This window comes from Saccharopolyspora tripterygii, from assembly GCF_054778355.1.
This window is the reverse complement of sequence record NZ_BAAGZP010000011.1, coordinates 1-57671: the sequence shown is the minus strand read 5'-3', so window position 1 is coordinate 57671 and position 57671 is coordinate 1. Positions and strand designations below refer to the sequence as shown.

The 57671-nt window shown below is 69.8% G+C and carries 45 protein-coding genes and 1 riboswitch (1 of these 46 running past the window's edge); of the genes, 24 read left to right on the top strand and 21 right to left on the bottom strand.

Going from position 1 to position 57671, the window contains the following annotated elements:
* Nucleotides 1-18 carry the 5' portion of a precorrin-3B synthase gene (gene cobG, locus ACYVF3_RS10320; RefSeq protein WP_461153991.1) on the bottom strand. 1251 nt of this gene lie to the left of the window's left edge, so only the first 18 of its 1269 coding nucleotides appear in the window; it begins with the start codon at nt 16-18; its stop codon lies beyond the left edge, outside the window.
* Nucleotides 19-92: 74 nt separating this feature from the next.
* Nucleotides 93-217: riboswitch (cobalamin riboswitch) on the top strand.
* 133 nt (nt 218-350) lie between these two features.
* Between cobG and cobN the strand changes: the two genes are divergently transcribed.
* Nucleotides 351-3962 carry a cobaltochelatase subunit CobN gene (gene cobN, locus ACYVF3_RS10315; RefSeq protein ID WP_461153990.1) on the top strand — a complete coding sequence of 1204 codons (3612 nt, stop codon included), beginning with the start codon at nt 351-353 and terminating at the stop codon, nt 3960-3962.
* Between the two features lie 58 nt (nt 3963-4020).
* Here the strand turns inward: cobN and ACYVF3_RS10310 are convergent, their stop codons facing one another.
* Nucleotides 4021-5235, bottom strand: a complete 1215-nt coding sequence (locus ACYVF3_RS10310) for a cytochrome P450 (protein WP_461153989.1) — start codon at nt 5233-5235, stop codon at nt 4021-4023.
* Nucleotides 5236-5281: 46 nt separating this feature from the next.
* Here ACYVF3_RS10310 and ACYVF3_RS10305 point away from each other — a divergent pair, with 46 nt between their 5' ends.
* From ACYVF3_RS10305 to ACYVF3_RS10295, 3 genes are all read left to right on the top strand, one after another.
* Nucleotides 5282-6217: a helix-turn-helix domain-containing protein gene (locus tag ACYVF3_RS10305; protein ID WP_461153988.1), complete on the top strand. Its 936-nt coding sequence runs from the start codon at nt 5282-5284 to the stop codon at nt 6215-6217.
* A 270-nt stretch (nt 6218-6487) separates the two neighbouring features.
* Nucleotides 6488-8005 (top strand): sugar porter family MFS transporter, encoded by a 1518-nt coding sequence (locus ACYVF3_RS10300; RefSeq protein WP_461153987.1) that lies wholly within the window; start codon nt 6488-6490, stop codon nt 8003-8005.
* 260 nt (nt 8006-8265) lie between these two features.
* On the top strand, nt 8266-10104 hold the full coding sequence (locus tag ACYVF3_RS10295; RefSeq protein ID WP_461153986.1) for a CocE/NonD family hydrolase: 1839 nt from the start codon (nt 8266-8268) through the stop codon (nt 10102-10104).
* Nucleotides 10105-10168: 64 nt separating this feature from the next.
* On the opposite strand, the gene ACYVF3_RS10290 is transcribed toward ACYVF3_RS10295, so the two are convergent.
* Complete coding sequence (locus tag ACYVF3_RS10290) at nt 10169-11617, bottom strand: aldehyde dehydrogenase family protein (RefSeq protein ID WP_461153985.1); 1449 nt, start codon at nt 11615-11617, stop codon at nt 10169-10171.
* A 254-nt stretch (nt 11618-11871) separates the two neighbouring features.
* Between ACYVF3_RS10290 and ACYVF3_RS10285 the strand changes: the two genes are divergently transcribed.
* Nucleotides 11872-12591: a DUF2470 domain-containing protein gene (locus ACYVF3_RS10285; protein ID WP_461153984.1), complete on the top strand. Its 720-nt coding sequence runs from the start codon at nt 11872-11874 to the stop codon at nt 12589-12591.
* Between the two features lie 261 nt (nt 12592-12852).
* A complete protein-coding gene (gene dnaE, locus ACYVF3_RS10280; protein WP_461153983.1) occupies nt 12853-16443 on the top strand; it encodes a DNA polymerase III subunit alpha in 3591 nt (1196 codons plus the stop codon).
* Between the two features lie 102 nt (nt 16444-16545).
* Here the strand turns inward: dnaE and ACYVF3_RS10275 are convergent, their stop codons facing one another.
* Nucleotides 16546-17298, bottom strand: a complete 753-nt coding sequence (locus ACYVF3_RS10275) for an SDR family NAD(P)-dependent oxidoreductase (RefSeq protein WP_461153982.1) — start codon at nt 17296-17298, stop codon at nt 16546-16548.
* Nucleotides 17299-17492: 194 nt separating this feature from the next.
* Between ACYVF3_RS10275 and ACYVF3_RS10270 the strand changes: the two genes are divergently transcribed.
* Nucleotides 17493-19088, top strand: coding sequence for an AMP-binding protein (locus ACYVF3_RS10270; protein ID WP_461153981.1), 1596 nt, complete (start codon nt 17493-17495; stop codon nt 19086-19088).
* A gap of 8 nt (nt 19089-19096) precedes the next feature.
* Nucleotides 19097-22267: a carboxyl transferase domain-containing protein gene (locus ACYVF3_RS10265; protein ID WP_461153980.1), complete on the top strand. Its 3171-nt coding sequence runs from the start codon at nt 19097-19099 to the stop codon at nt 22265-22267.
* Nucleotides 22268-22300: 33 nt separating this feature from the next.
* Here the strand turns inward: ACYVF3_RS10265 and ACYVF3_RS10260 are convergent, their stop codons facing one another.
* From ACYVF3_RS10260 to gabT, 5 genes are all read right to left on the bottom strand, one after another.
* Entirely contained in the window at nt 22301-22894 is a 594-nt protein-coding gene (locus ACYVF3_RS10260) for a TetR/AcrR family transcriptional regulator (protein WP_461153979.1), read from the bottom strand.
* A gap of 86 nt (nt 22895-22980) precedes the next feature.
* The gene (locus ACYVF3_RS10255; RefSeq protein WP_461153978.1) at nt 22981-24270 is read right to left on the bottom strand and encodes a hypothetical protein; all 1290 of its coding nucleotides are present in this window, start codon (nt 24268-24270) and stop codon (nt 22981-22983) included.
* A gap of 248 nt (nt 24271-24518) precedes the next feature.
* Nucleotides 24519-24704, bottom strand: coding sequence for a hypothetical protein (locus ACYVF3_RS10250; protein ID WP_461153977.1), 186 nt, complete (start codon nt 24702-24704; stop codon nt 24519-24521).
* 88 nt (nt 24705-24792) lie between these two features.
* A complete protein-coding gene (locus ACYVF3_RS10245; RefSeq protein WP_461153976.1) occupies nt 24793-26190 on the bottom strand; it encodes an NAD-dependent succinate-semialdehyde dehydrogenase in 1398 nt (465 codons plus the stop codon).
* A 79-nt stretch (nt 26191-26269) separates the two neighbouring features.
* Nucleotides 26270-27601, bottom strand: coding sequence for a 4-aminobutyrate--2-oxoglutarate transaminase (gabT, locus tag ACYVF3_RS10240; protein ID WP_461153975.1), 1332 nt, complete (start codon nt 27599-27601; stop codon nt 26270-26272).
* Nucleotides 27602-27683: 82 nt separating this feature from the next.
* On the opposite strand from gabT, the gene ACYVF3_RS10235 reads away from it, so the two are divergent.
* Nucleotides 27684-28571 (top strand): LysR family transcriptional regulator, encoded by an 888-nt coding sequence (locus ACYVF3_RS10235; RefSeq protein WP_461153974.1) that lies wholly within the window; start codon nt 27684-27686, stop codon nt 28569-28571.
* A gap of 13 nt (nt 28572-28584) precedes the next feature.
* Here the strand turns inward: ACYVF3_RS10235 and ACYVF3_RS10230 are convergent, their stop codons facing one another.
* Together ACYVF3_RS10230 and ACYVF3_RS10225 are read right to left on the bottom strand one after the other, a co-directional pair.
* Nucleotides 28585-29172 carry a hypothetical protein gene (locus ACYVF3_RS10230; RefSeq protein WP_461153973.1) on the bottom strand — a complete coding sequence of 196 codons (588 nt, stop codon included), beginning with the start codon at nt 29170-29172 and terminating at the stop codon, nt 28585-28587.
* A gap of 352 nt (nt 29173-29524) precedes the next feature.
* Nucleotides 29525-29989 carry a VOC family protein gene (locus ACYVF3_RS10225; protein ID WP_461153972.1) on the bottom strand — a complete coding sequence of 155 codons (465 nt, stop codon included), beginning with the start codon at nt 29987-29989 and terminating at the stop codon, nt 29525-29527.
* 429 nt (nt 29990-30418) lie between these two features.
* Here ACYVF3_RS10225 and ACYVF3_RS10220 point away from each other — a divergent pair, with 429 nt between their 5' ends.
* Both ACYVF3_RS10220 and ACYVF3_RS10215 read left to right on the top strand, forming a co-directional pair.
* Nucleotides 30419-30904 carry a MarR family winged helix-turn-helix transcriptional regulator gene (locus ACYVF3_RS10220; protein ID WP_461153971.1) on the top strand — a complete coding sequence of 162 codons (486 nt, stop codon included), beginning with the start codon at nt 30419-30421 and terminating at the stop codon, nt 30902-30904.
* The gene (locus ACYVF3_RS10215) at nt 30901-31905 is read left to right on the top strand and encodes a pirin family protein (protein ID WP_461153970.1); all 1005 of its coding nucleotides are present in this window, start codon (nt 30901-30903) and stop codon (nt 31903-31905) included. The genes ACYVF3_RS10220 and ACYVF3_RS10215 overlap by 4 nt, the downstream gene beginning before the upstream one ends.
* A 320-nt stretch (nt 31906-32225) precedes the next feature.
* On the opposite strand, the gene ACYVF3_RS10210 is transcribed toward ACYVF3_RS10215, so the two are convergent.
* Nucleotides 32226-33008, bottom strand: a complete 783-nt coding sequence (locus tag ACYVF3_RS10210; RefSeq protein WP_461153969.1) for an IclR family transcriptional regulator — start codon at nt 33006-33008, stop codon at nt 32226-32228.
* A 155-nt stretch (nt 33009-33163) separates the two neighbouring features.
* Here ACYVF3_RS10210 and ACYVF3_RS10205 point away from each other — a divergent pair, with 155 nt between their 5' ends.
* From ACYVF3_RS10205 to pptA, 3 genes are all read left to right on the top strand, one after another.
* Nucleotides 33164-33892 carry a CoA transferase subunit A gene (locus ACYVF3_RS10205; RefSeq protein ID WP_461153968.1) on the top strand — a complete coding sequence of 243 codons (729 nt, stop codon included), beginning with the start codon at nt 33164-33166 and terminating at the stop codon, nt 33890-33892.
* Nucleotides 33889-34530 (top strand): CoA transferase subunit B, encoded by a 642-nt coding sequence (locus ACYVF3_RS10200; RefSeq protein ID WP_461153967.1) that lies wholly within the window; start codon nt 33889-33891, stop codon nt 34528-34530. The genes ACYVF3_RS10205 and ACYVF3_RS10200 overlap by 4 nt, the downstream gene beginning before the upstream one ends.
* A 105-nt stretch (nt 34531-34635) precedes the next feature.
* Nucleotides 34636-34866: a tautomerase PptA gene (pptA, locus tag ACYVF3_RS10195; protein WP_461153966.1), complete on the top strand. Its 231-nt coding sequence runs from the start codon at nt 34636-34638 to the stop codon at nt 34864-34866.
* 81 nt (nt 34867-34947) lie between these two features.
* Here pptA and ACYVF3_RS10190 read toward each other — a convergent pair whose 3' ends face one another.
* A complete protein-coding gene (locus tag ACYVF3_RS10190) occupies nt 34948-35487 on the bottom strand; it encodes a glutathione peroxidase (RefSeq protein WP_461153965.1) in 540 nt (179 codons plus the stop codon).
* 265 nt (nt 35488-35752) lie between these two features.
* On the opposite strand from ACYVF3_RS10190, the gene ACYVF3_RS10185 reads away from it, so the two are divergent.
* Nucleotides 35753-36334, top strand: a complete 582-nt coding sequence (locus ACYVF3_RS10185) for a hypothetical protein (protein ID WP_461154053.1) — start codon at nt 35753-35755, stop codon at nt 36332-36334.
* A 102-nt stretch (nt 36335-36436) separates the two neighbouring features.
* Here the strand turns inward: ACYVF3_RS10185 and ACYVF3_RS10180 are convergent, their stop codons facing one another.
* A complete protein-coding gene (locus tag ACYVF3_RS10180) occupies nt 36437-37792 on the bottom strand; it encodes an APC family permease (protein WP_461153964.1) in 1356 nt (451 codons plus the stop codon).
* Between the two features lie 37 nt (nt 37793-37829).
* Complete coding sequence (locus tag ACYVF3_RS10175) at nt 37830-38741, bottom strand: carbon-nitrogen hydrolase family protein (protein WP_461153963.1); 912 nt, start codon at nt 38739-38741, stop codon at nt 37830-37832.
* A gap of 118 nt (nt 38742-38859) precedes the next feature.
* Here ACYVF3_RS10175 and ACYVF3_RS10170 point away from each other — a divergent pair, with 118 nt between their 5' ends.
* The 4 genes from ACYVF3_RS10170 to ACYVF3_RS10155 all read left to right on the top strand — a co-directional run bounded on the left by ACYVF3_RS10170 (nt 38860) and on the right by ACYVF3_RS10155 (nt 43686).
* The gene (locus ACYVF3_RS10170; protein ID WP_461153962.1) at nt 38860-39597 is read left to right on the top strand and encodes a FadR/GntR family transcriptional regulator; all 738 of its coding nucleotides are present in this window, start codon (nt 38860-38862) and stop codon (nt 39595-39597) included.
* Between the two features lie 26 nt (nt 39598-39623).
* The gene (locus ACYVF3_RS10165; RefSeq protein WP_461153961.1) at nt 39624-40385 is read left to right on the top strand and encodes a 3-oxoacyl-ACP reductase; all 762 of its coding nucleotides are present in this window, start codon (nt 39624-39626) and stop codon (nt 40383-40385) included.
* Between the two features lie 370 nt (nt 40386-40755).
* Nucleotides 40756-42111, top strand: a complete 1356-nt coding sequence (locus ACYVF3_RS10160; RefSeq protein ID WP_461153960.1) for a M14 family zinc carboxypeptidase — start codon at nt 40756-40758, stop codon at nt 42109-42111.
* A gap of 186 nt (nt 42112-42297) precedes the next feature.
* Nucleotides 42298-43686 carry a dihydrolipoyl dehydrogenase family protein gene (locus tag ACYVF3_RS10155; RefSeq protein ID WP_461153959.1) on the top strand — a complete coding sequence of 463 codons (1389 nt, stop codon included), beginning with the start codon at nt 42298-42300 and terminating at the stop codon, nt 43684-43686.
* A gap of 118 nt (nt 43687-43804) precedes the next feature.
* Here ACYVF3_RS10155 and ACYVF3_RS10150 read toward each other — a convergent pair whose 3' ends face one another.
* Nucleotides 43805-44644 (bottom strand): ABC transporter permease, encoded by an 840-nt coding sequence (locus ACYVF3_RS10150; RefSeq protein ID WP_461153958.1) that lies wholly within the window; start codon nt 44642-44644, stop codon nt 43805-43807.
* Nucleotides 44645-44767: 123 nt separating this feature from the next.
* On the opposite strand from ACYVF3_RS10150, the gene ACYVF3_RS10145 reads away from it, so the two are divergent.
* Entirely contained in the window at nt 44768-46213 is a 1446-nt protein-coding gene (locus tag ACYVF3_RS10145; protein WP_461153957.1) for a carboxylesterase/lipase family protein, read from the top strand.
* Between the two features lie 67 nt (nt 46214-46280).
* The gene (locus ACYVF3_RS10140; RefSeq protein WP_461153956.1) at nt 46281-47111 is read left to right on the top strand and encodes an SAM-dependent methyltransferase; all 831 of its coding nucleotides are present in this window, start codon (nt 46281-46283) and stop codon (nt 47109-47111) included.
* Between the two features lie 87 nt (nt 47112-47198).
* On the opposite strand, the gene ACYVF3_RS10135 is transcribed toward ACYVF3_RS10140, so the two are convergent.
* From ACYVF3_RS10135 to ACYVF3_RS10120, 4 genes are all read right to left on the bottom strand, one after another.
* Nucleotides 47199-48329, bottom strand: a complete 1131-nt coding sequence (locus tag ACYVF3_RS10135) for a hypothetical protein (RefSeq protein ID WP_461153955.1) — start codon at nt 48327-48329, stop codon at nt 47199-47201.
* A 114-nt stretch (nt 48330-48443) separates the two neighbouring features.
* The gene (locus tag ACYVF3_RS10130; protein ID WP_461153954.1) at nt 48444-48812 is read right to left on the bottom strand and encodes a hypothetical protein; all 369 of its coding nucleotides are present in this window, start codon (nt 48810-48812) and stop codon (nt 48444-48446) included.
* Nucleotides 48809-49588 (bottom strand): alpha/beta fold hydrolase, encoded by a 780-nt coding sequence (locus ACYVF3_RS10125; RefSeq protein ID WP_461153953.1) that lies wholly within the window; start codon nt 49586-49588, stop codon nt 48809-48811. The genes ACYVF3_RS10130 and ACYVF3_RS10125 overlap by 4 nt, the downstream gene beginning before the upstream one ends.
* Complete coding sequence (locus tag ACYVF3_RS10120) at nt 49581-50255, bottom strand: DUF998 domain-containing protein (RefSeq protein WP_461153952.1); 675 nt, start codon at nt 50253-50255, stop codon at nt 49581-49583. Before ACYVF3_RS10120 ends, ACYVF3_RS10125 begins: the two co-directional genes overlap by 8 nt.
* A gap of 71 nt (nt 50256-50326) precedes the next feature.
* On the opposite strand from ACYVF3_RS10120, the gene lysX reads away from it, so the two are divergent.
* Nucleotides 50327-53677: a bifunctional lysylphosphatidylglycerol synthetase/lysine--tRNA ligase LysX gene (gene lysX, locus ACYVF3_RS10115; RefSeq protein ID WP_461153951.1), complete on the top strand. Its 3351-nt coding sequence runs from the start codon at nt 50327-50329 to the stop codon at nt 53675-53677.
* A 69-nt stretch (nt 53678-53746) separates the two neighbouring features.
* Here lysX and ACYVF3_RS10110 read toward each other — a convergent pair whose 3' ends face one another.
* Nucleotides 53747-54580 carry an aldo/keto reductase gene (locus ACYVF3_RS10110; RefSeq protein WP_461153950.1) on the bottom strand — a complete coding sequence of 278 codons (834 nt, stop codon included), beginning with the start codon at nt 54578-54580 and terminating at the stop codon, nt 53747-53749.
* Nucleotides 54581-54954: 374 nt separating this feature from the next.
* On the opposite strand from ACYVF3_RS10110, the gene ACYVF3_RS10105 reads away from it, so the two are divergent.
* On the top strand, nt 54955-55872 hold the full coding sequence (locus ACYVF3_RS10105; protein WP_461153949.1) for an EamA family transporter: 918 nt from the start codon (nt 54955-54957) through the stop codon (nt 55870-55872).
* Nucleotides 55873-56664: 792 nt separating this feature from the next.
* Nucleotides 56665-56946, top strand: a complete 282-nt coding sequence (locus ACYVF3_RS10100; RefSeq protein WP_461153948.1) for a 4a-hydroxytetrahydrobiopterin dehydratase — start codon at nt 56665-56667, stop codon at nt 56944-56946.
* Nucleotides 56947-57671: the final 725 nt, after the last annotated feature.

Sequence of the window (57671 nt, the reverse complement as noted above, 5' to 3'; positions counted from 1 at the left end):
GTGGTCGTAGGTGGGCACGGCGATACATGGTAGTTGCGGCTTGTTTGCAACATCAGCGCCTGTCGGTAGGATCACCGGCGACTGCAGCAGGGGAGGAAGCCGGTGCGATTCCGGCGCGGTCCCGCCACTGTCACCGGGGAGCAAACCCCACCACGAGGTCACGGCCGAGTTCGGCTGGAAGACCGGGGTGCGCGCCGATCCGGGAGCCAGGAAACTCCGCCTGCCGTGCCCACCCAGCCATGTCCGGGGCGAGGACCCCGAGAGAGGTGCACCATGCGAACCGCGTCCTGGCCGCCTGCGCTCGGCGAAGTCATCGCGCTGCCGACGAAGCACGTCGAGGAATTCACCGCATGATCCTGCTCTTGTCCACATCGGATACCGACCTCCTCAGCGCGCGCGCCAGCGGCGCGGACTTCCGCCTCGCCAATCCGGCGCGCGTGGAAGCCGGGGAACAGCTGGAGGAACTCGTCGAGGGCACCGACCTCGTCGTCGTGCGCATCCTGGGCGGACGCCGCGCGTGGGAGGCCGGTCTCGACCAGCTGCTCGCGGGACCGCGCCCGGTGGTCGTGCTCGGCGGCGAGCAAGCTCCCGACGCCGAGCTCATGGAGTGCTCCACCGTCCCGGGCGGTGTGTGCGCCGAGGCGCACAGCTACCTCGCCCACGGCGGGCCGGAGAACCTCTCCGAGCTCTACAACTTCCTCAGCGACACGGTGCTGTTCACCGGAAACGGCTTCGAACCGCCGGTTCCGGCTCCTTCCTGGGGTGTGCTGGAGCGCGAGCCCCGCACCACCGAGGGGCCGACGGTCGCGGTCCTCTACTACCGCGCGCACCACATGGCCGGCAACACCGCGTTCGTGCACACCATCTGCGAGGCGATCGAGGACGCGGGAGCCCAAGCGCGGCCGCTGTTCTGCGCCTCGCTGCGCGCCCCGGACCCGGAACTGCTGGATGCGCTCGGTGGTGCCGACGCGCTCGTGGTGACCGTGCTGGCGGCCGGAGGTACCCGTCCCGCAACGGCTTCCGCCGGTGGCGACGACGAGGCCTGGGACATCGGCAAGCTCGCCGAGCTGGACATCCCGATCCTGCAGGGCCTGTGCCTCACCAGCAGCCGCGAGCAGTGGGAGGCCAACGACGACGGTCTGTCGCCGATGGACGCCGCCACCCAGATCGCGGTGCCGGAGTTCGACGGCCGTCTCATCACCGTGCCGTTCTCGTTCAAGGAGAACGACTCCCAGGGCCTGCCGGTCTACGTCGCCGATCCCGAGCGCGCCGCGCGGGTCGCCGGGATCGCGGTCGGCTACGCGCGGTTGGGTCACGTGCAGGCCGCCGACCGCCGCGTCGCGCTGATGCTCTCGGCCTACCCGACCAAGCACGCGCGCATCGGCAACGCCGTGGGCCTGGACACCCCGGTCAGCGCTGTGCGCCTGCTGCAGGCGCTGCGGGACCAGGGCTACGACGTGGGGCCGGAGACGGGTTCCGGCGCCGTTCCCGGGCTCGCCGAGCAGGACGGCGACGCGCTGATCCACGCCATGATCGCGGCCGGTGGACAGGACCGCGACTGGCTGACCGAGGACCAGCTGACGTCCAACCCGATCCGCCTGCCCGCCAAGCGCTACCGGCAGTGGTACGAGACGCTCCCGGCCGAACTGCGCGAGCAGGTCGAGCAGCACTGGGGCCCGCCGCCCGGTGAGCTGTTCGTCGACAAGTCCCAGGACCCCGAGGGCGAGATCGTCCTCGCCGCACTGCGTTTCGGCAACGTGGTGCTGATGGTGCAGCCGCCGCGCGGTTTCGGCGAGAACCCGATCGCTATCTACCACGACCCGGACCTGCCGCCGAGCCACCACTACCTGGCCGCCTACCGGTGGATCGCCGACGACTTCGGCGCGCACGCCATGGTGCACCTCGGCAAGCACGGCAACCTGGAGTGGCTGCCGGGCAAGTCGGCGGGCCTGTCGGCCTCCTGCGCACCCGACGCCGCGCTGGGCAACCTCCCGCTGATCTACCCGTTCCTGGTCAACGACCCGGGGGAGGGCACCCAGGCCAAGCGCCGGGTGCACGCTACCCTGGTCGACCACCTCGTGCCGCCGATGGCGCGCGCGGAGAGCTACGGCGACATCGCTCGCTTGGAGCAGCTCCTCGACGAGCACGCCAACATCGCCGCGATGGACCCGGCGAAGCTCCCGGCGAGCCGCAGCCAGATCTGGACGCTGATCCAGGCCGCCAAGCTCGACCACGACCTCGGGCTCGCGGAACGCCCGCACGACGCGGAGTTCGACGACTTCCTGCTCGACGTCGACGGGTGGCTGTGCGAGGTCAAGGACGCTCAGATCCGCGACGGCCTGCACATCCTCGGTGACGCACCGACCGGGCCCGCTCGGGTCAACCTCGTGCTGGCGATGCTGCGGGCGCGGCAGATGTGGGGTGGGCGCAGCCAAGCGCTGCCGGGCCTCCGCGAAGCCCTGGGCATGTCCGAGGACGGCAGCGCCTCGCGCGAGCAGACCGACGACGCCGAGTCACAGGCGCACGCGCTGGTCGAGGAGATGGAGCGCCTCGACTGGGCTCCGGACGCCGCGGACGCCGCGTGCCGCGAGGTGCTGGGTCGTTCCGACGAGACCGTGGCCGGCGTGCTCACCTTCGCGGCCAACGAGATCATCCCGCGCCTGGCGGCCACCACCGACGAGGTCACGGCCGCCCTGCACGCGCTGGAAGGCGGTTTCGTTCCGGCCGGTCCCAGCGGTTCTCCGCTGCGCGGACTGATCAACGTGCTGCCGACGGGCCGCAACTTCTACGCGGTCGACCCCAAGGCCGTGCCGAGCCGGCTGGCGTGGGAAACCGGCCAGGCGATGGCCGATTCCCTCCTGGAGCGCTACCAGGCGGACACCGGGACGTGGCCGCAGTCGGTGGGGCTGTCGGTCTGGGGAACCTCCGCCATGCGGACCTCCGGTGACGACGTCGCCGAAGTCCTCGCGCTGCTGGGCGTTCGCCCGACCTGGGACGAGCAGTCCCGCCGGGTCAACGGCCTGGAGCCGATCCCGCTGGAGGACCTGGGCCGTCCGCGCATCGACGTCACCATCCGCATCAGCGGGTTCTTCCGCGACGCGTTCCCGCACGTCGTGGCCCTGCTCGACGACGCGGTGCGGATGGTCGCCGACCTCGATGAGCCCGACGACCAGAACTTCGTGCGGGCGCACTCCCGGGCGGACCTGGACACCCACGGGGATCAGCGTCGCGCGACGATGCGGATCTTCGGCTCGAAGCCTGGTTCCTACGGCGCGGGCGTGCTGCCCGCGATCGACAGCCGCGACTGGCGCGGCAACGAGGACCTGGCCGAGGTCTACACGGTGTGGGGCGGTTTCGCCTACGGCCGCGACCTCGACGGCGTCCCGGCGCGGGAGGACATGGAAGGTGCTTTCCGACGGATCTCGGTGGCCGCGAAGAACACCGACACCCGCGAGCACGACATCGCCGACTCCGACGACTACTTCCAGTACCACGGCGGCATGATCGCCACGATCCGCGCGCTGACCGGCAAGGACCCGGCGGCCTACATCGGCGACAGCACGCGGCCGGACTCGGTCAAGACCCGCTCCCTGCACGAGGAGACGGCGCGGGTGTTCCGCGCTCGCGTGGTCAACCCGCGATGGCTGTCGGCCATGCGGCGGCACGGCTACAAGGGCGCTTTCGAGCTCGCGGCCACTGTGGACTACCTGTTCGGCTACGACGCCACGACAGGTGTCGTCGCGGACTGGATGTACGAGAAGCTGGCCGAGAGCTACGTGCTGGACTCCGAGAACCAGGAGTTCATGCGGACTTCCAACCCGTGGGCCCTGCACGGGATCACCGAGCGGCTCCTCGAAGCGGCCGACCGCAAGCTGTGGGAGGAGCCGGACCCGGAGACCCTCCAGGCTCTGCGCGAGGTCTACCTCCAGGCGGAGGGCGACCTCGAAGACGGCCCGGCCTGACGAACGGCGAGACCCCCGGCCGGGACTTCCCGGCCGGGGGTCTCGCGCGTCCGGGGGTTCACGGCCGGTCCCACTGGACGGGTAGGGAGCTCGGTCCGCGCAGGGCGACGCCGACCTGGCTGCGCACCCGCACCTGCTCGGTGGTCGCCTCCGGGTGCAGGCGCAGTCCCGGGAGGCGTTCGAGCAGGACCGCCAGGGCGGTGCGCAGTTCGGCGAGGGCCAGCCAGGTTCCCGCGCAGGTGTGGGGTCCCTGCCCGAACGCGAGCATCGCCGTCTCGCGCCGGGTGATGTCGAAGCGGTGCGGGTCGGGGAACTTCGCCGGGTCGCGCAGTGCGGCGTTGATCGAGAAGATCATGAACGTGTTCGCCGGAACGTCGATCCCGTGCCACGTGGTGGTTTCCGGGCACAACCGAGGCAGCAGTCCTACCGGAGGCTCCCACCGCAGGCCCTCCCAGACCGCCCAGGGCACGTGCTCCTGCGGATCGGAGCGGACCAGGTCGAGCTGGTCGGGGTGGGTCAGCAGGCCGGTCAGGAGGTTGGCCAGCCCGAGCGTGGTGGTGTCCGCGCCGGCGGGGAACAGCAGGCGCAGGAACGACAGCACCTGCTCGTCGGTGAGCGCCTCGTCCTCCGCGGATTCGGTGACCAGCTTGGAGATCAGGTCGTCCCCGGGTTCGGACCGCCGCCGTTGCAGGACCGGCCGGATGTAGTCGGTGAACTCCCGGGAGCTGGACTTGGCCGCCTCGGGCTCGAACGGGTAGTAGAACAGGTCGTGCGCCCAGCGGCGGACGGTCTGCTCGTCCTCGACCGGCAGGCCGAGCAGGCGGCTGATCACCAGTACCGGGTAGCTGCTGGTGAACTCCTCGACCAGGTCCGCCTCGCCCCGATCGATGATCCGGTCGATGAGCTCGTGCGCCAGCGGTTCGAGGATCGGTTCGACGTAGTCGGTGGCGCGGTTGCGGCGGAACGGCGGCGACGCGATCGCCCGGTTGATGCGGTGCTCGCGCCCGGACATGCACTGCAACGTGCGCCCCAGGACGGGGCCGGTGGTCAGCGGGTAGATCGCCGATGCCGGGAACGTGTCCTCGTCCTTGAACGCAGCGCTGACCAGCTCGTGGGTGAGCAGCAGCAGCGCGTGCGTTCCGGCGAAGGGCACCACCGCGTGCGGCTTGCTCGCCCGCAGCTCGGCGAGGACCTGGTGGATCTCGGGCGCGTCTTCGAAGGCGAAGTCGATGCCGTCGAGATCAGCGGTTGCCGCCAACGGTGAAGTCGTCACGGGAAGACCCTCCCTATCCGAATATTCGAACCGGTAAGGTGAGTATGTGAATAGCACGGTAGGGAGTTCGACCACGGATGGCAAGGGGCGTTCCCCGTCGCCGCCGACCGAGCGGGTCGTGGCCGTCGTCGAGCTGCTGGCGGGTCGCGAGAACCCGCTCGGGGCGGCCGAGATCGCTGACGAGCTGCGGCTGAGCCGGTCGACGGCGCTCGCGGTCCTGACCTCCCTGGCCGAGCGCGGGTGGGTGTCGCGCGGGACCGACCTGCGCTATCGGCTCGGAGCGCGGCTGATCGGGCTCACCGCGCGCGGCGCATCGGAACCGGCGGTGCCCCCGGGTGCCGAGGAGGCCCTGCGCGAGCTGGCCGAGGCAGCCGGGTGCGGGGTAGCGCTGAGCGCCGTCACGGCGACCGAACTCACCTTCGTCGCGGTGTTCGCCGGCGAGGGCCGCATCCCGGCGGGGATCACCCGCGACACCGTCGTGCCGCTGCGGGCTCCGGCCGGTGCCTCTGCGGTCGCCTTCCGCTCCGAGCAGGAGCAGGCCCGATGGCTGGCGGGCGCCGACGAGGCTCACCGCGACCGGCTCGCCGAAGCCCTGCGGCTCCTGCGCTCCGAGTTCGTCGCCGCCTGGGGGATCGGGGCCGCCGCTCCCGCTCAGCTCGACGTGCTGGCCGACGTGGTCGAACACCTCGCCGAGCACCCGGCTCCGCGCGAGCTGCGCTCCCGCGTGCGCTCGCTGATGACCGACATCAGCGGCCTCCCCTACGCGGAGGCCGACGTCGCCTCGGAGGACCCGCTGCCGCTGAGCTACCTGGTCGCCCCCATCTTCGACGCCACAGGCGCCCCCGCCTGGGAGCTCCAACTGGGCCCCCTCCGCGCCTCGGCCGACCGCGACGAGCGAAACCACTACATCACCCACTTGCGCACCACGGCCCAAAACCTCAGCCAGCCCGAACAATCCCCCCAAATCCACAGAAGACGGTGAGGTCCCACTCGCGCCACCCGCTCCCGCAGGGTGTCGTCGTGGTCGGCCGGTCCCAGTTTTAGTCCAAACCGAGCCATGATCATGCCCGAAATGTCCGCTCAATTTGGACTAAAACTGGGGCCGGGTGCGTACCTCGCGACGGCGGACGGCCGAGTCGCAGGCAGCGGTGTTCGTGGTTGCGCAGGGCTGGAGTTCGGCGATGCGGCCGGGTGCGGTGTGCCATAGCATCGCATTCGCACGGCTCTTCGCCAGACTTCGCGAGGGGGGCGGATGTCCGGTCCACACGGCCAGTCCGAGGATTCCACCCAGTCGGAATTCGACGGGGAGCCGGAGCTGTCCGCGGAGGAGCAGAAGCTGCGAGGCGTGCCGTCCGAGGTTCCCGACGACCCGATCCGCAACGTCTACTACGTGGCGTTCGTGGCCGCTCTGGGCGGCCTGCTGTACGGGTACGACACCGGCGTCATCTCCGGCACCCTGATCCAGATCGCCCGGGACTTCGGGATCACCGAGTCCTACGAGCTGTTCGGCGGCACCGTCTCCGGGCACACCATCCAGGAGGCGATCACCGCCTCGATCCTGGTCGGCGCGGTGGTCGGCGCGCTCGGCGCCGGGTGGTTCGCGACGCGGTTCGGTCGCCGGGCGACCATCATCACGGTCGCGGTGATCTTCGCCGTCGGCGTGGTGCTCGCCGGCATGTCACCCGAACCCCTCACGCTCATCGGCAGCCGCCTGCTGCTGGGGCTGGCGGTGGGCGGCTGCACCCAGACGATCCCCACCTACATCGCCGAGCTCTCACCGCCGGAGAGGCGCGGTGGCTTCGTGACGTTCTTCAACGTGGCCATCGGGCTCGGGATCCTCAGCGCCGCTCTGGTCAACGTGGTGTTCAAGGACGCGGGCTGGCACTGGAAGATCGTGGTCGCCGTCGTCCCCGCCGTGCTGCTGATCCTCGGGATGCTGCGGGCTCCCGAGAGCCCGCGCTGGCTGGTGAACAACAACCACGTCGGCGCCGCGCGGATGGTGCTGCGCTGGGTCAGGCCGGACGGCGAGGCCGCCGATGACGAGGTGGGGCAGATCCGTCACGTGCTGCGCCGCGAGAACGAGGCGGAGGGCGGTCCCTGGTCTGCGCTGGGGGAGGCGTGGTTGCGCCCGGCGCTGATCGCGGGTCTCGCGGTCGCGGTCTTCACCCAGATCACCGGCCTGGAGATGATGATCTACTACACGCCGGTCATCCTGTCCATGGTCGGTTTCTCGTCGGACTTCGCGCTGTGGGCCAACGTCGGGGTCGGCGTCGTGTACGTCGTGATGACCGTCGTCGGCAAGCTCGTGGTCGACCGGCTCGGCCGACGACGGTTGATGCTCACCATGCTGCCGGGCTCGGCGCTCTCGATCGCGCTGTTCGGCCTGGTGTTTCTCGTCGCCGGTGACAAGCCGAACCCGTGGCTCGCCCTGGTCCTCCTGCTGGCGTTCATGTTCTTCCAGGCGGGCGGCATCCAGGTGGTCGGCTGGCTGCTCGGCTCGGAGATCTACCCGCTGAGGATCCGCCCGGCCGCCACCGGCCTGCACGCAGCATCCTTGTGGGGCGCGAACCTGCTGGTCACCTCCACCGCCCTGACCCTGGTGAACGCCCTGAGCCTCGGCGGAGCGATGCTGGTCTACGCGGCCCTCAACGTCGCCGCGCTGATCGTCATCTACTTCCGGGTGCCCGAAACCAAGGGCCGTTCCCTGGAAACCATCGAGCAGAGCCTCAAACGCGGTACCTTCCTCCCAGAACCCGCCAACAGGTCCTGAACGCCTCGTCGTGCCCCGGGAAGTTCCGACGGTGCACCAGGTGATGACGGTCGGCGCCGGACTCCACCGGGTTGCCGAGTGAGGTCGGACGCCGTATTTCCGTTTCGTCCGTTGGGGGTTCGTGGCGGGTAACGGTGCGGACAAGGACCCCTGACTTCGCCCGTTCGGTCCTCTAGCGTCGCCCGGACGCACGACCGCGTGGCGCGGGGCCACGGGGACGCGCGTTCAGGTCGCACCGGTCGGGGAGGGGTGGTCGCCGCATGTCAGAGCGAGCGTGGACCAGGTTCGGGAGGTCGTGGCGTCGTCGGGGCGCTGGAGCGGTCGCCTGCGCGGTCGTGGCGGTGATGGCACCGGTCGCTCCGCAGGCGCAGGCGTCCGGTGTGGCGTACCCGGACGCCGAGTGGAGCGAGGCGTGGATCCCCTCGCCGTCGAGCGCGGGGGAGGCGACGCTGCACGCCGACGTCCTGCGCCCCAAGGGCGCCAAGGAGACCGACAGGACACCGGTGATCCTCTCGGTCGGGCCGTACTTCAACCATTCCGGCCAAACCGGTCCCGCGGGCCTCGTCGAAGGAACGCCGTACGACCCCGTCGGGCCCAACGCCGGTCCCTCCGAGCGGTTCCAGGACTTCGTCGAGGGCTCCGGGCTGCTGAAGCAGGGCTACACCTTCGTCATGGTGGACCTGCGCGGCTTCGGCGGCTCCAGCGGATGCCTGGACTGGTCGGGGCCGGGGGAGAAGGCCGACGTGGTCAACGCCGTCACGTGGGCGGCGAACCAGCCGTGGTCGACGGGCCGGGTCGGTATGTACGGCAAGTCCTACGACGGGCTGACCGGACTGGTCGGCGTCAACGAACGACCGCCGGGGCTGTCCGCCGTCGTCAGCCAAGAACCGGTGTACGACGACTACCGGTACCTCTACGGCGACGGTATGCGCCGGATGAACTCGGTGGCGACGCCCGCGCTCTACGACGCCATCGCCGCCTCCCCGGGACCGATCACCGACGCGGCCGGGTACAACGCGCGGAGCCTCAGCGATCCGGTGTGCCTCGCCCAGAACCTCGCGAAGCAGGCGGGCGACGACCGGCACGACTCGGAGTTCTGGCGGCAGCGCAACCTGATCCCCGGCGCGGCCGGCTCGCACGTCCCGCTGTTCCTCGCCCAGGGCCTGACGGAGAACAACACCGTCGCCGACGGAATGCAGGAATACCTGGAGAACCACGTGGGTTACGAGCGGACCTGGCTGGGGCCGTGGGAACACGTGCGCGGCAACGAGACCGACGAGACCGGCCGGCTCAAGATGGGACGGCAGGGCTGGTTCGACGAGGTCATGCGCTTCTACGACCGCTTCCTCAAGGACCGGGCCCCGGCGGTCGCGGACCCGCCGCACGCGGTGCAGACCAACGACGGGCTCTGGCGCTCGGAAGCCCGGTGGCCCGCGGCCGACATGCGCGAGTTCCGGACGCCGCTGAAGGGCGGCACCTACGTCGACCACGCCCAATCCGCCGCCACCGCAGCCGGTTCCACGTCGGGCAAGCCCACGGACCCGGCCGTCACCTCGGGTGTGTGGACCGTGTCGAACCCGCTGCCCCACGACGTTCACCTCTCGGGCTCGCCGAAGGCCTCGGTCGACGTCACCACGGCGCTGCCGAACGCCAACCTGGTCGTCGACGTCTACGACCTCGGCCCGGACGGAACCGGCCCGCTGATCACGCGCCAGGGGCACCTCGTGCGCCGGCCGGGTGAGTCGACGGTCCCGCTGCGCCTCTGGGGCGCGGACTGGAAGCTGCCGGCAGGCCACCGGATCGGCGTGCGCGTCACCGACAACAACCAGGACTGGTGGCGCCTGGCCGCACCCAGCGCGCAAACCGTGGAGGTCCGGGGCGGTTCGGTCGATCTGCCCTTCCTCGAACACCGCCGCACGATGACGGTCCAGGGCGCTCCGGGCGTGCAGCTCGCGGGTTACCTCGACCAGCAGCGGGCCAGCGCCCCGGCCGAAGCCACCGACGGATCGGTCGACTTCGCCCTGCCGGGACCGCTCCTGGACCCGCCGCCGGGCTCGGAGTTCACCGGCGGCTACGTCGAACCCGTCGGCGGGCGGTGACATCACGGTGGGGCGACTCGGAAACGCGTCGCCCCACCGCCTTTCGCGAGACTCGCGCGACAGGTCAGAACGGGTAGCGCTCGACCTCGGACTGCACGGTGATCCACTGGACGTCGCAGAACGTCTCCAGGTTCACCGAAGTCCCGAAGTGACCGCCGGAACCGGAGGCCTTGGTGCCGCCGAAGGGAGCGGTCGCCTCGTCGTCGACGGTCTGATCGTTGATGTGGACGGCGCCGGACTTGATCCGGTCGGCCAGGGTGAACGCGCGGAACGGGTCGGCGGTCAGGATCGACACGGACAGGCCGTACTCGGAGGAGTTGATGATCTCGACGGCCTCCTCGACGGTGTCGTAGGCGATGACCGGCGCGACCGGGCCGAAGACCTCCTCCGCGAACGCCGGGGCGTCCAGGGGCACGTCGGTGAGCACGGTGGGCCGGTAGTAGGGGCCTTCGTGCGTGCCGCCCGCCAGCAGCTCGGCGCCGGCGTCGACGGTGCGCTGCACGATGTCGCGGATCCGCTCCAGCTGGTTCGCGTCGATGATCGGGCCGAGGGCGTTGGCCGGGTCGGCCGGGTCGCCGACCGGCAGGTTCTCGGCCTTCTCGGCGAGCAGCCTGGCGTACTCGTCCAGCTTGTCGCGGGGGACGAGGTGACGGCCGGTGGTCATGCAGATCTGGCCCTGGTGCAGGAACGAGCCCCACGCGCCTGCCGAGGCCGCGGCCTCGATGTCGGCGTCGGGGAGCACGAGCATGGCGTTGTTGCCGCCCAGTTCGAGGTGCACCTTCTTCAGCAGCGGGGCCGCGGCTTCGCCGATCTTGCGCCCTGCCGCTGTCGAGCCGGTGAACGACAGGCACGGGACGTCGGGGTGGGTGACCAGGGCGGCACCGACGTCAGCCCCTGCGGGCAGCACGTGCAGCAAGCCGTCGGGCAGGCCCGCTTCGGCGAGGAGTTCGGCGAGCACGAGCCCGCCGGAGATCGAGGTGCGCGGATCCGGCTTGAGCACCACCGCGTTGCCCAGCGCCAGCGCGGGCGCCACCGAGCGCATTGACAGGATGCCGGGGAAGTTGAACGGGCTGATCACGCCCACCACTCCGACGGGCACGTGCCGCCCGACCGACAGGCGGGGCTTCTGCGAGCGCAGCAGCTGGCCGTACGGCTGAGCCGCCAGCCCGGCCGACTCGCGCAGCTCGGAGGCCACCAGAGCGGCCTCGAAAGACGCTTTGCCCTGCCCGGAGCCGGATTCGGGGACCAACCAGCGGGTCAGCCGAGCCGGGTCGGCGGCCAGAAGCTCGGCCGCCTTCGACAAGACCGCGGCTCGGTCGGTGTAGGGCCGCGACGCCCACTCCGCTTGCGCGGCCCCGGCCGCGGCGACCGCCGCGTCCAGATCGGAGCGGTCGGCTTGGCCGATTGAAGCGAGGGCCGCACCCGTCGCCGGTGCCGTGATCACCGACGTGCCGCCGCTGCCGGGGACGAATCCGCCGGTGCTGTAGATCTTGTCTTCCCAGATGGTGCTCATCGTTGTCTTTCGACTCGGGTGGTCAGTGCCGTCGCCACGTGCCGCAGCACGGGAACCGGTATCGCTCGGTCACCCTCGGGCACCCGGTGCCGACGTCAAACCAGGTCCTTCCGGCCAGTGGTAGCGGGCGGGTCTTCCGCCTCCCATCACGAGTAGGTTAGCCTAACCTAAAGTACGGAGGTGAGATCGTGGACTGCCCACCCATTCCCTCGTCGGCGGAGCGTGCCAAGACACTCGCCGCTCGACCTGCCGGTGTGAACGTGACGTGCGGTGACCTCGCCGGCCGCATCACCCCGGTTCTGCTGCACACGCACGCGAGCGGCGAGGTCATGATGGTGCTGCCGTCCGACAGCCCGGTCGTCGATTCGGTCATGAAGGCCCGCCAGCGGCGAGCGGGCGCGCTCGTCGAGCTCGCCGACCACGCGCCCGTTCCGATGCGCGGGCAGGTCCGCGGGTTGCTCTGGATCACCGGTTGGCTGACCTTGCTCACCGGTGAGAGCGCCCGGGAGCGGGCGTGGGAGGTCTCCCACGAGCTGGCGGACGAGCGGCTGCTCGACGTCGGTCACACGGCGAGCGTCGTGCTGCTGGAGCCGGTCTCGCTGACGCTCGGCGATGGCGAGGGAACCGAGCAGATCGATCCCGCGGACTTCGCCGCCGCTGAGCGCGACTCGTTCTGGGCTCGCGAATCGCACTGGCTGCAGCACCTGCAGTGCCGGCACTCGGACGTCGTCAGCATGCTCGCTCGGCACCTGCCCGGCCCGCTGCTCCGCTCCGGGCCCGTGATGCCGCTCGGGATCGACCGGCTGGGGATCCGGCTGCGGGTCGAGACCAGCGACGGCGACCGCGATGTGCGGCTGGGCTTCTCCCGATCGGTGACGACGGAGGAGGAGCTCTCCGCCGAAGTGCGACGACTCGCGGGCCTGGGGTCGACGCTCGCGCTCGGGGAAAGTGCCCGTTCGTCCGGCGTCGACTAGGAGCTGTTGAGGAATTGTTCTGCGTGGCGGTGTGTGCGCCGCTCCTGATGCATGTCGTGTGGGTGGGGAAGTTTTCATGAAAACTTCCCCACCCACACGACATGAGCGGCCACAACGGCCAACGGAGTCGAAACCGCACGTCAGAGGGTTATCGAAGTCGATCAGCAACACGCGTTCGGTGGTTCGCAGCCGCGCGAGGCGGGGAGTCTAGGGTTGGCAGGCCACCCGTCCACCCTCGTCGATGCTCCCGGAGACGACCGCGTGTCTGATCAGTTCGTCCATCTGCATGTTCACACAGAGTTCTCGATGCTCGACGGTGCGGCGAAGCACGACGCGCTGTTCGCCGAGGTCAGCAGACTTGAGCAGCCAGCGGTGGCGATGACCGACCACGGGAACATGTTCGGCGCGCACTCCTTCTACGAGAAGGCGGTGGGCGCCGGGGTCAAGCCGATCATCGGCATCGAGGCCTACATCGCTCCGGAGAGCCGGTTCCACAAGAAGCCCGTGTTCTGGGGCGAGCGCGCCCGCACGGGCAAGAAGGAAGTCGACGAGTACGGCGAGAGCGGCGACGTCTCGGGTGCCGGCGCCTACACGCACATGACGATGCTCGCCCAGAACTCCACCGGGCTGCGCAACCTGTTCCGGTTGTCGTCGATGGCGAGCATGCAGGGGTTCTTCCGCAAGCCACGGATGGACAAGGAGCTCATCGCCGAGCACGCCGAGGGCATCATCGCCACCTCCGGCTGCCTGGCGGGCGAGATCCTCACCCGGTTGCGGCTGGGGCAGAAGCAGGAGGCGCTCAAGGCCGCCTCCGACTACAAGGACATCTTCGGTCCGGACCGGTTCTTCATCGAGGTCATGGACCACGGCATCCAGATGGAACGCAACATCCGCGGTGAGCTGCTCGACATCGCCAAGCAGCTCGACCTGCGGACGGTGGCGACCAACGACAGCCACTACGTGACCAACGACCAGGCCGGGCACCACGACGCGCTGCTGTGCCTGCAGACCCGGTCCATGATCGCCGACACCGATCGGTTCAAGTTCAACGGCGACGGCTACCACATCAAGAGCTCCGAGGAGATGCGCGAGTACTGGGACGAGGAGGTCCCCGGGGCGGCCGACAGCACGCTGATGATCTCGGAGATGGTCGAGGGCTACGAGGAGGCCTTCGCCGCGCACAACCGGATGCCGCAGGCCAAGGTCGAGGTCGGCCGCACCGACGTGGAGGTCTTGCGCGACGAGGTCGAGGAGTTCATCCCGACCCGCTTCAAGGACGGCGAGTTCACCCAGGAGTACCGCGACCAGCTCGAATGGGAGCTGAAGGTCATCACGGAGAAGGGCTACAGCTCCTACTTCCTGGTGGTCGGCGACATGATCCGGTGGGCCAAGAACAACGGCATCCGCGTGGGCCCGGGGCGTGGTTCGGCGGCGGGTGCGCTGCTGTCCTACGTCCTGCACATCATCGACATCGACCCGCTCCAGCACGGGTTGCTCTTCGAGCGGTTCCTCAACCCCGAGCGCGACTCGCCGCCGGACATCGACATCGACTTCGACGAGCGCCAGCGCGAGCGGGTCATCCAGTACGCCAAGGAGAAGTACGGCGACGAGTTCTTCGCCAAGGTCATCACCTACGGCACGATTAAGACCAAGGCCGCGTTCAAGGACGCCGCCCGAGTGCACCTGGGGCAGGCGGGTTTCCAGCTCGCCGACCAGTTCTCCAAGGCGCTGCCCGCGCCGATCGCCGCTAAGGACATCCCGCTGTCGGGCATCGTCGACCCGGACCACGAGCGCTACCCGGAGGCCGCCGAGGTGCGGTCGCTGATCGAGACCGATCCGCAGATCGGCAAGATCTTCGACACCGCCCGCGGCCTGGAGGGGCTGATCCGCAACGCCGGTGTGCACGCCTGCGCGCACATCATCTCGCGAGAGCCGCTGCTGGACGTGCTGCCGCTGTGGAAGCGCGACGACGGCGAGATCATCACCGGGTGGGACGGCCCGCAGTGCGAGGCCGTGGGACTGCTCAAGATCGACATCCTCGGACTGGTCAACATGACCACGATCGACGACACCGTGCGGATGGTGAAGACCAACCACGGTGCCGAGGTCGAACCGCTGGACATCCCGCTCGACGACGACCCGACCTACGAGATGCTGGGGCGCGGCGAGAGCCTGGGAGTGTTCCAGCTCGAAGGTGGCGGCATGCAGTCGCTGCTCAAGCGCATGCAGCCCACCCGGTTCGGCGACATCGTGGCCTGCGTGGCGCTGTACCGGCCGGGCCCGATGGACGTCAACGCGCACCTGGACTACGCCGACCGCAAGAACGGCAGGAAACCGGTCGAGCCGATCCACCCGGAGCTGGACGAGCCGCTGAAGGACATCCTCGGCGAGACCTACGGTCTGATCGTCTACCAGGAGCAGATCATGGCGATCGCGCAGAAGGTCGCCGGGTACACCCTCGGACAAGCCGACCTGCTGCGTCGTGCGATGGGCAAGAAGAAGAAGTCCGTCATGGACGAGCAGTTCGCCCGGTTCGAGGCGGGCATGAAGGAACGCGGCTACTCCAAGGAAGCCATCGACCAGCTGTGGGCGACGGTCCTGCCCTTCGCGGGATACGCGTTCAACAAATCCCACGCCGCCGCGTACGGGCTGGTCACCTACTGGACCGCCTACCTCAAGGCGCACTACCCGGCCGAGTACATGGCCGCGCTGCTGACCGCCAACAGCAACAACAAGGACAAGACCGCGGTCTACCTCTCCGAGTGCCGGCGCATGGGCATCCAGGTGCTGCCGCCGGACGTGAACGAGTCCATGACCCAGCACACCGCCGTCGAGGGCCGCATCCGCTTCGGCATGGGCGCGATCCGCAACGTCGGTGCCAACGTCGTGGAGTCGGTCATCGGCTCCCGCGAGGCGAAGGGCAAGTTCTCCTCGTTCACCGACTTCCTCGACAAGATCGAGATCACCGCGTGCAACAAGCGGGTCATCGAGTCGCTGATCAAGGCGGGGGCGTTCGACTCGCTCGGCCACTCCCGGATGTCGCTCAACGCCCACCACGAGGCCGCGGTGGACGCGGTGATCGGTCTCAAGCGGCAGCAGGCGATGGGCCAGTTCGACCTCTTCGGCGGGGACGACAGCGGGTCCAGCGAGGACACGTCGCCGTTGACGCACCTGCAGTTCACCGACGAGGAGTGGCCGCGCAAGCAGCTGCTGGCCTACGAGCGCGAGATGCTCGGCCTCTACGTCTCCGCGCACCCGCTGGACGGCGCGGAGCGGCTGCTCGCGCCCTACCAGGACACCAGCATCGCCGAGCTGATCGGCGGTGAGCGCGAGCCCTCGGGCTACGGCAGCAAGGAGCAGCAGCCCAAGATCGCCGGGATGATCTCCGGGATCCAGCGGCGGCTCAACAAGAACGGCCAGCCCTGGGCGATCGTGACGCTGGAGGACTTCGAGGCCAGCATCGAGGTGCTGTTCTTCCCGAAGTCCTACGAGATGTTCGCCGACTGCCTGGTCGAGGACAACGCGCTCGCGGTCAAGGGCCGGGTCAACGAGCGCGAAGGCGAGATCAGCGTGTTCGCCTCCGACGCGGTGCCGATCGACATCACCGCGGCCGAGACGGACCCCGGCAGCGAACCGCCGCTCGTGCTGCGCGCCGATTCCCGCAAGCTCAACGCCGAGGTGATCAGCGAGCTCAAGCAGACGTTCCTCGCGCACAAGGGCACCACCCCGGTGCACGTGCACCTCGGCAAGACCCGGCTGGAACTGCCGAAGTGGCCGGTCAACGTGTGCACCGAGCTCGTCTCGGAGCTCAAGTCCGTGCGCGGCATCGCCGTGGAGCGCGCCGGCCGGTAGGTGAACTCGGGAGGTGGGGGAAGTTTTCATGAAAACTTCCCCCACCTCCCACCCGGCCGACGGCCCGCGATCGGTGGCCGTGCCGGGATCAGCCCGGCGTGGTCACCAAACGGTGTAGCCGCCGTCCACGACCAGGTCGGTCCCGGTGCAGTAGCTTCCGGCGTCGGAGGCGAGGAAGACCACGGCGGGGGCGATCTCGCGGGGTTCGGCGACGCGGTTCATCGGCGTGCCCTCGATCCAGACCCGCCGCCACTCCTCGTTGCTCATCCCGCGCTTGGTCATCTCGGTGCCGACGTAACCGGGGGAGACGGAGTTGACCCGCACACCCCGGGCGGCCCATTCACCGGCCAGCGATTTGGTGAGGTGGATGACGCCGGCCTTCGCCGCGTTGTAGGCGGACTGGGGCTGCGGGTGGTTGGAGATGTGGCCGCTCATGCTGCCGGTGTTGATGATGCTCCCGGAACCCTGCGCGAGCATCCGCCTGCCGGCGGCTCGGCAGCTGTAGAAGACGCCGTCGAGGTTCACCGCCATCACCCGGCGCCAGTCCTCGGGATCGAGGTCTTCGCTGGGGTGGTTGTGCACGATCCCGGCGTTGTTGACCGCCACGTCGACGGACCCGCCCGTGCTCGCCACGTGCTCGAACGCGGCGTCGATGCTGTCGGGATCGGTGACGTCCGCGGCCACGAACTCGACGCCGTGCCGTTCGGCGGAGGCGTTGCCGACTTCGGGGTTGATGTCGCAGATGAACACCCGCGCTCCCGCGTCGCGGAGGGCGAGCACGATGGCTTCGCCGATGCCCTGCGCACCCCCGGTGACGATCGCGTTCCTGCCGTTGAGGGCGAAGAGGTCGGTCACTGTTCCTCCCGAGAGCGGTCGACGAACTGCGGAGGGGTCCCGAGCGGGATCTTCTGCCGGGCCCGTGCAGTCGTACCACTGCGAACAACCCCGCCGCCCCTCCAACGCGCGCTCCGGAGCGTGACGACCGTTGCCAGGTACTTTACAGCGCTGTAAAGTGCTGTGGGCGTGGATGCACCCTTCGAGGAGGCGCCGTGCCCGCTTTGCCGAAGCTGTCGGACCGGACCCTTCCTGCCGCGTTCGAACGCGCGCTGTCGGGCGGTGCGGACCGACCTGCGCTGATCGCCGACGGCGTGACCTGGACGTACGGCCAATGGCACGCTCGTGCCCTGCGCATCGCCGCGGGATTGCGGGATCTGGGCGTCGGCCGGGGTGACCCGGTCGGCCTGCTGCTGGACAACTCAGCCGATTTCGTGCACGCGTTCTCCGCGACCGGCCTCATGGGCGCTGTCGAAGTACCGGTGAACAACGCCTACAAAGGGCGCTTCCTCACCCACGTCCTCAACGACTCCGGGGCGCGAGTCCTGATCGTCGAGGACGGTTGCTGCGCGCGGCTCGCGGCGGTCGCTTCCGAGCTGACCGCGCTGGAGACAGTGATCGTGCGGGGTGGTGACGGCTCAGCGCTCCCGGCCGGGCGCTGGCGGGTGCTGCGCTTCGACGCGCTCGACGGCAGCCAACCGATGACCCCGCAGCACTGCGATCCCGCCGACTTGATGGCGTTCATGTACACCTCCGGCACCACCGGCCCGTCCAAAGGCGTGCTGGTCTCGCACGCGCACGCCTACACCTACGCCTCCCGCGAGGACCAGGAACTGCCGCGCGAGCGCGACCGGATCCTGGTGACCTTGCCGCTGTTCCACCTGGCCGGCCAGTGGTACGGCGTGTACCAGTCGTTGATCCACCAGGCGTGCTGCGTTCTGGAACCGCGGTTCTCGCCCAGCGGGTTCTGGCCATCGGTCCGGGAGTACGGCATCACCTGCACCACGCTGCTCGGAGCGATGGCCGAACTCCTGCAGCAGCAGCCCGTCTCGGACGACGACGCCGACAACCCGTTGCGGCTGGCGGTGATGGCGCCGCTGGCCAGCGACGTTCCCGCGTTCCGCGACAGATTCGGCATCGAGGTCGCCGCGGTGTACGGGATGAGCGAGATCGGTGCGGTGATGAACGGCTCGCCGCGCACGATCGTCGGCGGCGAGGCGGGTTTCGGGCGAGAGGGCTACGAGCTCAGGGTGGTGGACGAGCGCGGTGAGGACGTGCCGGTCGGTGAGGTCGGCGAACTGCGGGTGCGCGGACTCCTGCGGCACACCACGATGGCCGGTTACCACAACCTGCCGGAGAGGACGGCGGAGACGATCCGGGACGGCTGGATCAGAACCGGTGACGCGTTCCGGCAGGACGGCGAAGGGCGCTTCTACTTCATCGATCGTCTGAAGGACGCGTTGCGGCGTCGCGGCGAGAACGTGTCCAGCTTCGAGGTCGAGAGCGTCGTCAACGAGCACCCCTCGGTGTTCGAGTGCGCGGTCGTCGGCGTGCCATCGGACTTCACCGAGGACGAGATCAAGGTCGTGGTGGTGGCGCGGGAGGGCGAGGACGTCGACCCGGTGGAGCTCACCCGGTTCCTCGTCGATCGCCTGCCCTACTTCATGGTTCCGCGCTACGTGGAGCACGTGGCGGAACTGCCCAAGACGCCGACGCAGAAGGTCCAGAAGAACGTGCTGCGCGAGTCCGGGGTCCACGGCGCTGTGTGGGACCGGGAAGCGGCGGGCATCGAGCTCCGACGGGGAGATTAGGGGAACGCATGGTCATGACCCGGGTCCTGGTGGCCAACCGGGGCGAGATCGCGCTGCGCATCATGGACGGAGGGCGCGCGCTGTCCATCGACACCGTCGCGGTGCACACCGCCGATGACGTCGACTGCGCGCACATGCGCCGTGCGGATGCCGCGGTGGAGGTCGCTTCCTACGCCGATGTCGACGCCCTCGTGGACGCCGCGACGAGCACCGGGTGCGACGCCCTGCATCCCGGTTACGGTTTCGCCAGCGAGAACCCGGAGCTCGCGCGCCGATGTGCCGAAGCGGGGATCACCTTCGTCGGGCCGCGCCCCGAACTGCTGGATCTGTTCGGCGACAAGGACGCCGCGCGCCGGTGCGCCCGCGAGGCCGGGGTGCCGACCCTGGCGGGCAGCGACGGCCCGGTCGGTCCTGCGCAGGCACGCGAGTTCTTCAACGACCACGGGCCGATGATGCTCAAGGCCGTTGACGGCGGCGGTGGCCGCGGAATCCGCCCGGTCCACCAAGCGTCCGAAGTGGACGAGGCCTACGAGCGCTGCGCGTCCGAAGCGCGATCGGCAGGCGGGACCGGGAACATCATCGCCGAGCGCCTACTGCCGCGCGCGTGGCACGTGGAGGTTCAGATCCTCGGTGATCGCACCGGCGCGGTGGTGCACCTCGGCGAACGGGATTGCAGCATCCAGCGCCGCAGGCAGAAGATCATCGAAATCGCACCGAGCCCCTGGATCGGGGACGCGGCCCGCGCCGCTGTGCTGGAGGCTGCCACCCGGCTGGCGCGCTCGGCCTCCTACGACAACGCGGGGACCGTGGAGTTCCTCGTCGACGCCGATACCGGAGAAGTCGTCTTCCTGGAGGTGAACCCGCGGTTGCAGGTCGAGCACCCGGTCACCGAGGAGACGACGGGAGTGGACGTCGTGGCGGCTCAGCTGCGCATCGCAGCGGGCGAGACCCTGGCCTCGCTGGGAATCGGGAACGCTCCCACACCGTCCCGCACGGCGATCGAGGTTCGGGTGAACGCGGAGATCGTGCACCCGGATGGGCACGTGTCGCCCAGCTGCGGTCCGCGGACGCGATTCCAGCCGCCGTCCGGTCGTGGCATCCGCGTCGACACCCACGGCTACGCAGGCTATCCCGGGAATCCGCGTTTCGATTCGCTGCTGGCGAAGGTGATCACGACGGGACCCGGGACGTTCGAGGCGGTGGCCTCGCGCGCGGGTCTCGCGCTAGCGGAGTTCGACCTGGACGGTCCACCGACGAACATCCCACTGCTGCGCGAGATCCTGCAACATCCGGACTTCCTCGCCGGCGCTGTCCACACCGGTTTCGTCGACGAGCGCCTGCCGGAGCTCGTGGACGAGCAGTCCGTCGGCGAGGCGGCGGACGCGTCGACGGTCACGGCCGCGATGAGCGGGACGGTCGTGGAGATCTGCGCCGCGCCGGGGCAGCGGGTCGGTGCGGCCGAGCCGGTCCTCGTGCTCGAAGCGATGAAGATGGAGCACGTGATCAGCCCGGGCAGGCAGGTCGACGTCCAGGAGATCACCGTCTCGGTCGGTCAGACCGTGCAGGCGGGAGCGGTGATCGCTGCCGTTCGCGACACCGGTGCCGATGAGCGGAGCGACGCCGGTGAGCACGAGGTCGACCTCGACGAGATCCGCCCCGACCTCGTGGAATCGATCGAACGGCACCGCATCGGGCTGGACGAGGCACGGCCTGAGGCGGTGCACAAGCGGCGGAAGATCGGCCGGCGCACGGCTCGGGAGAACATCGAGGACCTGTGCGATCCGGGCAGCTTCGCCGAGTACGGCGCTCTGATGATCGCCGCGCAGCGCCGCCGACGGTCCGTGGACGACCTGATCGAGAACACCCCGGCGGACGGTCTGGTAGCGGGCACCGGGGCGATCAACGGCCGGCGGTGCGTGGTGATGTCCTACGACTACACGGTGCTCGCCGGTACGCAGGGCATGGAGAACCACCGCAAGAAGGACCGCATGTTCGAGCTCGCCGAGCGGGAGCGCATGCCGGTGGTGATCTTCGCGGAAGGCGGCGGTGGTCGCCCGGGCGACACCGACACCACCAAGGTGGCGGGGCTGGACGAACCGGCGTTCCACCTGCTGGCGAAGCTGTCCGGAACGGTCCCGCTGGTGGCGGTGGTATCCGGCAGGTGCTTCGCGGGAAACGCGGCGCTCGCGGGGTGCTGCGACGTGATCATCGCGACCGAGGACGCGTCGCTGGGCATGGGCGGACCGGCGATGATCGAAGGTGGTGGGCTGGGCGTGCACCAGCCGCACGAGATCGGCCCGATGTCGGTGCAGACGGCGAACGGGGTCGTCGACGTCCTGGTCGGCGACGACGCGGAGGCCGTGGCGTGCGCGCGCAGGTACCTGGGCTACGTCCAGGGGGCCGTCGAGCAGTGGGAGGCGGAGGACCAGCGGGTGCTGCGGCACGTGGTCCCGGAGAACCGCGTGCGCGCGTACGACATGCGTCGCGTGGTGGACGCGCTGGCCGATCACGACAGCGTGCTCGAACTGCGCTCGCGGTTCGGTGTCGGCATCGTCACGGCCCTGGCGCGGATCGAGGGGAAGCCGGTCGGCGTCATCGCGAACAGTCCGGGGCACCTGGGCGGCGCGATCGACCACGACGCGTCGGAGAAGGCGGCGCGGTTCCTGCAGCTGTGCGACTCCTACGGGCTGCCGGTGGTATCGCTGTGCGACACACCGGGCTTCATGGTCGGCCCGGACTCCGAGAAGAGCGCCACCGTCCGGAAGTTCAGCAGGATGTTCGTCGCGGGCGCGAACCTCGGCGTACCGATCTGCGCCGTGGTCACGCGCAAGGGCTACGGCTTGGGGGCGATGGCGATGTGCGGTGGGTCGCTTCGCGTTCCGGTGTCCACAGTGGCCTGGCCGACCGGCGAGTTCGGCGGCATGGGTTTGGAAGGTGGTGTGCGGCTGGGGTATCGCAACGAGCTCAACGCGATCGATGACCCCGAGGAGCGCAACGCGCGGTACGAGCAGCTCGTCGCGGAAGCCTACGAGCGAGGCAAGGCGCTTTCGACCGCCGCGGCCTTCGAGATCGACGATGTGATCGATCCCGCCGAGACCCGCGCGCACCTGGTGCGCACGTTGTTGGCGACGGGGGAGCGGGAAGCGCCTGCGCGTCCGAAGTTCGTGGACACCTGGTGACTTCCGGGCATCCGATCGACCTCCGGCTCGCGGTCAGGACCGCACGCCGGTGAGCCGCTCGTAGGCCGTGACGAGTTCTCGCTTCAGTTCCGGGAGTTGCCGCGGGTCGGCCGCGGCGAGGTCGGCGAAGCGCATCACGATCCCGGTCACCATCTCGGCCAGCGCCGGGGCGGGGACGGCGAGCGAGGCCTCGTCGCGGGATTCGAGGCGCGAGAGGAACTGCGCGTGCCTGCGCGTCGGCTTCTCGTGGATCTCCGCTTCCAGCGTCCGCATCTTCGGATCGGAGAGTGCTTGGTGCTCGATCACGGTGATGATCCCGCGGTGGCGCACGTACACATCCAGGTAACCGATGATGCCGGCTCGCCCGGTCTCCCGCGGGGACGTCGTGTCGTTCTGCTCCTGGACCGCGAGGATCTCGTCGCGCACCCGCTCCGCCAAGGCGCGGAAGACGTCGTCCTTGGAGGCGAAGTAGGAGTAGACGGTCGGGCGTGTCACCCCCGCGTCGTCGGCGAGGGCTCCCACGCTCGCGCGGGCGAAGCCGAGCCTGCAGAAGGTCCGCTCGGCGGAGTCGAGCAGCAAGCCGCGCTTCTCGGCCTCCGGAAGCGACCTCCCGCCGATGCCGCGCATGACCACCTCTGAGAATCGCAGGCGATTTACAGGACTGTAAAGTAGCACTGGAGGGCGTGAGGCGCGGATGCGGCGTCTGAGCGCCTTCACCCGTGCCACTTCTGCATGTGGGTGGCGTGGGTGCGCAGGTAGGCGCCGGGTTTGAAGAAGTGGTCGTAGAAGTCCAGGTCGAGGTGGTGGGCTTGGACGTAGTTGAGGATGAACACCGTCGGCACGGTCCCGGGGAACTTCCCGAACACGTCGAAGACGTACTGGGCCTGGAGCGCGACGCAGGCCTTGAACGCGTCGTCGTGGACCAATGCGCTGCCGCGGAACCCGGGGCTGTCAGTCCAGGCGCCCGGCGTGTCGGCGTGGAACGGGCCGCCCGGACCGAACTTGCGATCGGCGAAGGCCTCCACCGCTGCTCCCATGTCGCGGTAGTGAGGTGGGCAGAACGCCTCGAAGACCCCCTCCAGGCCGGTCGGGTTGGGAACGGGCCACCGGTCGTCCTGGTCGTAGCGGAAGCCGAGTCCGGGCACGTCGGGATCTCCCGATGCGCCGAGCATCGAGAACCGGTCGATGCCGTCGAACATCCAGCCGCCGAGTCCCATCGCCTGCAGCGTCAGCACTCCCGCGTAGCACGCGGTCGCCAGCTCCGCGGTCGCCTCGGTGAGCGCGTACTGCTCGGTGAAGGTCAGCGGGAAGGGCTCCTCCACGTTGACCAGGGCGTCGAAGTCCGCCAACCCGGGGATCGCGCGGTCGTGGACGTCGTCGTAGATCGCGTAGCCGTTCTGGGCGAAGAAGCACAGCACGGCGAGCAGGTGCTGAGCCAGGTCCGCCACCGGGATGACCAACAGCGAACCGGGAACGTTGACGCACCACGTGTTGTGGCCCTCGACGTGCGGTTCCGCGGCGGGCAGGTGAAGCCGTCCGGTCGAGAGCCGGTGCAAGCGCTCGCCGTGGCGCTGCACCATCAGCTCGGGCGTGACCTCCTCGACCGCAGGGTCGACGAGCGCTCCGGCGTCGCGGGTGGGGAAGAAGTACACCCCCGAGTCGTCGGTGCAGAACAGCTCGGCGGTGTGAAACCCGGCCGCGGACGGGAAGGTGCGGCCGGCCGCACCGCCGGCGTAGTTCGAAACGTGCGGCGCGTAGCGGGCGTGCCGGGTGATCGAGTGGTGCCAGCCCGTCGTCCCGCCCATCCCGCTCAGCACGAGCATCCGTTCGAGCTCCGTGAGAGGGAGAGGCTCCTGCCGGGAGCGGTAGGCGAGCGGGCCGTCGGGGATCTCGTCACCCCGGGCGAAGCGCCGCGATCGCCGACCGAAGAGCGCTTCGACCAGCGGGAAGTCCGCGAGTTCTGCGAGCCCCTCGGTCCCGGCGGCCTCGTTGAAGCTCGCCACGGTTGATCATCTCCCCTCGTTCGGTGACGCCGTCCCATTGCAGCGCCGGAGATGCGGCCCGACCAGGGGCGGAGGTCACCACTTGCGCGGCGTGGGCGGAAACGCGTTGGGCACGGTCGTGAACCTCCGTCCAGGGGGCTGGGCCGACGAACCTCGCGCTGGTCGGTGAAGGTCCGCACTCGCGAAGAGGCACGAGGTGCGACTAGGCATGCACGTAACTGGCTCGGTTCGCCCTCATGAAGTGATCATTACTCCTTTGGGAGTGGCCTTCCCCGTGGGTTCAGCCTCGACAGGACGACCTCGCCGCCGCGCAGGAACCTGCCGGGGGCGCGGACCTCGATGGTGTGAACCCACCGGATCGGCCGGTCCAGGTCTCCCCGCACCCGCACCTGCAGGGCGAGCTCGGTGGTGTTGAGCAGATCGCCGACCTGCAAACCGGGCCCCCTCACTCGACCGACCGGACCGGCACCACAGGAGGCTAACCGACCTGGGAACGGCCGGGCGAAGTGGCGATCCCGCTGATCAGGACTCCGGCCAGGCGACGCTGAGGTACTGGATCTCGGTGAACTCGTGGAGTCCTTCGCGAGCGCCCTCCCGGCCGAGCCCGCTCTGCTTGACGCCGCCGAACGGCGCGGCGGGGTCGGAGATGAGGCCGCGGTTGATGCCGACCATCCCGGCGTCGATGCTCTCGCCGAGCCGCATCGCGTGCTGCAGGTCGCCTGCGTAGACGTAGGCCGCCAGGCCCATCTCGGAGTCGTTGACCATGCGCAGCAGCTCGTCCTCCTCTTGCCAGGTGACCACCGCGGCGACCGGTCCGAAGACCTCTTGCTGGACGACGTCGGCGTCGGCGGGCACGTCGGTCAGGACCACCGGGGCGAAGAAGTGCCCCTCGTCCCCGGCCGGTGCTTCCGCGCGCGCCACCACGCGCGCGCCTGAGGCGATCGCGGAGTCGACCAGTGCGGTGACGCCGTCGACGGCTTTCGCGCTGATGAGCGGGCCGATCTCGTTGTCGGCGCAGCTGGAGGGGCCGACGCGCAGCTGCTCCACGTGCTTGCCCAGCCGGGCCGCGAAGTCCTCGGCGACGTCGGCGTGCACGTAGAAGCGGTCGGCCGCCGTGCACGCCTGACCGCCGTTGCGGAACTTCGCGAGCATCGCGCCGTCGACGGCGGCGTCGAGGTCGGCGTCCCGGGTCACCACGAACGGCGCGTTGCCGCCGAGCTCCATCGACGCGTTCACCACCCGGTCGGCGGCCTGCCGCAGCAGCGCGCGCCCCACCGGGGTGGACCCGGTGAAGGAGATCTTGCGGACCCGGGCGTCGTCGAGCCAGGTGGTGGCCACCGCTGCGGCGTCGGTGGTGGTTACGGTGTTGACCACGCCCTCGGGCACGCCCGCCTCGGCGAGCAGGCGCACGATCGCCAGAGCCGTCAGCGGTGTCTCGGCAGCGGGTTTGAGCACGACCGTGCACCCGGCTGCCAGCGCCGGGCCGATCTTGCGGGTGACCATCGCGGCGGGGAAGTTCCACGGCGTGATCAGCGCGGCGATGCCGACCGGCCGTTCGGAGACGACGGTTCGGGTGCCGCCGGCGGGGGACGGGCCGTAGTTCCCCGACGAGCGCACGGATTCCTCGGCGTACCACCGGAAGAACTCGGCGGCGTAGGAGATCTCGGCCCGCGCGTCGGACGCGGACTTGCCGTTCTCCGACGCGATGAGGGCGGCGAGCCGGTCCTGGTCGCGCAGCATCAGCTCGAACGCGCGGTGCAGCTTGTCCGCGCGCTGCCGCGCCGGGGTGCGCGCCCAGTCGTGCGCTGTGGCGGCGGCAGCGTCGACGGCGGCGGTGGCTTCGGCCCGGCCCCCGTCGGCGACGGTGGCGAGCGCGCGCCCGGTCGCGGGGTCCTCCACGGTGAATTGACCTGCGGTCATGCGAAGTCCTCTTCTCGATGCACCCGAAGTCCCCGTCCTGAAAGGGTTTCGGTGTGACGGGCTGGTTCGGTGGCCGGGGTCAGGAACCGGCGATGTCGGCGAGGGCGTCGGCGAAGACGTCGAGCCCGTCCTGCAGCAGGTCGTCGCTGATCGACAGCGGCGGCAGCAGCCGGACGACGTTGCCGAAGGTGCCGCAGGTCAGCAGGACGACACCTCGGGAGTGGGCCGCCGCGGCGACCGCTCGCGCGAGATCGGCGTCCGGCTCGCGGGTCCCGCCGCGCACCAGCTCGACGGCGATCATCGCGCCTCGGCCGCGCACGTCGCCGATCCGCTTGTCCTCGTCCTGCAACCGCAGCAGTCGGCTCGTGAGAACCCGCTCGACGTGCTGGGCCCGGTCGACGAGACCGCCTTCCTCGATCGTCTCGATGGTGGCGAGCGCGGCTGCGCAGGCGAGCGGGTTGCCGCCGTAGGTGCCGCCCAGCCCACCGGCGTGGGAGGCGTCCATGATCTCGGCGCGGCCGGTGACCGCCGACAGCGGCAGACCGTCGGCGATGCCCTTCGCGGTGACCACGAGATCGGGCACGACGCCCTCGTGCTCGCTCGCGAACATCGCGCCGGTGCGGGCGAATCCGGTCTGCACCTCGTCGGCGATGAACACGACACCGCGCTCGCGGCACCAGTCGGCCAAGGCGGGCAGGAATCCCTCGGCGGGCGTGATGAAGCCGCCCTCGCCCTGGATCGGCTCGATCACCACGGCGGCCGGGTCGCCGACCTGCTTCTCGATCATCTCGATCGCCCGCCGGGCGGCCGTCGGACCGTCGAGGTCGTCGCGGTACGGGTAGGACCCGGGTGCCCGGTACACCTCGGGCGCGAACGGGCCGAAACCGTGCTTGTAGGGCATCGACTTCGCGGTGAGCGACATCGTGAGGTTGGTCCGCCCGTGGTAGGCGTGGTCGAAGGCGACCACCGCCTGCCGTCCGGTGCTCGCGCGGGCGATCTTGACCGCGTTCTCGACCGCTTCCGCCCCGGAGTTGAACAGCACGGACCGCTTCTCGTGCGTCCCCGGGGTCATCCGGTTGAGGTTCTCGGCGACCTCCACGTAGCCCTCGTAGGGCGTGACCATGAAGCAGGTGTGCGTGAAGGCCTCCACCTGGTCGCGCACCGCGTCGACGACCCGGGGCGCGCTCGAACCGACCGTGGTGACGGCGATCCCGGACGCGAAGTCGATCAGCGAGTTGCCGTCGACGTCCTCGATGACGCCACCGCTCGCGCGCGTCGCGAACACGGGCATCACCGTGCTCACGCCACCGGAGACGGCATCGTGCTTGCGCGCCATGAGCGCCTTCGACCGGGGGCCGGGGATCTCCGTCGCCAGCTGGCGACGCTGGGGGACGGGGCTCGGGGAAGTCATGCCTCCATCGTTGGACGAGAAAGCCATGCCGTCCAATGCCTGTTCTGATCAGGACCCATGCCCATGAGGCATACTGTCAGGCATGGAGCTGCGCACGCTGCGCTATTTCGTCGCGGTCGCGGAGCACGGCTCGGTCAGCGCTGCTGCCGAGGTCGTGCACGTGACCCAGCCGGCGCTGTCCCGGCAGATCCGCCAGCTGGAGCAGCAGCTGCGGCTCGGGCTGTTCGACCGCCGCGGCAACCAGCTCGAACTCACCGCCGCTGGAGTCCAGTTCCTGCCCGTCGCGCGCGACGTGCTGCGGCGCGCCGACGAGGCGGTGTCGGCGGCCGAAGCGTTCGCCGCCGGTCATCTCGTGCACGTGACCATCGCAGCTCCCACCACCACGCTCACCGACGTGATCGCCCCGTTCCTGGCGACCTTCGGGCCGGACGACCCCTTGCCGACGGTCGTCGAGCGGTCGGGCACGGAAGCGCTGCGCGAAGGAGCGGACCTCGCCATCACGACCCACCAGCCCCGAGCCGGGTGGGGATCGCTACCGCTGGCGGTGCTGCCGCTGTGGGCCTACGTCCCGGCAGGTCACGGCTGGGCGGAGCGCACTTCGGTCGGGCTGGACGAGCTGGCCGGTGAGCGTCTCGTGGTTCTCGACGCCTCGTTCCGCCCCAGGCAGATCCTGCAGGAGTGCCTGGAGGCCGACGGGCTCGCGGAGCCGGACCTGCTGGAATGCGGTAACGCCCAGGTCGCGCAGGCGCTGGCCGCAGCGGGTCGCGGTGTCGCCATCGTGACCGACGACCCGCGATTCGACCTCCGCGGGTTGCGGATCGACAGCGACCGCGGCCCGCTGCGGATCAAGCTGCACGCCACCTGGGCGCTAGAGCACCACGCCGCCCCCGCGCTCGCCGGCATAGCCGAGCGCCTGAGGACGTTCTGCGGCGCCCGCTACGGCGCCGACGTCGTCCCGGACGCGCCCTGACCCCGCCGCGGGGTCAGGCCTTGGCGATCGTTTCGGCCGACTGCGCTTCCGGACGTCGGAAGGGAGTCATGATGGCGACGTTGAACCACCCGAGGAACGCGCCGAGCAGTCCGCCCAGGACCGCGGGCACCGAGGTGATCAGCGGCAGCCACACGCTTTCGGTCGGCAAAGCCAGGCCGCCGAAGTTCGTGTAGATCCCGATGAAGAACGTGGCCAGTCCCATCGACAGCCCGTTGAAGAAGGGGAGCGTCCCGGTGTCCTGCGCGAACGGCAGGAACTGCATCGCGTAGATGATCGGCAGCAGGGCCACCGGAAGGCCGATGATGAACGCCAGGTCGCCGCTCGCGACGAGCATGGCGTCACCCAGGGCGATTCCGACGAGAAGCGAGAAGATCAGTGCGATCGCGGCGCTGACGACGCCGCTGAGGAAGGACGGGACCACGATGCGGAGCACGGTCGGCTTCGCGCCCAGCGCGAAGTACTCGGCCCACACGATGAACGCCAGCCACAACGGCAGCGACCAGGCGCCCAGCCACAGGCCGAACGGCATGGCGATGGCGACGGTCACCGGCACGGCCACCCACAGCGGAATGGACTTCATTGCTGCTCCTCAGGAGGATCGACTCCGCTGACCGACCTCTAGGTGCGCCGTCGACCGGAACCGGATCTGCCCGCGCATTTCTCGTGAACGGGCGGGTACCGGTGAGCGGCGCAGGACTGCGGCGGGCCCCGCTCACGCGGCGGGACCGTCGTCGCCGGTCGTGGAGCCGTCGAGTAGGTCATCAACAGAGTTCCACTCATGGACCGGATGCGCACTCCGCGTACGACGAAAGTGGCTCCGTTGGCGACCATCTCGTACCCGAATGTCGCAATGAACGCTCATCAGGCCCGAAAGTCCTTCATGCGGAGCCCGGTCCATCCGGGTTTCGATGAAGAACCCGCCGAGGGGCGGCTCAGCCGCTCATGGCTTGGGCCATGCGCCGGGACATCTCCTCCTCGGACACGTCCTCGACGTGGGTGGCGATGCTCCAGCGGTGACCGAAGGGGTCTTCGAACTCGCCGCTGCTGTCGCCGTAGAACTTGTCCTCGACCCCGCTCAGCTCCGTCGACCCGGCCTGGATGGCCGCCCGGAACACGTCGTCGACGTCCTCGACGTACACGTAGAGCACCACCGGCGTCCCGCCGATCGTCTTCGGGCTGCGGGCGCCCATCTCGGGTGCTTCATCGGCGAGCATGATCACCGCATCGCCGATCGCGATCTCGGCGTGCGCGATCTTGCCGTTCTGCATGGGCATTCGCATGCGCTCGGTCGCGCCGAGCACCCGGCAGTAGAAGTCGATCGCGGAACCGGCGTCGTCGACGCACAAGTAGGTGGTGACCCGCGGGAAATCGCCTGGGATTGGTTGAACCTCGCTCATGGTTCCCCCCTGGTTCGAGCGATGCGCCCCCGCGCCGGCGGCCTCGGGGGTCACTGCGAAATCTACTCGGCCCACGCAGGGTCCGCCTCTGATCCGCGCGTCCGCGGAAGTCGTTGCGCGGAAAAGCCGATCATTCCGGAAGAGTGATCGTGACAGAGATGAAAATCGCTTCAGGGCAGGGTAATTCGATGTTCGTACGAGGGTCATGGCGTGTGAGGGGTTGTCCGCAGGGCGAGGACCTGGATCGGTTCTGCGGCGACCCCTCCTCGGGATGTGTGGGGGGTGGGGGAAGTTTTCATGAAAACTTCTCCCACCCACGGGGTTCAGGAAGGTGGAGAGGGATCGGTCACCTCCACGCACCTCGGGATGGTTCGTGCCCGGTCGTCGAGAGTTATTTCAAGATTTGAAATAACTGGTAAGGTCGATCGGGTGGAAGCCTGGGAGACGTCGCGGCAGCGCAGAGCGTGGCGGCCCTACATCGAGTCGAGCGTGCTGCTGGAGACGCGGCTCGACGAGGACCTGCGAGCGTCGTCGGGGATGAGCCTGCTGGACTTCCACCTGCTGCTGGTGCTCTCGGAGAGCGAGTCGCACCGGCTGCGGATGGGGGAGCTGGCTTCGCGCATGGTCTTCTCGCCGAGCCGGTTGACCTACCAGATCAAGGTGCTGGAACGGCGGGGCTGGGTGCTGCGCCAGTGCGCGCCGGACGACCGGCGGGTCCACCACGCGGTGTTGACCGCCTCCGGGCTGGTGGCGCTGCGCGAAGCGGACCGCCACCACATCCAGACGGTGCGGCGTTTGTTCACCGACGATCTCGGGGAACACGAGTTGCAGGTGGTCGCGGACGTGTTCACGCGGTTGGGAGCCCGCCTGCACGACACCGGCAGGCCGGGAACGGGGGGAGAGGAACTTGGATGAGCAATGTCGAGAACGAGCCGGCCGAGCGGTCGATGTGCACCGCCGGGGAGCCGATCGCGACCGAACCGAACGCGGAGCTCCTGCTCCCGCGCGAGGTCCCGCTGGGCGGGCCGCGGGCGATGCTGGTGCGGCGTGCGCTGCCCAACAGGGACCGGCGAATGGTGGGGGCGTGGTGCTTCGTCGACTCCTACGGGCCGACCGACATCACCGGCCAGGAGGGGATGCAGGTCCCGCCGCACCCGCACATCGGGCTGCAGACGGTGACCTGGCTGGTCGACGGCGAGGTGTGGCACCAGGACAGCGTCGGGAGCCGCCAGATGGTGCGTCCCGGTGATCTCCCGCTGATGACGGCGGGACACGGCATCGCGCATTCCGAGCAGTCGCCGCCAGAGCACTCGTCGAACCTCTACGGGGCGCAGCTGTGGGTCGCGCTGCCCGAGGGAGTGCGGGAGGTCGCACCGGCTTTCGAGTTCCACTCCGAGCTGCCGCGGCACGAGCTCGACCAGGGCGGCATCACCGTGCTCGTCGGCAGCGTGGACGGGGCGGTGTCGCCGGCCACGACCTATTCGCCGCTGGTCGGCGCGAGCCTGGACGTCGTCGCCGGCGGGCGGATCGCGGTGCCGCTCCGGGCGGACTTCGAGCACGCGATCCTCGCGCTGTCCCCGGGCATCAGCGTCGAGGACGTGGAGGTCCCGGTCGGCGCCATGCTCTACCTGGGGCAGGGCCGCAGCGAGGTCGGGCTCTCCGCCGAGTCCGAAGGCCGGGCGCTGCTCCTGGGCGGCGAGCCGTTCCAGGAGGACCTGGTGATGTGGTGGAATTTCGTCGGCCGCAGCCACGACGACATCGTGACCGCCCGGGCCGCCTGGGAGAGCGAGCGCGACACCGACCTCCCCGACCGGCGCTTCGGTCCCGTGTCCGGCTACGAAGGCGCCGCGTTGCCCGCGCCCGTGCTGCCGAACGCCCGGCTGAAGGCCAAGGGGCGTTACCGCCCGCACCACTAGGGGCTGTTGAGGAAGGAGTCGTTTCAGGATGCGGCGGAGCCGTTGCTTCAGGTGTGGGACTCAGCCGGCACCGCCGCGGGTTCTCACACGTCGTCTGGCGAGTACGCCGCGACGCCGTGTATTGGCATACAAAAGGAGTGGCGCACGGAGTCCAGGCGGCGTGTGAGGTTCCGCTACCCGCACCGCCAAGCAAGGCGATTCTGCAGCGACCCGTAAGACTGCGATCACCATCAGCGCGTTGAACCGGGTTTCCATCCTCTCGCGTCATCCCCTCCGCGGCTCTCGCCGCACGCGCAGCGAGCACTGAGGCGCGGCCGGTTCTAGGCCCGACCGCCGTCGTTGCTGGTGAGGGTGCGTCCGAGGGTGTGGGCTTCGTGCAGGAGCAGGGCGCCGAGCTCGGGTTGGCGCTCGGGGCGGAAGCGGGTCTCGATGCCGGTGAGCGTCAGGGCCCACGCCGGTTTCCCTGCGCGGTCGAACACGGCGGCGGCCATGCCCCAGCTCCCCTCGACCACCAGGCCGGGGTTGACGGAGTAGCCGTCGCGGCGGGTCTGGGCGATGCGGGTCCGCACGGCCTCGGGGGAGTGGGTCGGTCCCCAGCGCTCGGTGAGATCGGTGGCGTCGAGGTAGGCGTCGACCTCGACGTCATCGAGGAGGGCGAGGATGACCAGTCCTGCTGAGACGACTCCCAGCGGGAACCGGGCCCCTTCGTAGAGCACGAACGACCGGATCGGGAAGTCGCCGTCCTCGCGGAGCAAGCACACCGTTTCCGCCCCGCGCAAAGCCGAGAAGAACGCGCTCTCACCGGTTTTCGCGGACAGTCGGTTCACGCTCGCGCGGGCGTGGTGGGTGACGTCGTAGCGGGTGCCCGCCGTCTGGCCCAGCAGGTAGAGCTCGGGTCCCAGGAACCACCGGCCGGTGCGCCGGTCGCGGTCGACGAATCCCTCCTCCGCCAGCGAGCTGAGCAACCGGTGCACGGTCGGCCGGGGGAGGTCGGTGGCGCGGGCGAGGTCGGTGGTGGCCGCCCCCGCCTCGTTGGTGGCCGACAGCGCGCGGAGCACGGAGCCGACGCGGCCGACCAGGTGGTCGTTCGAGTGGGCGCCCATGAGCGCATCCTAGCGTTCGCTGAGTGGACGCGATGCGCGGGTCTCGGTCGTTCCGCGAGCACATGTCGCCGCGATAGCGCTGAATCATTGCGGTGAGCAGGGACTGTTGGGTGTACTGCCCGCGTTCAGTGAGCGGACCGACGAGGGGTGATGAGGTGTCCAAGCTGCGCCCGAGTGCGGCGGAGGCGCTGGCCGACGTGCTCGAAAACGGGATGACGCTGGCCGTCGGAGGCTTCGGCCTCTGCGGTGTGCCCAACGACCTGATCGAGGTCGTGCGCGACAGCGGGGTCAGCGGTCTGACCGTGGTGTCCAACAACATGGGTGCCGACGGCAAGGGCCTGGGCCTGCTGCTGGAGAACCGGCAGGTGGCCAAGGTGATCGCGTCGTACGTGGGTGAGAACAAGCTGTTCGCCCGGCAGTACCTGGACGGGGACCTGGTGCTGGAGTTCGCGCCGCAGGGCACGTTGTCGGAGCGGCTGCGCGCGGGCGGGGCCGGGATTCCCGCCTTCTACACCCGTGCGGGCGTGGGCACCCCGATCGCCGAGGGCAAGCCGCTGGCCGAGTTCGACGGGCGCACCTACGTCCAGGAACGCGGGATCGTCGCGGACCTGGCGCTGGTGCACGCGCACACCGCGGATCCCGCGGGCAACCTCGTCTACCGGGCGGCTGCCCGGAACTTCAACCCGGTGGTCGCGACCTGCGCGCGGACGACGGTGGTCGAGGCCGAGCACCTCAGCGAGGAGTTCCTGGACCCGGAGCGGGTCATCACCCCGGGCATCCACGTCGACCGCATGGTCCGCGCCCGGCCGCGGGTCAAGGACATCGAGAAGCGCACGGTGCGTCCCCGCGCCACCGCTTCGGACCGGGTAGGAGCGAACTCATGACCTGGACGCGCGACGAGATGGCGGCGATCGCCGCTGCGGAACTCAGCGACGGCGACTACGTCAACCTCGGCATCGGGATCCCGACCCTGGTCGCCAACCACATCCCCGGGGGTGTGCGGGTGACGTTGCAGAGCGAGAACGGGATCCTCGGCCTCGGTCCCTTCCCCTTGGAGGGCGAGGAGGACGCGGACCTCATCAACGCCGGCAAGCAGACCGTCACGGTCAACCCCGGTGCGAGCTACTTCGATTCGGCGCAGTCGTTCGCGATGATGCGCGGCGGCCACATCGACATCGCCGTCCTGGGCGCGCTGCAGGTGAGCGAGGACGGCGATCTGGCGAACTGGATGATTCCCGGTTCCCTGGTCAAGGGAATGGGTGGCGCCATGGACCTGGTCGTGGGTGCGCGCCGGATCGTCGTGCTCACCGACCACGTCGCCAAGGACGGCACCCCGAAGATCGTCGAGCGGTGCACGTTGCCGCTGACCGGTGCGGGCGTGGTCAACCGGATCGTCACCGATCACGCTGTCCTCGACGTGAAAGCCGACGGCCTGAACCTGGTCGCGCTCGCACCCGGTGTCACCGAGGACGATGTCCGGGACAAGACCGCAGCACCGATCCGGGAAGCGGTCGCGACCTGACCGTCCCACGGAGCAGGCCATCGTCGTCAGCTGAGCCGGGGGAGGAGCCGGTGCGCCGCGCGCTACGGTCAGGCGCGCCGGAGTCCCGAGGTCGAGGAGCGATCGATGCCGCACGTGAACATCAAGCACTTCCCGAAAGACGTCACCGACGAGCAGAAGCGCAAGCTCGCGGAATCGGTCACGGCAGCCCTGATCGAGCACCTCGGCAGCCGGGACGGGGCCGTGTCGGTCACGCTGGAGCCGGTGGAGAAGGCGGACTGGAACGAGACCGTCGTCGAGCCCGAGATCTACGGTCGCCCCGAGCTCCTGATCAAGCGTCCCGACTACCTGAGTTGAGACGGTAGAGGTGCAGGTTCCGGGGGTGGGGAAGTTTTCATGAAAACTTCCCCACCCCCGGAACCTCGCGGACTCCGAGCGTCAGCTGGAGGTCGGCAGCGCCAGGTCCCGCTTGATCTGGTCCGGGGTGATCGTGGGTTCGTAGCGCTTGAGGACCACGCCGTCCGGCCCGACGAGGAACTTGGTGAAGTTCCAGACGATGTCCCCGGGCTCGGTGGCCGGGGTGACGTCCTTGAGCTTGTCGTAGAACTCCCCGTGCTGCGGGCCCCAGTCGCCCGGGGCCTCGGCGCGGAGGTGCGCGAACAGCGGTGCCGCGTCGGCACCGTTGACATCCACCTTGGCGAGCACCGGGAAGGTCACGTCGTAGTTCACCTGGCAGAAGTCCTGGATCTCGGCGTCGGTTCCGGGCTCCTGGCCGAGGAACTGGTTGCAGGGGAACCCGAGGATCTCCAGCCCGCTGTCCTTGAACTCGCGGTACAACGCCTCCAAGCCCTCGTACTGCGGGGTCAGGCCGCACTTGCTCGCGACGTTGACGATCAGCAGCTGCTTACCTGCGTACTCGCTCAGCGCGACGGTCGATCCGTCCGCTGCGGTGACTTCGAAGTCGTGCGCGGTCGTCATCGTTCACTCCTCGTTCTCCGACGATCGGCTCCGCCGGAGCATAGGCGCCGGTTCCCGCGCGGGTCTCGCGCGAGAGTGCGGTTTCACGGACCCGGCCGTCGAACGGCTTCTGCCAGGAACCCCGGAAACGCTGCCCGGAGCGGACGACGGTCCCGGGTTCGGAGAGACCCCGGGCTGTGAGCGTCACGTCGGGTTTCGCCGTGAGGGAAACGCTACTGATCTCGGAGGTAAGCGTGTAATTTTGTAATTGGGAGGTGAGGAGATGATGTACACGAGGTTCGACCGAACGGCGCGTGGCCGGGGACGAGGCTGGGGCGGCGGTGGCCGTGGCGAGGCCCCCTCGGCCGAGGGCGCGAAGGCCTGGTTCGTCGGACGGCTGCCCGAGGACTGGTTCATCGCGGCACCGGAGGTCACCGTCGACCGCGAGGAGATCGTCGTGCTCGGCGAACTGCCCGTGGTGGAAGGCGATTTCGGCGACGAGGCAGAACGGGCCGCCGCCGAGAGCGGTCGGATCGACCGGTTCCGCGAGGAGACCCGCGACCAGCGGATCGAGATCGCACGCCAGGCCGAGCACCGCTACGGGCGCAAGGTCGCCTGGGGAACGCGGCTCGGAAGTACCGAGGAACTGTTCACCACGCTGTCGGTCCCGGTGATGACCCGGCTCCGCCAGCCTGAACGACAGGTTCTCGACACGCTCGTCGACGCCGGCGTAGCCCGCTCCCGGTCCGAGGCGCTCGCCTGGGCGGTACGCCTGGTCGGCCAGCACACCGAGGACTGGCTCGCCGAGCTCCGCGAAGCCCTCTCCAGGGTTGACGAACTCCGCAAGCAGGGCCCAGAACAGGCGTGACCCAAGGGGTTCCAGCGAAGACCCGAAGATCTGGCTGGAACCCCGCCCGCAGCCGAAGCTCAGATCCGGAAACGAACCGCCGGTGCCCGAACCGGACCGGCGTCAGGCCCGCGCAGTGGTCAGAGCATCCTCGTCGGTGGCCATTTCCGGAGGCGGGGTGCGGAACATCCGGGTTCGGCAGGCCAGGTAGACGATGCCCACGGCCAGCCAGATGCCGCCGAGGATCAGCGCTGTCGGTTCCAGGTTGATCAGCAACCAGAGGTCGATGAGCGTTCCGGCCACGGGGATGACGAGCGACCACCGCGCTCGCCGGTGGCCTTCCGCGCGGTGGCGGAGGTGCAGGGCGATGACGCTGATGTTGACCGCGGTGAAAGCGGTGAAGGCACCGAAGTTCACGAACGACGTCGAGGTGGAGACGTCGAGCGCCAAGGCGACCAGGCCGACGCAGCCGGTGAGGACGATGTTGGCCACGGGAGTCCGGAATCGCGGGTGCAGGGCGCCGAAGAGCTTGCGGGGCAGGACGGTGTCGCGGCCCATCGCGAACAGCAGGCGCGCGGCGCTGGCCTGAGCCGCGAGCCCCGAGGCGAACTGCGCGATCACCAGCCCGGCCAGCAGCAGCGCCGTGCCCAGATCTCCCGCGATGACCGCGGCGATCTCGAACACGGCCGAATCGGGGTCGGCGAAGGCACTTCCGGGGTGCACGAGCTGAGCCGCGAACGTCACGAGGGCGAAGGCGCCGCCGCCGATGAGCGCGATGAGCAGGATGGCGCGCGGAATCGTCTTGCGCGGGTTCACCGATTCCTCGGTCAGGGTCGTGACGGCGTCGAAACCGAGGAAGGAGTACGCGGCCAGCGCGGCACCGGCCGAAACGCCCGCGGCGGTCGTGGCGGGATTGAGCACCGGCCCGGTGTCGAGCAGGCCTGCGGCACCGCGCGCGTCGAGGACGTGGCGCACGCACAGCACGACGAAGATGCCGATCACCAGGAACTGGAAGGCCATCAGCAGGAAGTTCGCCTTCTCCGCGACCGTGATGCCCAGCACGTTCAGGCAGGTGGTGGCCGCGATGAAGGAGACGATCCAGACCCAGAAGGGCACGGCGGGGAACTGGGCTTGCAGGTAGGTGCCGCCGAGCAGCCAGATCACCATCGGCAGGAAGAAGTAGTCGAGCAGCACCGCCCAGCCGACGAGGAAGCCCACGCGCGAGTCCAGCGCCCGTCGCACGTAGGTGTAGGCCGAACCGGCGACCGGGTAGGCGGCGGCCATCTTCCCGTAGCTGTGGGCGGTGAACAGCATCGCGACCATCGCCACAAGGTAGGCGGTCGGGACGGTGCCCCCGGTCTCCTCGGCGACGACGCCGAAGGTGCCCAGGGCGATCAGCGGCGTCATGTAGGCCAGTCCGAACAGGACGACGGACCTGACCGTGAGAGTCCGTTGCAGCGACGGTGTTGCTTCGGGCATGTGCAGCTCCTCGGTGCTCGCCGCGCCGTTGCGGCTGTCAGCCGGCCGATTCGGGGCCGGGTGTGGGGATTCCGGCTTCCGGGATCTCCGGGTGCCACGTAGCTGGATCGATGCGCCCCTGGTAGAGCGGTAGCTCGACGGGGATGTCGTGGTCGGTGAACTGCGACCACATGCGGTTGAGGCCCGCGGTGCCGGATTCGCGCACCCGCGTGACGTGGCCGAGGTCGAGGACATCGGTCAGCACCTCTGGATCGCCGCCGGTGGCCTGCTGACGCACGTGGCCTTCCGGGTCGACGATCAGGCTGCCGCCGACGCCCACGGGGTGGGCGGCGTTGACGCTGGCGACGAAGACCTGGTTGGTGATCGCGTGCGCCCGGGCGAGCACGATCTCCTGATCGCGATCCTGCGTCGTGGTCTGCACCGGGTTGATGATCACCTCGGCGCCCTTCCACGCCAGGTGGCGGGCCACCTCGGGGAACCAGGAGTCGTAGCAGATCGAGAACCCGATCCGGCCGAGCCCGGGAAGGTCGCTGACGACGAATCGGGTGCCGGGGTCGTACGGTTCGTGCGGTCGCCACGGAAAGACCTTGCGGTAGAAGGCGTGCAGCTCTCCCTCGGGTGAGAAGCACAAAGCGGTGTTGAACAGCTCGCGGTTCTCCCCGCGCTCGCAGGCGCTGCCCGGCAGCAGCCAGATCCCCAGGTCCCCGGCCAACTCGGCGAGCTGCCCGGAGCGAGGTCCGTCCAGCGGCTCGGCCGCGTCCTGCAACCGCGCGTCGCGCTCCGCACCGGTGCCCTCGACGCCGCACAGGTGCAGCTCCGGGTAGGCCACCAAGCGCGCGTGCGGGGCTCGGGCGAGCAGCCGCTCGACGTCACCGGCGAACTCCGACACAGGCGCCGTCGCCGGCTGCGGCGACACCTGCGCCAGCGCCAGCGGCAGCGATCGGGACATCTCTCGCCTTCTCTCTTCGCAGGTCAGTCAGGGGTGGGAACAAAATAGAGCAAGATGAGCACTTAAACAAGAGTGCTCATCTTGAGCAGATTGCCGGTTCTTGGTTACCGTGTACGCCATGACCAGGGCCGACGCGCACGACGACGATCCCGCCGCAGCCCTGTCCGCATCCGCGCTCTCCGGCATCCGCAGGCTCTCCGCGATGGACACCGTCCGTGCCCGGATCTCCCTCGCGGTCGACCTCGGGCTGCTCGAACCGGGGGAGTGGCTGCCCGGCAACGCCCAGCTCGCCGCCGCCCTGGAGGTCTCCGAGATCACGGTCCGGCGCGCGCTGGTCGCCCTCTGCGAAGAAGGCATCCTGGAACGCCGCCGCGGACGCGGGGGCGGCACGCGAGTGGTCGACTCCCCGGCGCGCAGCACGGTTCGCGAGGCCGAGATCTACCGCGCGGCCAGCGCGGAGGTGCACGACCTCATCGACCGCCGCGTGGTCCTCGAATGCGGCATCGCGCACCTGGCGACCCGCAACGCCGCACCCGAGGACGTCGCGCACCTGCACGAGCTCACCGAGCGGATGAACGACGCCGCGGACTGGGCCGACTTCCACAAGCTCGACGAGACGTTCCACCTCGCCGTCGCCGCCGCGACCGGCATCAGCGCGGTCCAGCAGGACTACGCGCGGCTGCTCCGCGAGCTCTACCGCTACTACCTGCCCTACCCCATGAAGCACCTGCGCGAGTCCAACCGGGACCACCTCGAACTCGTCGCAGCCGTGCGCGACGGCGACCCCGCGTCCGCCGCCGACATCGCCCAGCGCCACGTGGCAACCCTGCACCAGGACATGTTCGTCGGGCTGTGACATCGCGGGGTATTACCGTGAGGGGTATGGATTTCGCTGATCAGCTCGTGGTGGTGACCGGGGGTGGGCGCGGAGTGGGCTCCGCGCTGGTGCGTGCGTTCGCGGGGCGAGGTGCGCGCGTCGTCATCGACTACCGTCGCAGCCGCGAGCGGGCCGAGGCACTGGCCGCCGAGCTGGGCGACCGGGTGATCGCCGTCGAGGCCGACGTCACCGACCGAGCCCAGGTCGATGCCCTGTTCGCCACGGCGCGTGAGCGTTTCGGGACTCCGATGACCACGGTGGTCAACAACGCGCTCGCCGACTTCGCGTTCAACGGCGACGCCCGCTCGCACGCCGACGCGATCACGTGGGGCGAGTTCGCCGGGCAGTTCGAGGGCAGCGTCCGCGGTGCGCTGCACACCACCCAGGCTGCGCTGCCGGGCATGCGGGAGCTCGGTGGTGGCCGGATCGTCAATATCGGCACCAACCTCTTCCAGAACCCGGTCGTGCCCTACCACGACTACACGGCGTCGAAGGCGGCGCTGCTGTCGTTGACCCGCACCCTCGCCGCCGATCTCGGCCCCGACGGGATCACGGTCAACATGGTCTCGGGCGGGCTTCTGCGCACCACAGACGCGAGCGCCGCGACTCCCGAGGAGGTCTTCGACGGGATCGCCTCGAACACGCCCTTGCGTCGCGTGGTGACGCCCACCGAGTTCGCCGACGCGGCTCTGTTCTTCGCCTCGTCGTGGTCGCGGGCGGTCACCGGCCAGAACCTGGTGGTGGACGGCGGTTTGGTGAACGCCTGACCGGATGCTGCGGACGGAATCTTGTCCGGCGGTCCGCGGTGGTCGGGCCTGGGGCAGGTGGGGGGAAGTTTTCATGAAAACTTCCCTCTCTCCACCACCAGAGACCCGCGGACAGGGGGATCCCGAGAGGAGAGCGGGCACCTCCCGAACGGGCAGTTTTGGTCCGAATTGACCGGGCGAAACGGACATTGATCATGGGCGGTTCGGACCAGAACCGTCCCCTGGCGATCGAGCGTCCAGTCGGCGACGGGCGTGCGTGGGCTGGAAGCGGTGGGGGCGAGGTGGGGGCGGTTAGGGTCGGGGGCGAACGGATCGCAGGTTCTCGTGCAGGAGTACGTGGCGGGTAGGCCCCCGGGGGGATGGGAGTGGCGTGTTCGAGCGCATCGGGAAGTTCGTCGACGCAGTGCCCGAGTTCGATCGCTTCGTGGGTGTCGACGAGCTGGTGGCCGCGATGGAGGAGATCGCGCGGCAGCACCCGGGATTGGCGGAGATGCGCCGCATCGGCACGTCGCGCGACGGGGAGCCGCTGTGGTCCCTGACCATCCACGGCGGTGAGGAGCAGGTGCTGGTCGTCGGCGGGGTGCATCCCAACGAGCCGATCGGAGGGGTGTCGGCGCTGCACCTGGCCCGCACCCTCGTCGAGGATGACGACCTGCGCGGGGAGTGGGGCTGCACCTGGCACATCGTCGCCTGCATCGACCCGGACGGAACGCGGTTGAACGAGCCGTGGTTCGAGCCGCCGCTGAGCATGACGAAGTACGGGCGCTCGTTCTACCGGCCGGCCACCGACGAGCAGGTCGAGTGGTCGTTCCCCTTCGCCTACAAGAAGACCGTGTTCGACCGCGTGATGCCGGAGACCGACGCGCTGCGCGCGCTCATCGACGAGACGCGGCCGATGGTGCTGTGCTCGCTGCACAACGGCGAGTACGGGGGCGTCTTCTACTACCTCAGCAGCACCAGCCCGCGACTGAACGAGCAGCTCGCGACCCTTCCGGGCCGGTTCGGCCTGCCCCTGCACACCGGTGAGGGCGAGGCGCCGTTCATCGAGCAGCTGGCTCCCTCCGTGTTCCGGGCGTTCACGGCGGAGCAGGAGTACGACTACCTCGACGGCCTCGGTCTCGACCCGACCGAACGTGCCGGAGGCGAGTCGAGCTACGCCTACGCGCTCCGCTACGGCACCGCGTACCTGGCCACCGAGGTGCCGTACTGGGCGAACACCGACGCCGACGATCACACGCCGCTCGACGTGTCCTACGCGGACCTGCTGAGCGAGCGCGCGGAACTCACCAGCGAGACGTCCCGGGTGCTCACCACCGCGTTCGACGCCGTCCGGTCCGAGCTGCGCACCCGCTCTCCGCACCTGCGAGCGATGCAGTGCTTCCTGCCGTTCCTGCGCACCTCCGCCGAAGCGGATCGGGTGCGCGCCGGCGTGGAGGACAACCGGCGCCCCGCGGTCGTGGCGGAACGCTTCATGGTCACGGCCACGACCCACTCGACGCGGGTGCGGTTCGCGGGCATGCTGCTCTCCGCCCTGAGCGCCGAGATCGCCCAGGGCAACGACGCGAAGGTGCTGCGGGTCGAGCACGCCCGGCTGACGGAGGTCTTCGACCGCTGGGCGGCGGAGGCCGACGCCGACGTACCGCCCAACCCGATCCCGATCAGGAAGCTGATCGGAGTCCAGTGTGGAGCGATCCTCGCCGCGGTCGCGAATCTGGTTGCCCCGTAGCGCCTCCCGCGCCGCCGGGACGTGTGCTGACGCCGATCATCCTCGCCGCGGTGTTCGTGGCCTACATCCTGCCGCTGCTCGGTGCCTCCAGGTGCGCCCGAGCGCGTCGGCTGACGTCGTGATGGGGGCGCGCTCGGAGAACTCCCCGGTCTGCGCGACCGCGGCCGGGGGTCGAGGATTGCGGTCATGAGTGAGAACGACATCGAAGACGTCGATCTGCTGGTGGTCGGAGGGGGCAAAGCCGGGAAGTCCTTGGCGATGGACCGGGCGAAGGCCGGCTGGCGCGTCGTCATGGTCGAGCGGGACAAGATCGGCGGTACCTGCATCAACGTCGCGTGCATCCCCACGAAGGCGCTCGTCGGCTCGGCGCGCGATCTTCTCGCCGCGCGTCACGCCGCTGAGATGGGCGTCCAGGTCGACGGCGAGCCCACCATCGACCTGGACGAACTCCGGGCGCACAAGGACGGTGTCGTCGGCGGGATGGTCGAGGCCCACGTGAAGCTGTTCGCGGACTCGGGCATGGACTTCATCGTGGGCGTTGCCCGTTTCGTCGGCGATCGCACCGTGCAGATCCGGTGCCACGACGGCACCACCCGGGTGGTTCGCGGTGGGGAAGTCGTGATCAACACCGGGACCACCCCGGCTCTGCCGGACCTTCCCGGCATCGCCGAAGCGGCGGTGTGGGACTCGGAGACGATCCTGCACCTGGAGCGTCTGCCGGAGACGCTGCTGGTCCTCGGGGGCGGATACGTCGGGTGCGAGTTCGCCTCGATGTTCGCCCTCTTCGGCACCCGCGTGATCCTGATGCAGGGCGGTGATCACCTGCTGCCGCGCGAGGATCCAGACGTCGCGGGTCAGGTGGCGGAGATCCTCACCGACCAGGGTGTCGACGTCCGCCTCGGGGCCCGCGCGAGCGCTGTGCACCGGGAGCCGGGCACCGGCGAGGTCGTCGTCGCCCTGGCCGACGGCTCGGAGATCCGCGCCCAGGAGATGCTCGTGGCCACCGGCCGCGCTCCCGTGACCGCCGACCTCGGTCTGGACGTGGCGGGGGTCGAACTCACCGACCGCGGGTTCGTCGCCGTTGACGACCACCTGCGCACCACCGCCGACCACGTTTGGGCAGCCGGGGACGTCGCCGGCAGCCCGCAGTTCACCCACGCTTCGTGGAACGACTTTCGCGTTCTGCGGGCCAACCTCACCGGTCATGACGCCGCGACCGCCGGCCGGCTCGTGCCCTACGCCGTGTTCATCACTCCCGAGCTCGCACGCGTCGGCCTCACCGAGACCGAGGCCCGCGACCTGGGGCACGAGGTCAGAGTGGCGCGGCTGCCGGTCTCGGCGATCCCGCGGGCCAAGACCGTCCACGACACGGTGGGGACGTGGAAGGCCGTCGTCGACGCCGAGACGGACCAGATCCTCGGCGCCGCCCTCCTGGGGCACAACGCGGGCGAGGTCATCGCCGCGGTGCAACTGGCCATGCGCGGCCGCCTGCCCTACCAAGAAGTCCGCGACTCCGTGATCACCCACCCCACCATGGCCGAGGGCCTGAACCTCCTCTTCGACACCCTGAACTAGAGGTGGTGGGTGTGGGTGGTGGGGAAGTTTTCATGAAAACTTCCCCACCACCCACACCCACCCAGAGCTGTCGGAACCGGGCCTCGGACAAGGGATGTCCCGGTCCTGATCTCCAACGCTACGAACGTCGCCAGAGCCGCAGCACCCGGCCGACGCTCGGTGGTCCCGACGATCGGGCGGCCGGTGAGCGCCGTTGCGCTGGGTTGGAACCGGTCAGACGGCCCCGTGCCACGACGTGCAGCGTGACCACGATCGCCACGGCTTCCACCGCGAGAAGGCCGATGAGCACGAACAACTGCACGATCCCCGCCTCGACCGGGCTGGCACCGCCCAGCAGCATTCCCACGAAGGCGCCCGGCAGCGTCACCGTGCCCACCGTCCGCGTCTGGTCGAGCGCCGGAACCAGTGCGGTGCCCGCGACCGGCTGGGCGATCTCCAGCCTGGACCGGCTGTCGGTCAGGCCCAACGACAGGGCGGCCTCCACCTCGCCATGACGCTGGTGCAGCTCGTCGAGCAGTCTGCGCCCGGCGAGCGTGGTCGCGGTCAGCGCACCGCCGATGAGCTGGCCCACCAGCGGGATCAGGACCAGGCCCCTCGTCGGAACAGCGCCGGTGCCCACCACGACCGCCACGACGGGAACCACGCCCACCGCGATCGGCAGTCCGGCCCACCACCAGCTGCGGTTACCGGTGATCCGCCGTCCCGCGGTCCGCGTGGCGACGGCGAACATCAGGACCAGGAAGGCGATGACGAGCGCGGCGGAATGCACGATCTGCGCGATGATCAACGAGACGACCAGCAGCTGCAGCGCTCCCCGCGCCCCAGCGCTCAACACCGCCCACCACCGGGTCAGGCCGCCCAGGGCCACGACACCGGCCGTGGCCACGAGCAGCACGGCGATGACTCCGGACAGGACGGGCGTGACCGGAATCGCGCCCGACCCGGGGGCATGCAGCATGGGCCGACCCTAATGAGGGCGAGGTGGCACGCGCACGGCATCCGCTCCGGACGAGGCGAACCCTGCAGCGACCGCCGGACACACCGGTCGGGGCTGTGCTTGTATGACGACGTGGACCCCACCGTGCGAACCCGGAACGGCTCCCTGCGCGGCATCACCAGCGGCGGAGCCCTGGTGTTCAAGGGCATCCCGTACGCGGCACCGCTGGACGGGCCCCGCCGGTTCCAGGCGCCGGTGGCGCCGGAATCGTGGGACGGGGTGCGGGACGCGTCGGCCTTCAGCGCGTCGGTTCCGCAACCCGCGGTGGTGCCGGGCCTCCCTCCGGTGTGGCAACCCGGGGACAGCACCGACTGCCTCACGCTCAACGTGACCACGCCGGATCTCGGCGGAGGCCTGCCGGTGATGGTCTGGATCACCGGCGGTGGGTACCTGGCGGGGACCAGCGCTCTGCCTTCCTACGACGCATCGCTGCTCGCGCGCTCCGGCGCGGTGGTGGTGACGGTGAACTACCGGGTCGGGTACGAGGGCTTCGGGTGGGTCGCGGATGCTCCGGCCAATCGCGGCATCCTGGACCTGCGCGCGGCACTGCGCTGGGTGCAGGACAACATCGGCTCCTTCGGCGGTGACCCGGACAACGTGACGATCTTCGGGGAGTCCGCCGGGGCGATCTCCGTGGTGACGCTGGTCGCCGGTTCCGCCCGGCACGGCCTGTTCCGGCGCGGCATCGCGCAGAGCACCTGCGCGCTGTTCTTCGACACGGGCGAAGCACGCGAGATCGGTGAACGGATCACCGGCAGGCTGGAAAGTGCCGCAACAGCCGAGGAACTGGCAGCACTGCCGCCAGAGGCGTTCCACGAGCCCCAAACCGCCGTGACGGTGGAGATGGCTCAGAACCGCCCGAAGTGGGAGAACCGCACGCCCTACGGCGTGGTCCTCGACGGCGAGGTGCTCGACGACCTGCCGTGGACCGCGCTGAGCCGGGGTGCTGGGCGCGGGGTGGATCTCATCAGCGGCTTCAACGTCGACGAATGTCGATTGTGGACAGCGGACCTGCCCGGAGAAGCCCTCGACCCGGTCGCGTTCGCGCAGGACCTGCGCTTGGGCCCCTCGGTGGTGGACGATTACCGGGCCGCACGTCCCGGGATCGCGGACGCGGACCTGTTCACGCTGATGCTCAGCGATCAGAGCTTCCGGCTGCCGTCGCTGTGGTGCGCCGAGGGGCATGCGCTCGGAGGCGGCCGCAGCTACGCCTACGAGTTCACCTGGCCCAGCCCAGCCCGCGATGGCGCTTTCGGAGCCTGTCACGGGCTGGACGTGCCGTTCACCTTCGGCGCCGCCGAGACCTGGGTCGGGGTCCCCATGTTCGGCGACGAGGTTCCGCCCGACTTCGAGACCCTGTCGAGCGCCCTCCGCGACGCGTGGGTGTCGTTCGCCGCCCACGGCGACCCGGGCTGGCCCGCCTATTCGCTACCGGAACGCTCAACCCGGCTCTGGGACGTTCCGCCCACCGTCGCCGACGACCCGATCAAGGTCTCCCGCCAGATCTGGCAACCCCGCTTCACGGCGTAGCGCGGCGCCTGCGGCTGGTCACTCCGAGTGGGTGATCAATCGCTCTGGGTTCGGCTACGGTGGCGGCATGAGCGACGAGGCCAGGGAGACCGAGTTGGCGGCAGAGGTTTCGCACGCGGACCTCACCAGGCCGAACATCGCGCGAATGTACGACTACATCCTCGGCGGGTCCGCCAACTTCGAGGTGGACCGCTCGGCGGCCGAGCAAGCGCTCGAACTCGTGCCGACCGAACGGGACTACAGCTTCACCAACCGCTCGTTCCTCGGCCGCGCGGTGCGCCACCTGGTGACCGAGGCCGGTATCGAGCAGTTCCTCGACCTGGGATCTGGGGTTCCGACCGTCGGCAACGTGCACGAGATCGCCCGCGCGCACTGCCCGCAGGCGAAAGTGGCCTACGTCGATTGGGAACCGATCGCCTGCCACCACGCTCGCCACCTGCTGGGCGAGGATCCGCAGACTTCGGTCACCGAGCTCGACGTCTGCGACGCCGAAGGCGTGCTGCACTCCCCGGGAGTGGCCGGTCTTCTGGACTTCTCCCAACCCGTCGCCGTGCTGGCGTTCGGGATTCTCGACCTCGTGCCCGACACCGACGGGGCAGCGCTGGTCGAGCGTTACCGCGACGCGTGCGTTGCGGGCAGTGCGCTCGCCGTGTCCCACAACGCGCAGATGTCGCGCACTGACGCGGAAGTGGCGGCGCTGCGTTCCCTGCTGTCCACGACATCGACCCCGCACCTGCACATCCGCACGGCCGACGAGGTAACAGCGCTGTTCCCGGGGTACGCGCTGATCGACCCGGGAGTGGTGCCCGCAGCCCACTGGCGTCCGGAAGTCCCGGTCAGCGACGAAGACGCGGCCCGGGCCAACGTGCTCGGAGGCGTGGGCATCCTTCGCGGCTGACGATCGCGAAACACCCCGCCGGAACTGGTCGAGGCCACCGCCGAACGTGCGGCGGTGGCCTCAAACCCTCCTCGCGAGGAGGGATCGTCAGCGGAGGGCCTTGTCCAAGCCCTCCTGGAGCCGGGCCAGGGTGCCCTCGACGTCGCCGAGCTTGTCCAGCCCGAACAGGCCGATGCGGAAGGTGGAGAAGTCGGCGGGCTCGTCGCACTGCAGCGGCACACCGGCCGCGATCTGCAGACCGGCCTGCTTGAAGGCGGCACCGCTGCGCAGCTCCGGGTCGTCGGTGTGGACGACGACAACGCTGGGGGAGGCGAACCCGTCGTCGGCGACCGAGGGGAACCCGTGCTCCGCGAACAGCGCGCGCACCCGGTTGCCGAGGTCGATCTGCGCGGCGCGGAGCTCATCGAGCCCGCGGTCGCGGGTCGCGAGCATGAGCTCCAGGTTGTGCGCGAGGGTGTCCGTCGGCATGGTCGCGTGGTACGGGCTCTGGCCCTGCGTGTAGGCGTCCGTGATCGACAGCCACTTCTTCAGGTCCGCGGCGAAGCTCGTCGACGTGCCAGCCTCGACGGCAGCCCGGCCGGCTTCGCTGAGCATGACGTAGGCGGCGCAGGGCGACCCGCTCCAGCCCTTCTGCGGCGCGCTCAGCAGAACGTCGACGCCGAGGTCGGTCATGTCGACCCAGAGCGCTCCGGAGGCGATGCAGTCCAGGACTAGCAGGCCACCGACCTCGTGGGTGGCCTCGGCCAAGCGGCGGACGTAGTCGTCCGGCAGCAGCATGCCCGCAGCGGTCTCGACGTGCGGCGCGAAGACCACCTCGGGCCGCTGCTCGTGGATGGCGGAGACGACCTCCTCGATCGGCGCCGGCTGCCACGGGGCCTGGTGCGACGCCTCGACCGGTCGCGCCCGGTGCACCGCGTGCTCCTGGGCGATCGAACCCATGTCGAGGATCTGCGACCAGCGGTAGGAGAAGAGCCCGTTGCGCACTACCAGGGTGCGGCGGCCGGTCGCGAGCTGGCGGGCGACGGCCTCCATGCCGTAGGTGCCGCCGCCGGGTACCACCGCGACGCCGTGCGCCCGGTAGGTCGTCTTCAGGACATCGACGATCCCCTGCATCACGCCCACGAATCGCTGGGACATGTGATTCAGCGAGCGGTCGGTGAACACCACCGAGTACTCGAGCAGGCCACCGGGATCGATGTCGTCATGAGGTAGAGCCATGCCCGTAGCCTGTCACAGGCGCAGGAGACGGCGCGGACAGCGTCGTGTGTCGCCCTCGTCACCGGCTGCGGCCCGGCGGACGGTTCATCGGTGATCGACCGGGGTCGAGGGGTGTCACCGGCAGCCGGAGCCCAGGCAGTCGACGTGCAAGAACACCTCGTCGTCGAGCCGGATGACGTAGTCCTCGCGTTGGGCCGGGGTGCCCGCTGCGGTGACCACGCCGTGCACGGTCACCGCGGCGTCGTCCGTCGTCGACGCCGCGCACTCGACGGTGAAGCGGGAGCCGGGCCGGGCGCTCTCGGCGCCGGTGCTGCGGCAGGTCGGCCGTTCTCGCAGTTCAACGCCGTGCTTCGCCAGCTCCGTCCGGGTGCCCAGGGAGACGGCGTTGCGGTACCCGGCGGCCGAGATCGCCTGGGCCGGGTCCGCGCAGCCGGTGACCACCAGGGTGACGGCCGCCAGCGCCAGCGTCATTCCGGCTCTCATCTCCGCCTTCCCGTCGCGGCCTCGATGGTCGCCACCACCACGTCCGGACGGTCCCACGCCACCTGGTGCCTGCTGTCGGGCAGCAGGCGGTGGGAGGCTCCCAAGCGCCGCGCCAGGTGGGTGTGGCCCCTCGTCCACCGCACGGCCGCGCTCGCGCGCATCCCCCCGAGGGCGGTGAGGATCCACACCGGTACGGCGGGAAACGTCGTCCGCTCCCGGAGCACGGCCAGATCCCGCAGCATCGGCTCGAACGCGAGGTACTCCTGCCACGCCGCGGTGATCGCGGCCGGTGAGCGGAAACGGGCACGTCCGGCGGTTCGCACCGCCCGAGGCAGCGGTCGGGAGGTTTGCGTGCGCGCACCGGCCGTCCAGAGAGCTGGTCCCAGGGGCGCGACGCAGGGGGCCGCGCGGCGCCCCAGCGCTTCCGCGGTCAGCCGCCGCCGCTCCGGTCGCGGCGAGGCGGTGCCGCAGCTGGGATCGAGCAGTACGAGCGCGCGCAACGAGCGGGGATGCCGTCGACCCATCGCTTCGGCGTGCAGCGCCGAGACCGAATGCGCGACCACCACCGCACCGCCGTGCCGGTCCGCGGCGGCGGCGAGCCGGTCGGCCTCGTCGTGCAGGGTGGGCAACCCCGGTCGGGGAGGGCACCCGTCGAGGCCGGGTCGTTCCAGCCGGTGCACGCGATGCGGCGCCGACAACGCGGGCAGGACCGGTTCCCAGTCGTAGGCGGCACCCGCCATCCCCGAGGTCAGCAGCACGGTGGGCGAATCAGGCATCGACACCACCTGCGGGTCGCCTTCGACGGACACCCGTGACGGCCAGCGCGATCAGCCAGGCCGCGACGAGGCCGAGCTGCACCCGCTGCACGACTCCGGCTCCCAGACCGATCCACAGCGCACCCAGCGTGACCACCGTCGCCAGCGCGGTCACCGAGCACCAGATCCAGCCCCAGCGCGCGGGCGGGCCGATACCGGCCCAGGCCAGTCCGCCCATGCCCACGATCGCGCCCAGCGCCGCGACGGAACTGGTCACCTCGTGAATCTCGTGGGTGGCGGGAAGCGCTCCCACGAGCTCGCGCACCGCGCACCCCGAGTCGACGTAGCTCGCGCACGTCATCGGGGTCAGGGCTCCGTCCAGTGCGGTGGCGACGCCGAAGACCAGCAGACCACCCCACCCGATGGTGCCGCCGCTGCACCGGATCCCGGCCACGGCGGCCGCCGCGGCCAGCAACCCGGCGAGCCCGTCACCCATGCGGAAGAACCAACTCCCCGGCTGGTCACGAGCGGCGAACTCGCTGACGTAGCCGTTGAGCGCGTCCAGCCCCGGATTGAGCCACGGCCCCAGGATCCACAGGCTGTAGAGCACGGCGGCGAACACGCAGCACAGCGCCGCGACACGTGCCTCCCACCGTGCCGCAACCCGGGCCTCGGAGTCGGCGCGCATGAACCGTCCTAGGGTCGGAGAGGTCGAGGTCGGTCGTCCAGTTCACGCCAGCGTAGGTGGAGGAGGTACGGATGGGTCGGGCAGCATCGGCGGGCCGGTCGCGGAGCGAGTCGGAGCCCGCGACCGGACCGGGCTGGACGGCTCGGGTCCCGCGGATCGTGGTCGTGACGTTGGTGTGCATCGCGGTCCTGTGCGCCCTGGCCGCGGTCGGAGCGGCGTTCCGGGGCGGGATGCAGCCGGTGCGCGAGTCCATCGACCTGGTGCTGTTCCCCGCGCCCGCCAACCTCGGGTATGCGGCCTTCCTGTTCGTGCTGGCAGCGGCGCTGGGGCGCCGCAAGCGCATCGCCTACTGGATCCTGCTGCTGGTGCTGGCCGCGCAGCTCGTCCTGTCGGTGCTGACGCTGCTGCTCGTCCTGGTGGTCCCGCTGGAACCCGGCGTCGTCGAACAGGTGCTGCCGGGCTGGTTGCAGTGGTCCCTGGGAGCCAACGCCGTGGTCACCACGGGCGCGATGGTGGTCCTCGGACTGGCCTCCCGGCAGTTCTACGGCCGGGTGCAGCGCGCCAGCGTGCCCAAGGCGCTGGTCACGTTCGCCGGCCTCGTCGCGGTCTTCATCGGACTGGGCTACGGGTTGGTCTGGTTGTTCCCGGGCTCGTTGCACGGCCCCGCCGACGTGTTCAGCTGGACCGTCGAACGAGTGCTCGGCGGAGCGGTCACCCTCGACATCACCCGCACCGGGGAAGCGCCCGGCTGGGTGAACCTCGTGCTCGGCACGTTCGGGATGGCCACGCTGTTCGCCGCGCTGGCCGTGCTGTTCCGGTCCCAGCGGACTGCCTCGGTCCTGCCCGCGGCCGACGAGCGCCGGGTGAGGGCGCTGTTGGCCGAGCACGGCGAAGTCGACTCGCTGGGCTACTTCGCCACGCGGCGGGACAAGGCGGTGCTGTTCTCGACCAGCGGCAAGGCCGCCGTCAGCTATCGCGTCGTCGGAGGCGTTTGCCTGGCCAGCGGTGACCCGCTGGGTGACCCCGAGGCGTGGGGGCCGGCGATCGAGCGGTGGCTGGGGATGTGCCGGGATTACACCTGGCGTCCGGCGGTGATCGGCGCGGGGGAACGCGGTGCCCGCGCTTACGCGCGAGCCGGTTTGAAGGTCCTCCGGCTGGGAGATGAGGCGGTCCTGGAGCTGTCGACCTTCACCCTGGAAGGCCGCGAGATGCGGCCGGTTCGCCAAGCGGTCAACCGGCTGCACCGCGCCGGATACCGGGTGCGGATCCGCAGGCAGCAGGACATCTCGGCGGAGGAGATGACCGAGGTGTCCCGGCGCGCTGCGCGGTGGCGGGGAAGCGATGCGGAACGCGGCTTCTCGATGGCGCTGGGCCGGTGGGGAGACCGGACGGATGGCGGATGCGTGCTGGTCGAAGCCGTGAGCGCCGACGGTGAGGTCTGCGCGATGCTGTCGTTCGTGCCGTGGGGACGCACCGGTTTGTCCCTGGAAGCGATGCGACGGGCGCCCGGGAGCGACAACGGTCTGGTGGAGCTGATGATCAGCTCCGTGGCGCGCTCGGGAGGGCGGGGCGCGACGCCCGAGGGCATGCAGCGGATCTCGCTGAACTTCGCGGTGTTCCGCGAGGCCTTCGAAGAGGGCGCTCGCTTGGGTGCCGGTCCGGTGCTGCGGTTCTGGCGCGGGATCCTGCTGTTCTTGTCGCGCTGGTGGCAGTTGGAATCGCTGTACCGCTCCAACGCCAAGTACCTGCCCGACTGGGTGCCCCGGTTCATCGGCTTCCGCGATCGACGCGATCTGGCCCGAGTCGGCTTCGCCTCCGCGGTGGCCGAGGGATTCGTGCCCCTGCTCGGTTCCAGCGCCGGCCCCGACACGGCCGCACCAGGCGAGGACAGGATGCCGGTGATCGAGCCGCACGAGGCCGAACCTCGTCGGCGATCGGTTCCCGAGCAGATGCGGGTCCGCCTGGACAAGGTCGCCAAGATCCGCGCGGACGGGGGTGATCCGTACCCGGTGCAGGTCCCGCGCACCGACTCCTGCGCGGAGATCGCCGACCGGCATGCCGGAACCGCACCGGACATCCGCACCGGCGAACGCACGGCGGTCACCGGCCGAGTGGTGCTGATGCGCGACCACGGTCGCCTGTGCTTCGCCACGCTGCGGGGTTGGTCCGGGCAGCTGCAGGTCATGGTCACCACCTCCGACACGGGCGCGGATCGGTGGCGAGCGTGGAAGGACGAGGTCGACATCGGCGACCAGGTGTCGGTGCAGGGGGAGGTGATCACCACTCGTCACGGCGAGACGACGGTGCTGGCCGACGAGTGGACGCTCGCGTCCAAATGCCTGCGTCCCCTGCCGGACAAGCACGCCGGTCTCACTGATCCGGAGACGCGAGCCCGAGCGCGCGCGGTGGATCTCATCGTCGGGACCGACTCCCGCGTGATGCTGCGCGCTCGCTCGGATGCGTTGCAGGCGTTGCGCTCGACGCTGACCGCCCACCGGTTCCTGGAAGTGGAGACGCCGATCCTCCAGCCCGTGCACGGCGGCGCCTCGGCGCAGCCGTTCCGGACCCACATCAACGCCTACGACATGCCGCTGTACTTGCGCATCGCCCCCGAGCTCTACCTGAAGCGGCTGTGCGTCGGCGGGGTGGAGCGGGTCTTCGAACTCGGACGCACCTTCCGCAACGAAGGGGTTTCAGCCCGGCACAACCCGGAATTCACGATGCTGGAGGCCTACCAGGCCCACGCTGATTACAGGGTGATGCGGGAGTTGTGCGAACAGCTCGTGCAGGCTGCGGCCACCGCCGTGCACGGCGCGCCGGTAGCGCGGCGGCAGGGCGCCGGTGAGATCGAGGAGATCGACCTGTCCGGCAGCTGGCCGGCGATCCCGGTGCACGAGGCGTTGTCGTCGGCGCTGGGGGAGGAGATCACCCCGGAGACCTCGCCGGAACACCTGCGGTCCGCGTGCGAGCGGATGGGTCTGTCCTGCGAACCGGATTGGCCGCGCGGCGCGTTCGTGGTCGAGCTCTACGAGCACCTGGTCGAGCGCCGCACCACGCGCCCGACCTTCTACACGGACTTCCCCGTCGACGTGTCCCCGCTGACCCGCCCGCACCGCGACGATCCGAGGCTGGCCGAGCGGTGGGACCTGGTCGCCTTCGGCGTCGAGATCGGCACCGCCTACTCCGAACTCGTCGACCCGATCGAGCAGCGCCGGCGCTTGACCGAGCAGTCGCTGCAGGCGGCCGGCGGTGACCCGGAGGCGATGGAGCTGGACGAGGACTTCCTGCGCTCGCTGGAATTCGCGATGCCTCCCACCGGCGGCCTCGGACTCGGAGTGGACCGCCTGCTGATGCTGCTCACCGGACGGCCCATCCGGGACACCCTGCCGTTCCCGCTCGTCCGGCCCGCGCGAGGCAGATGATCACGCAGCGAGCGTCCGCTCGCAACGACAGTCCACAGTGAACACGACGGTTGCCGATCGTGAAGGGGTTCAGAGGATTTCCAGCGGTGTTGCCCGTTTCGGCGCGGGGAACTGCGCGTCGAGGTCGGCGAGATCCTCCGCCGACAACCGGATTCCCAACGCTGCGTGGTTCTGCTCGACGTGGTCGCGAGTCGCTGCCTTGGGGATCGCGCACAGGCCATCGCCGGCCAGGACCCAGGCTACGGCGATCTGCGCGGGCGTGGCCCCGTGCCGCTCCGCGACGCGCTCCAGCACCGGATCTCCGAGCAGGCGGCCCTGCTCGATCGGCGAGTACGCCATCACCGGCAACTCCCGCTCCCGGCACTGCGGCAGCAGGTCGAACTCGATGCCGCGTCGTGCGAGGTTGTACAGCACCTGGTTGACCGCGCAACCGCTGCCGCTCTTCTGCGTCCACAGCTCACGCATGTCGTCGGAGTCGAAGTTGCTGACCCCGAAGTGCCTGATCTTGCCGCTGTCACGCAATTCCTCGAACGCGTCGAGCGTCTCGGACAGCGGTGTTCCACCACGCCAGTGCAGCAGGTACAGATCGAGGTGATCGGTCCTCAACCTGCGGAGGCTGCGCTCGCACGCCTCGATCGCGGCCCGCCTGCCTGCGTTGTGCGGGAACACCTTGCTGACCAGGAACACCTCGTCCCGCCGACCGTCGATCGCCTCGCCGACGACTTCCTCGGCGCCACCGCTGCCGTACATCTCAGCGGTGTCGATGAGACCGATGCCGAGGTCGAGCCCGTGTCGCAGCGCCGCGGTCTCCGCCGCGCGGTCTGAACCGCGCTCGCCCATGCCCCAGGTGCCCTGCCCCAGCACGGGCAGGTCGCCGCCGGAAGGTAGCCGCAGATGTCGCATCGTTCGCACTCCGTCTCGCGTTGTCGCTGAACAGGCCGTGCCGGGCGCGCACCAGAGTCTAGGCAATGTGCGGTGCGTCCACGCGGTCACCACGGGACGGCGTTCGGAAGCCGGGTGCGAGCTCGCGATCCCAGATGCCCGACACCGTCGGTGGCCACGACATCGATGCGTGCGCGTGGGCCAAGCATCGGGAGGGAAGTGGGCGTGTTGAGCCGCTGACCCCGTTGCAGGAAATACCCTGCGATCAGGCTCGGTGCGCATGTGCCCGCGAACCAACCTTCTTGAAGCCTTCTTCGCCCGTCGGCTCGGTCGGCGAGGGGAGAAGGTTTCCGAGCCGATGGGCGACGTGGAAGTAGGAGATCGTGAGGAGAGCGATGATCATCGGCAGGAGGGCGCAGGACCAGGACGGTGGGCCCACGACCGTGGTGGCCCCCGATCGCACCGTGTTCCTGTTGCTGGCGCTCTACGCATGCTGGGGATCGGCGATCCCGGCGATGAAGCTGATGGTCCAGAGCGTGCCGCCGCTGGGCGGAGCCGCGCTGATCTTCCTGCTCGGCGGAGCGGTGCTCGCCGTTGCCGCGCGTCAGCGTCCCAAACCCACTCGTGCGCAACTGCGGCGACTGTCACTCGCGGGCGTTCTTCTGCTGGTCGGCGGCCAGGGGCTCGCCACGGTGGCGCTGACGGCCGTGACCGCGAGCCTCGGCGCGATCCTCGCGGCGGCGATCCCGCTGTGGGTGGTGGTGCTGGGCGGGTTGATCGGAACCCGCGTGTCCCTCGCGTCGGGCCTGCGGCTGGTGGTGGGCTTCGGCGGCATCGTGATCGTGGTGCTGACGGCGCCGGGCAGTGCGATCGGTGGGGCGCCCTGGGCGGTCGCGGCGTTCTGCGCGGCTCCGATCCTGTGGGCCTCCGGGAGCTTGCTGACGGCGAACGTCGCCGGGCCGGTCGATCGAGTGGTCGCCAGTTCAGTTCAGCTCCTCGCCGGCGGGGCCGTGCTGACGCTGGCGGCGCTGGCGCTCGGCGAACTGGCCCCGGCTCAGTGGTCGGACATCAGCTGGACGTCGGCCGGGGCGGCCGTGTTCCTCCTCATCTTCGACTCGCTCGTCGGATTCGTGCTCTACACGCGCTTGCTGGAGACCGCACCGGCGCCACTGGTCAGCACCTACGCCTACGTCACGCCGATCATCGGAGCCGTGCTCGGCGCGACCGTGCTCGACGAGTCGCTCTGGAGCGGAGCTTTCGTCGGAGGGGCTCTGGTTCTGGGCGCGATCGCGCTCGAACTTCGAAGGCGCTGAGCCCGGTCCCGCGGGCGGCGTCGAGGTCGCTGGATCCGGTGTTGCTGGTGGGGTTGTGGGTCATGGTGCGGCCTTCGTGGTGAGTTCGGCTCGCGCGCCGGCGTGGCGGGTGGCCACGGCGTTGGAGGCCGTGGCCGGGAGGCGATGGAAACCGGTGGGATCGATCACCAGTGCCGTGGAGGTCGCCTTCACCGCGATGGGTTGCCGAGGAAGCCATCGCAGAGCGCGGAGGATCAGGCCGGCTGAGACCCGGCCCGCGCGGTCGACATGGCCGATCCCGTAGACGGTCGCGGGTGGCTCTGGCTAGGTGCGGATCGAGGGCACCGGCCTCGGCCGCTGCGCCTGACGAGTCCCGCCTGCCGGTATCGAACCCGAGGTCGGGGTCAACGCCCTGGTCGAAGCCGGTCATCCGGTGCTCCACATCGAGAGCTGGAGTTCTCCCGAAGTCGGTACCACGGTCACCCCGATCGTCGCGTCGGCGGCAGGCAGAACGACGTCGTGCCCGCGTCGGCCACTGCCCGGTGTCGAGGCGGTGGTCGGAGGCGGCAGAGACGGAAACTTCACGGCTGCGCTCGGCGTGCCGACCTCGGACGACCTTGGCGCAGTCGGGGCGGGGCACACGGCGATCACGAAAACCTTTGGTAGCGGGTGAATCCTCCGGTGAACCACGGGTCCGCTGCGGCAGCCGTCGCGAACCGCGATCGGTGCCGGCAGATCCTGATCCTCCGGCCGAAGCCGCCCGAGGACTAGACTCGGCCGCGTCGTTCTTCCACTTCGCCGAAAGGGGTCGCCATGCTCAGCGACGACGCCGTGGCGGACGCGCTGCAAGACCTGCCCGGTTGGGCCGGTGATGCGCGTTCGATCACCCGGACCTGGACGTTGAAGGGGTTCAACGGGGCGATGCAGCTGGCGAACGTGGTCGCCTGGGCCGCCAACCGGGCGAACCACCACCCGGACATCCGCATTCACGACTACAAGCAGGTGACCGTCACCTCGACCACCCATGCTGATGGCGGAACCACCGACGACGACATCGCGCTCGCGCGCCGCTTGAACGAAGTCCTGGACGCCTGATCGCGCTGGTGCGCGCTGACCTCCGCTCCCGTGCGTGGCCAGTCGTCGTCTCCGCCGGAAGAGATCGGCGAAGTGCAGTGTTACACCGGTCGCGATCGCCACGGCGTGGATCACTCGCCACACCACGGCCACGCAGGTCGTGCTGGGGACCACCACCCCGCAACGGGTCACCGATGCCGCAGCGGGTGGCGCTACTTCACGCGGGCGGCGCCTGCGTCGGTGTGCGGGGTGAGCCGAACGGGCTCGCGCGGGAAGTGACAAGCCCCGCCCGAACCCGTTGCTGCTCAATCCCTTCGAAGCCGTTGCACAGGGGCAGGTCGGGTATGCATGCTGCCGCGAAGCCGGGCTGTGCGCCGATCGCCCGGGTCATTGGGTTGTCTGACTGTCGCCGTCGATGGGGAGGAGCTGGCCGGACAGCGAGCTGCCGTGGGCGCCCGCCAGGTGGAGTGCCTGCGATAGCTGCAAGGCGCTCGTATTACTGAGGAAGAGTTTGTGTCGATCCGCATTGGACAGTAGTTGGGCACGCCGGGTTCGGACTCGTTACGCATCGGGGAATAGTTGCGCGCCTGTATGTTTGGTTCAGTCCGGCGCCCGTAGTGGCAGAGCCTGCGCGATCCGGGTGCCCCGGTCGCACAGGCTCCACGCAACACGCGATGATGTCCATCACAGGGGCTGCTGAAGGTTTCTGTGACGGTTGGTCAGGCGGCTTGGTGGGTCGTTGTGGT

Bases quoted from the DNA above. Each gene is read 5' to 3' on its own strand.
- cobN (WP_461153990.1), top strand. From the start codon at position 351: ATGATCCTGCTCTTGTCCACATCGGATACCGACCTCCTCAGCGCGCGC.
- ACYVF3_RS10300 (WP_461153987.1), top strand. From the start codon at position 6,488: ATGTCCGGTCCACACGGCCAGTCCGAGGATTCCACCCAGTCGGAATTC.
- ACYVF3_RS10295 (WP_461153986.1), top strand. From the start codon at position 8,266: ATGTCAGAGCGAGCGTGGACCAGGTTCGGGAGGTCGTGGCGTCGTCGG.
- ACYVF3_RS10290 (WP_461153985.1), bottom strand. From the start codon at position 11,617: ATGAGCACCATCTGGGAAGACAAGATCTACAGCACCGGCGGATTCGTC.
- ACYVF3_RS10265 (WP_461153980.1), top strand. From the start codon at position 19,097: ATGGTCATGACCCGGGTCCTGGTGGCCAACCGGGGCGAGATCGCGCTG.
- ACYVF3_RS10260 (WP_461153979.1), bottom strand. From the start codon at position 22,894: ATGCGCGGCATCGGCGGGAGGTCGCTTCCGGAGGCCGAGAAGCGCGGC.
- ACYVF3_RS10245 (WP_461153976.1), bottom strand. From the start codon at position 26,190: ATGACCGCAGGTCAATTCACCGTGGAGGACCCCGCGACCGGGCGCGCG.
- gabT (WP_461153975.1), bottom strand. From the start codon at position 27,601: ATGACTTCCCCGAGCCCCGTCCCCCAGCGTCGCCAGCTGGCGACGGAG.
- ACYVF3_RS10235 (WP_461153974.1), top strand. From the start codon at position 27,684: ATGGAGCTGCGCACGCTGCGCTATTTCGTCGCGGTCGCGGAGCACGGC.
- ACYVF3_RS10230 (WP_461153973.1), bottom strand. From the start codon at position 29,172: ATGAAGTCCATTCCGCTGTGGGTGGCCGTGCCGGTGACCGTCGCCATC.
- ACYVF3_RS10225 (WP_461153972.1), bottom strand. From the start codon at position 29,989: ATGAGCGAGGTTCAACCAATCCCAGGCGATTTCCCGCGGGTCACCACC.
- ACYVF3_RS10215 (WP_461153970.1), top strand. From the start codon at position 30,901: ATGAGCAATGTCGAGAACGAGCCGGCCGAGCGGTCGATGTGCACCGCC.
- ACYVF3_RS10210 (WP_461153969.1), bottom strand. From the start codon at position 33,008: ATGGGCGCCCACTCGAACGACCACCTGGTCGGCCGCGTCGGCTCCGTG.
- ACYVF3_RS10200 (WP_461153967.1), top strand. From the start codon at position 33,889: ATGACCTGGACGCGCGACGAGATGGCGGCGATCGCCGCTGCGGAACTC.
- pptA (WP_461153966.1), top strand. From the start codon at position 34,636: ATGCCGCACGTGAACATCAAGCACTTCCCGAAAGACGTCACCGACGAG.
- ACYVF3_RS10190 (WP_461153965.1), bottom strand. From the start codon at position 35,487: ATGACGACCGCGCACGACTTCGAAGTCACCGCAGCGGACGGATCGACC.
- ACYVF3_RS10185 (WP_461154053.1), top strand. From the start codon at position 35,753: ATGTACACGAGGTTCGACCGAACGGCGCGTGGCCGGGGACGAGGCTGG.
- ACYVF3_RS10180 (WP_461153964.1), bottom strand. From the start codon at position 37,792: ATGCCCGAAGCAACACCGTCGCTGCAACGGACTCTCACGGTCAGGTCC.
- ACYVF3_RS10175 (WP_461153963.1), bottom strand. From the start codon at position 38,741: ATGTCCCGATCGCTGCCGCTGGCGCTGGCGCAGGTGTCGCCGCAGCCG.
- ACYVF3_RS10170 (WP_461153962.1), top strand. From the start codon at position 38,860: ATGACCAGGGCCGACGCGCACGACGACGATCCCGCCGCAGCCCTGTCC.
- ACYVF3_RS10165 (WP_461153961.1), top strand. From the start codon at position 39,624: ATGGATTTCGCTGATCAGCTCGTGGTGGTGACCGGGGGTGGGCGCGGA.
- ACYVF3_RS10155 (WP_461153959.1), top strand. From the start codon at position 42,298: ATGAGTGAGAACGACATCGAAGACGTCGATCTGCTGGTGGTCGGAGGG.
- ACYVF3_RS10150 (WP_461153958.1), bottom strand. From the start codon at position 44,644: ATGCTGCATGCCCCCGGGTCGGGCGCGATTCCGGTCACGCCCGTCCTG.
- ACYVF3_RS10140 (WP_461153956.1), top strand. From the start codon at position 46,281: ATGAGCGACGAGGCCAGGGAGACCGAGTTGGCGGCAGAGGTTTCGCAC.
- ACYVF3_RS10135 (WP_461153955.1), bottom strand. From the start codon at position 48,329: ATGGCTCTACCTCATGACGACATCGATCCCGGTGGCCTGCTCGAGTAC.
- ACYVF3_RS10130 (WP_461153954.1), bottom strand. From the start codon at position 48,812: ATGAGAGCCGGAATGACGCTGGCGCTGGCGGCCGTCACCCTGGTGGTC.
- ACYVF3_RS10125 (WP_461153953.1), bottom strand. From the start codon at position 49,588: ATGCCTGATTCGCCCACCGTGCTGCTGACCTCGGGGATGGCGGGTGCC.
- ACYVF3_RS10120 (WP_461153952.1), bottom strand. From the start codon at position 50,255: ATGCGCGCCGACTCCGAGGCCCGGGTTGCGGCACGGTGGGAGGCACGT.
- lysX (WP_461153951.1), top strand. From the start codon at position 50,327: ATGGGTCGGGCAGCATCGGCGGGCCGGTCGCGGAGCGAGTCGGAGCCC.
- ACYVF3_RS10110 (WP_461153950.1), bottom strand. From the start codon at position 54,580: ATGCGACATCTGCGGCTACCTTCCGGCGGCGACCTGCCCGTGCTGGGG.
- ACYVF3_RS10105 (WP_461153949.1), top strand. From the start codon at position 54,955: ATGATCATCGGCAGGAGGGCGCAGGACCAGGACGGTGGGCCCACGACC.
- ACYVF3_RS10100 (WP_461153948.1), top strand. From the start codon at position 56,665: ATGCTCAGCGACGACGCCGTGGCGGACGCGCTGCAAGACCTGCCCGGT.